We start from the raw sequence: 52,580 nt of genomic DNA, 5'->3' as shown, positions 1-52,580 counted from the left end.
TGCTATATCAATTCCAATATAATGGTTCATGAGAACCTCCTTTTATTAGAAGAGTTCGTTAGGGTCACATATTATGATGACCTGATCATCGAACCTTGCTTTAGCTCGTTAATACGGTCTACTTTATGTGACCCTGTTTCCACTCAAGCTTTTAGGTTCGATTGTTTAACTGTCCCTCAGGCTAGCTTTCACCGCCTTGGCTACTTTCAACTTATCGCGAACTCTATTTTTTAGTTTATCCTAATGCTTGTTTTTAGTGGATTAGTAATGATACGAGGCTATATTATCCCCAAAGATGTGAGCTTAATGCCCACGTCCTAACATTTCATTAGCCTCAGTTATGATTAAAAATCCGTCTGGGTCATACTCTTTTACTAAACTTCTTAAAAACTGAAGTTTACTTACTTCAACAACAATAAGAATCATTTTTTTCTTTTCATCATACAATCCATCGCCATTTAAAATAGTTCCGTACTTTCCTAACTCTTCTCTGATTTTTATTTTAAGCTCATCCGTTTTATTGGTCACTAGATATACAACTTTTTTATTTAAACTTCCTGTCAATATCATATCGATTACTCTTGTCGTGACATAGATACTTACAACACTCCATAAAACCCTTACGTTATCATCTAGGATAAAAAGAGCACTCAAGACTATCAAGGTATCGATGACAAGTATAACTTGGCTAGGTTTTATTTCTGTTTTTGAAGATACTATTCGTGCAATGATAGTTGAGCCTCCAGCACTAGAGTTTCCTTTAATGACTAAGGCAATTCCAACACCTACTAAAATACCGCCAAAAAGGGAACCTAAGATAGTATCCATAACAAAAGCTTTTAGATGTAAAACTTCTATAAAAAAATCCGTACTAATAGAGATAAGAAGTAGAGTAACTATAGTTCTTATAGCAAACATTTTGCCTAAGTATTTAACACCTACTAATAAAAGAGGAATATTTATAGCCATTATAAGAGTACCAATAGTATATGGAGTTATATAATGGATTAAGAGTGAAAGTCCTGCAGTGCCCCCAGTAACAAGTTTATTTGGTGAGAAAAACAGAACTATACTCAGACCTAAAATAATAGAACCAGCAAAGTTATACATGTAGTTTTTTAATTCTTCTTTATGCATGTAGTAAATCTCCATCTAATTTATATTTTTTAAGATAACCTCTTGGAGTCAATACTAGTCCATTTTTTGTTAATCTTGTGTTAGAGTTACAGATGATTATCATAGTAGACATTGAAACTTCAGGATGATTTATATCTTGATTGATCAAGTCCGTTGTTGTTGTGATAGTGATTTTTTCTTTTTCGACTCTACCCACATTTGAAGCAATAATCGCAATTTTTTCTTCTCCATCTTTGAGTGCTTGTAAAAAGTTTTGATAAGGCTTGATTCTTTTTTTAGATTTTGGATTATAAATACCTATGATAAAATCAGTATCAAGGGCTGCTTTAACTCTTTTATCTATCATGTTAATGTCCGTAAGTCTATCAGAAAGTGAGATAATAGCAAAATCTTGAGAAACAGGAGCACCTACCTTAGCAGCAGCAGCTAAAAAAGAGGTAATTCCCGGTAAAGATATCAACTCTATCTCATCCCATAGATTTTGTGTGTCAATAAGCTCAACGATAAGTGTAGCCATACCAAATACATTTGCATCACCATTTGAAATTATGCACGTCACTTTACCACTTTTTGCAAACTCTATAGCTTGGTTACATCTTTCTATCTCTTGAGTCATACCAGACATATAAACTTCTTTACCATCTAAAAAACTCTCCAACTCTTTTGCATATTTTTTATAAGATACAACTACTTCACACTCCAATAAAGCAGACTTTGCTTCACTACTGAGATACTCTGTACCCCCAGCACCACTTGAAATTATGTATAATTTATTCACTCTATATTGCTCCTGCTATGGTTACTTTTTTTTGATAAACTTCTTTTTTTATGATAAGTTCTTTATAGTGTGAAATCAAAACAGCTGAAGGTTCAGCTACGCCTTGAAGTCCAAAGAACTTTGTTGCTTGGGATTTACTAAAATCAATATCAAGATTGTTTATCTTCTTTTTATCAAAAAACTTTATATTAAAATTATGTTGTTTTGCAAACTCTAAAAGTCCTTGCTCATCTGCTTTTGCCACAAATGAAGCTATGTTTTGAATCTGATGGAACTTTAAGTTATGTCTGCTTAAAAACTCCATTACTGCATCTTCTATCTCTTTACATGTAGTATCTCTATTGCAACCAATTCCTAAAAAAACTTTTGGATGTAAGCTAAGACACTCTTGTTGAAATGGCGTTATATTGACACATAAATCACCTTTACATGTAAAGTCTAATACGAGGTTTTTTTTATCTGTAATTGTTTCAAAAACAGATGGATATGTCTTTACATGTACAGTTTTGTTATCAATAAGAGCATTTGAAATTTTGGCTAATTTATCTATGTTTTTTATCTCAAAATTATGTTGTTTTGCAAACATATCAAAAGCAAAAGTTTTTGTTTGATCTGTCGCTGTTGTTGTAAAACTGATTGAGTTTGGGACTCTTTTAGTTATGAGTTCACTAAGCTCATTGGCTCCTCCGATATGACCACTTAAAAGTGGTAAAACTTTGAGTAAATCTAGACTTACTACCAAAATAGCTGGGTCTTTTGTTTTATGCTCCAAAAATGGAGCGATTTTTCGCACCACTATGCCTGTTGCTAAAAAAAAGATAACAGCATCATAGTGCCAAAGCTCACTCATAATATTATCTAGTTTAGAGTACTCTTTTTCAATAGACTTACTATATAGTTTTATATCATAATCATGTAAAATGTTTTTTAATTCCAATGAAGCCTTTAAACTTGGCTCATTTATACTGACAATAGCTATTTTATTTAACATAGAGGTGTGATTCTTCGCTCTCTTTTTGATTTAGAAAATCCCCAAAAAGTATAAGTGCTATACCTTTTATGTGAGAGACTTTATCTTGTATATCGCTTATAGTACCTTTGTAAATCTTTTCTTCTTTCCAAGTTGCTTTTTCTACAACCCAACAAGGTGTATCAGTTGCATAACCAAGTTTTAAAGCACTGTTTTTTAACTTTTCAATAAGCAAAATTGAGAGATAAAAAACTAAGGAAGAGTTTTTACATGAAAGGATATTTTCTAATTTTTCTGGATTAGGAGTTTTACCTTCTACTCGTGTTAAGATAATAGTTTGTGAGACTCCAGGTATGGTATACTCTATCCCTAAACTAGAACTTGCTCCAAAAGCAGCAGATATCCCAGGTATGACTTCATAGTTTATATTTTCTTGGTTTAAAAACTCTATCTGTTTTGCAATAGTAGAGTATAAAGTAGGATCACCCGTATGAACACGTGCTACTGTTTTTTTGCTATGTAGTTTTAAAAATGCAAATATTTGAGGATATTTCATCTGTTGCGAGTCTTCTATAAGCGCATCTTTTTTACACCAACTCAAAATTTCTTTTGGAACAAGTGAGCCAGTATACAAAACTACGTCAGCTTTTTCTAAAATATTTTTAGCTTTGATAGTTAAAAGTTCAGGATCTCCTGGTCCTGCACCTATAAAATATATCATTTTTTGACCTTAATTTGGAAGAGTTGTCTTTCTGGTTCTACCAAGTCGAGATTTCCTTTGTATGTTGTAAGAGACAGAGAAAAAACTTCATATTGTATGTTTTCTTCATTTAAAACTTTTAGTATAAGAGTAAGATGTTTTAGGGTGATAGCATTTAAAAGTATAATGCCTCCTTCACGTAATCTTTCATATAAATAAGGGAGTTTTTCTATGACTTTTGTTCCCCCTCCACCTATAAAAATTCTATCAGGATCTTCTTCGCATTGTTCAAAAAGCGTAGTAGCTTCTCCTATTAGCAAAAGACTATCACATACATAATGTTCACATATGTTTTCTTTTATGTTTTCGGCTCTAACTATATCTTTTTCAAAAAATATAGTTTGGACTTTATATCTTTTATACGCTTCTATGCCACAACTTCCACTTCCTGCCCCAACATCCCATAAAAGTTGATTTGGTTTTAAATCTAAGTTTTGTAAAGAGAGATGTCGCTTGTACTTTTTAGTAATCATTCCTCTTTCTGTTTGAAACTCATTATCTTCACAGATAGTATTTTTGGGTTCAAACTCTCTTTTTAAAAGAAGTACATAGGGAAAATCTAAATCATAGGTTACATCATCAAAAATATTTATTTTCTCAATCTTTTCATCTTCATAGCCCAATTTATAACCTATGGTTGCAGATATAGAGTCTTTTTTAAAATAACTCATTGCATCTTGGAGTCTTTGTATGGTAAATTGGTCTGCTAGGATAAATGTATATTCTTTATTTAAAAATTCTTCTAAATCAAGCTTTTTTCTACCATGAAGAGATAAAACACTGACTTCATTTTCATTGAGTATAAGTTTTTCTAAAAGGTAACTTTTTGATGAAATATTGTTGATGATTTTTATATATTTTTTGGGTATAAGTTTACTTATAACTGTTGCTCCTGAAAAGAAAAGAGGGGAGCCAGTGACTATATAAAGGATGTCTTCATATTTGTGGTTATCAACAATATACTCTTTTATCTCGTTAAAAGAGAGCTGTATAACATTGTGTTGTTTGGTTGTAAAGTTTGAATCACATACTATTGTGTCATAACGTTCCATATTGACATTGATATTTGAAAAACCATATTCTCCCATACCATTACCTACTATCGTTACCATCCTTTGACCTCTTTCTCTTCTAAGATTATTGCTTTTACATTTATTTGTGTAAACCAAGATTTGAGTTGTTGATTCGCTTTTTTTGCAATGAATGCATAAAAATCTTGCATTTTATTAATAGCATCTAATTGTTGAGCTATACCTTTAACGGTTAATGTCTCTTTTGTATCAACTTCCACAAAAAGTTTTTTTTGTATATCTAATTTTAGCTGATTTAGATTAATAATCCCATATCTATTATGAGTATTTTTAAATCCTTGGTATATTTTTGTCATTTTCCCAATACCACAAAGAAATATAACTTCTTTTACATGTAAGTCTTGAGCTATATTTATAGCATCATATACAAAATTTCCTATTTCTATAATTTGTTCTTTTTTATATTTTTTTTGTGCTACATGTAAAGCGGAATTTCCAAGTGTAAAAACAAGTGGTTCAAAACCGTTTTGCTTGGCAAAATTAATTTCTGTTTGAATAGAATCAAGATAAGCAGAACTAGAAATTGGTTTGACAAAACCAGTAGTACCTAAAATAGAGATACCTCCAAGTACACCCACTTTTTCATTAGCAGTTTGTTTGGCTATGACTTCACCATCACTCACACTAATAGTACAAAAAAGTTTACACTCTTTTTTATTTTTTGTGTATTTTTTAAAAGTTTGTTCCATGTGTTGTAATGGTACAGGATTTATTGCAGGAAAATTTGGTTGGATTTTTAAACCTTTTTTAGTAACTACACCTACGCCAATACCAGCATACAACTCCAAAGAATTTGTTTTATCTGAAAAAACATGAGGTTGTTGGGCAATTGGATTCAATTTTAAATCTTCTTTATTATGACTAATTGTAGCAACTATTTCACAACCTTTTGTGACATCTAAGTCATCATTATCCATTTTATTGGTCTTTACATGTACAACATCTTTTGTAATCAAAATTGATTCAAGAGCTAAAGAAAAGGCAAAACTAGCATGCATGCCAGTACTATAACCTTTTTTTAAAAGTTTTTTAGAGTTTTGTGCTTGCGAATCAACCAAGAATATACTTTTTTTTCACGAGATTTCATTCATTGGAATTTGTTCAAAATCCAATTCATCTAAATTTTTATTGTTTTTTAGAGCAGTAAAAAGCTCAATCCATCTATTTTTATCAAATTTGTGTGTGTTTTTCAACCAAATATTGTTATTTTGGATAAAACCATTTGCTTTTGTATTTTCAAATACTGTAGCAACTTGTCTAAATCTACATGCACCAAAACAGTTTGTTCTTGAAATTTTGATTCTGTTCTGACCTTGATGTAAGTTTAACTCTTTGAGTAATTCACGAAGAAATGTAGCCTCATCTTCGTGTTTTGAAGATTGTTTACAACGCTCACCATCACAAATAAATATTTGTGTTTTAAAGTGCATTATTGGTTTATTAGGGTCAAATACTTTTGGTTTACATGTAAAGCCAACCTCGACTTCACTACCCATGTTATTTACCATTGTATTTTTCATCTCCATCATAATCTTTTATAAGTTTATAAAGAGCGTGCAGTGTAGCAACACTCATAGTGGAGCTTCCAAATCTTCCTTGCATGATAATACTACTAACACCAAAATGCTCACTAAACTTTTTACCATACTCTTTAGATTCTATAACATTTACAAAACCAACAGGAAAAAGTAAAAGTGCAACATTATTTAAATCTATTTTTTCTTCAATAAGTGTTCTAATAGCGGCATAAATAAAAGTAGGAGCATTTCCACATGCTAAAATAAGAGGAGAATCTTTATGTCTTTTAATCGCTTCAACCACAGCTGCATAACTTCTTGTAGTTTGGTTTTTTTCTGCCATTTCATAAGTAAAAGGCTCATTTATATAACATATAACTTCATTTTCGTATTTGTTTAAATAAAATTTACTCAAACCCACTTTTATCATATTAACATCTACGATGATTTTAGCTTTTTTAAGAAGAAGGCTTTTTGTTTTCTCTATGGCATCTTTACTAAAATAGATATTATCTAACACTTCATCAAAACAACTTGTAGTGTGAATGAGTCTACTTATAATTTGGAGTTCTTGGTTTGAAAACTGTGTAGTTTTTTTATAGTTTTTAAGCTCATTTTCTATCATTTGAAATGATTTTACTGATATATCAGCACCTAAATTAATAGGAGGGTTTTCTAATTTAAATTCCAAAATATTCCTTTAAAATATGCATGTTATTTCTAAAAAAAACATGCAAATATGTTCCATAAACTTTCTTATCTCTCCATGCTCCATAACTCCCAATATCAGATTGATTTTTACTTAAAAGATCAACTCCTTTAGGAGGATTTAACGCTGAAGTATAGTGAAAAGCATGTCCTTTTAGACCATTGGAGGCATAATAATATCCTAATCTACTTCGTTTTTCTTTAAGCTCAAAGTCAATATCCAAAATACCAGACATTTTTTTATCATCAATTTTATTGGAAAGATACAAGAGTCCAGCACACTCTGCATAGACATGTTTATCTTGGGCATGTTTTATAAGAGAGTTTTTGAATTTAGACATTTTTTTATAAGATTCATCAACCTCGATGTACCCTCCAGGGATAAAAACTGCGTGTGTATTTTCACTTATACTTTCATCTTCTTTTGCGTTTATTATTTCTACTTCTTTGAAAATTTCTTGTAAAAATACTAGATTATCATGATAAAGAAAAGAGAAATTTTCATCTTTAACAATGGCAATTTTTTTCTCAATTTTTTTAAATTTTTCAAAAGGATAGTTTTGAGTTTTTTCTCTTTGAATAGTGGTGATTTTTTCTAAAGCATCTAAGTTGATATTTTCTAAAACTTCTTTTGAAAGAGTTTCTAAAGCTTCTTTTTTTGCTTCATTTAAGTCAAGTCCTAAGTGTGTTGATCCTAAAGATTGTAAATCTTTTTTTATCCAACCTAGAACACAAATCTCATCTGCAAAATCTTTTAAAATCTGTTTTTTTATAAGTTCATAATGCATTTTTGATGAGAGTTTATTTAAAACAATAGCTTTTATTGTATTGTCATTTTTATAAGATTTAAGACCTTTTAAAACAGCACTAATAGTTATATATGAGCCACTACCATCAAGGACAAGTAAGGTAGGGATTTGCAAAAAAGTGCTAACTTGATAGGCACTACATCCTTTGTCCATACCATCATAAAACCCCATAACTCCTTCTAGTATAGCCATTTCTTGATCGTTATACTTATCAAACATCCAATTAACTTGTTCTTGACTCATCATAAAAGTATCTAAGTTTATACTTTCTCGCCCACACACTTTTTCATGAAATTGAGGGTCTATATAATCAGGACCTATTTTAAAGGCTCTTACACTTTTTTTATAATGATAAAGTAAGGCTGTACAAAGGATTGTTTTGCCTTGATTTGATGCTATAGCAGATATACATAATGCTTTCAAGTTTTCTCTTTTATCTTTTTTTATAGTGATTTTAGATAATATCATACTATGAAAAATCTTAGAGGCTACAAAAAACAATATTTTAAACTCTCAATCATTGCAATGTATTCAACAATATGCAATTTATCTAAGATAGAAATAAACATGTTATATCACAAAATAGCATATGAAGATAGCCTGCTAACACGTGCCCCTCCAAAATCATTTTATAACTTACAGTACTAAATAAACAAAATAGTTAAGTTAATGTAGCTTAGCAACATAATAAAACAAATAAAAAGCAAAAGGATAGTTATGCATATAGAAGCCGGAGTAGTAGTGGGCGCAAAGATGTTATTGAGTTATGGAACAGCAGCGGGTGTTTTAGGAGTGAGTTCAAAATTAGCATTTGATAGTATTAAAGAGAGTGGACTTTTACAGTTTATTGTAAAAACTATTTTAACAACTCTTATTGTATTTTGCTGTTTTGAGGTTTTACCTCATTATGCAGTAGGGGTGAGTGAAGTTCACTTAATCTTGGGAACTACAATATTTTTGATTTTTGGTATTGCTCCAGCAGCATTTGGTTTAGCTCTTGGCTTACTTATTCAAGGTCTGTTTTTTGCACAGTTTGATTTACCACAATATGGCATGAATGTAACTACATTATTAGCAAGTATGTTAGCTTTAAATGCAGTTATAAGAAAGATTATTCCTAAAGGGATTGCGTATAAAGATATCAGTTATACTCAAATGTTAAAAATGTCAATTGTTTGGGAAGGTGCTATTGTTTCATGGGTTGCTTTTTGGGCATTTTATGGACAAGGTTTTGGTAGTGAAAATATAGCAAATGTCTTGAGTTTTGGTAGTGCTTATATGAGTGTAATAATTATTGAGCCTTTAATAGATTTAGCAGTGCTTTCGGCAGTAAAAGCGTTTAATGTTACAAAGAGTAATGTTTTCTTTGATAAAAAATTGATTGATTGTAAAGCTTAATGAAAAGATATAGACATTATACACAAGATAGGGCGATTGTTCTGTCTTGTTTTGGTTCAGTAGTTGAGCAAAAAAGATATGAAGATTTAAAGAAAAAAGTTGAAGAAAAATTCCCTACATGTAAGGTGTTTCTTGCTTTTAGTTCGCGCATGGTATTAAAGCATCTAAACAAAAAAAATGAAGAGTTTAAAAATCTTCCACAAGTTTTGGCTGATGTAGATATGTTGGGTTATAAAAATATAGTTGTATCTTCTATAAATCTTTTTCCAACAGATGAGCATGAGTTTATGAAAAAAATCGTAAATGGTTTCAATCATTTTTCTCTCGCAAACATCAATTGTAGTGATGCAATTTTGACTAAAACAAAACATACGAATGCTTTATTAAAGTCTTTACATGTAAAGGTTTCACAAGAAGATGTTGCAAATCTTTTTATTATTCATGGAACTCCTAGGTTAGATACTCCAGGTATTGAGTCTATTAATAACACTTCTAAGTATTTAGAATATATTGCACAAAATAATTTTACATGTTCACTAGAAGGGGCATTTGCGTATAACGATATCAAAGATATTTTAAAAAGAAAAATAGAACAAGCAGGGTTTAAAAAAGTTCAAATTGTTCCTTTACTTCTAGTAAGTGGAAATCACTATAGAAAAGATATGTTTGAAATTAAAGAAGATTTGAGTGATGTGTTTGATGCCTCTTTAGCTCCATCTTTAGGTCAAAGTGAGCATTTTAACCTTTTAGGACTTCAAGAGACAGAAGATATTATTTTTTCTAATATCGAAGAAGTATTTATTAAATCAGGGAACAAGTTATAAAATGAAATTGTATATGATTTCATTAGGACCTGGGGATTTTGAATTAGTAACTATAAAAGCTTTAAAAGCCTTACAAAATTGTGATGCGATTTGTATCCCTACAAAAAGTAGTGACAATAGTTTTGCAAAGTCTATGACTTATAAGATTGTCAAAGAACTCATGGATGAATACGATTTTTCAAAAGAGATTATACCAATGTATACACCTATGAAGTTTAAAGTTGATGATTGGCAAAGGCAAGTAGATATTATCAAAGAGGGATTTAGTAAACATGAGACTTTATGTTTTGTGACTTTAGGGGATAGTGCTGTGTATAGCAGTGTATATTATCTTTTGGACTTATTAAAACTTCAAGATAAAGATATTTATGATAACTGTGAAGTTGTTCCAGGTATTACTTCTTTTTCACATGCTTCTGCAAAGGTAAAAAAACCTTTATGTGTTGGTGATAGTGGATTAGAGATTATTCCTTTGCTTGATTATGAGACACCTAAAACAAAAGTCTATATGAGACCAAAGATTGGTATGGATACTAGAAGTATTCAAGATGAAGGTGATTTTTATACTTTTGAAAATTTGAATTTTAAAGATGAAAAAGCATTAGATTATAAAAAACAAACAGTAGAAAAGTATATGACACTATTTATTGATTTTTTTGAGTAAAGATGAGTGTTAAAACGCAGATAAGTAAAAAAGAAATATCTTCTTTTTTTGAAGTCCAAAAGTTAGAGTGTAGTAGTGATGGACATAGTGATAGTGTTTATTTTTTGGACGATAAATATATTTTAAAACTTTTTGAAAAAGCAAGTGAAAAAAGTATAAAAGAAGAGATGAATCTTTTAGAAATGATAAGAAGTTTATCTGTTCCAAGGGTAAAAACAGAGTTGTTTTATCTTAAAGAAAAACCAGCTTTAATTTACACTAAGCAAAAGGGTCAAAGTCCTCAAAAACCTACTTTAAAACAGGTAGAACAAATCGCACTGTTTTTAAAGTGTTTTCATGGATTTACTAAGGGAAAAACAAACAGAAATGAAAAACTTTTTGATAAACAAAGAGTTTGGACTTTGGTAAAAAACTCCAAAGATACAAGGCTTATTGAAGCTTACGAATCTTTGGAGATAGATTTAAAAAATGATGGGATTATTCATGGAGATATTTTTTTAGATAATGTAGTATTTAAAGAAGATGTATTAAGTGGTGTTTTTGATTTTATAGATGCCTGTGAAGGTGATTTTATTTTAGAATTGGCAGTGGTGGCTTTTTCTTGGAATTTAGATGAGAAAGGATTAAACGTTTTACTATCTACTTATGGTGCTAATATAGATAGTAAAGAGTTTAAAAAGTATATAAAATATGCTCTTATTTGTTACTGTTCTTTTAGAGCAGCTGTAAAAAGAGATTATGAAGATATAATTATAGGATTATGAGATGAAAAATATAGTTGGTAGTATTGATTTTATGGAAAATTTGCGAGGTAAAAGTGCTTCTTTTATGTTGGCAATGAGTACAACAAAAACATATGAAATAGAGGGTTTATCACAAGCTGGACTTCCAGGACTTATACATTTAACTCCTACTCTTGATGCTGAGTTTATTTGTACAGGGCAAGTAAAAAGTTTACAATGTGTTCCTGAAACACTTAAAGGAATCCCAACTCCAGGACTTATGACAAGAGCTGTTCATATGTTAAAGCCTTTTAAACAAATAGAAATTTTGGATTTAGGCGTGCATACATCTCCTGATTTAGACTGTTTTAATCAATATACATTTGGTATAAAACCAAGTGATCGAATAGATACAGGAGCTAACATAGATGCTAAGAGTGTTTTTGAAAAAGGTTTAGCATTTGCAAAAGAGTATAAATCTGAAAGTGATTATATTATCCTTGCTGAGTGTGTTCCAGCAGGTACAACTACTGCTTTATGTAGCGCTCTTGCTTTAGGATATGATTGTGCAGGAAAGTTTAGTAGTAGTTTTAAAAATCATCCAAATGACGTTAAACAAATTACTATTGATAAGGCATTATCAAATATCAATGAAAAACAGAGTGTTTTTGAAAAACTTTCATGTGTGAGTGACAATATGTTGATTTTTAATGCAGGATTTGTCATAGGTGCGATGCAAAGAGATTTAAAAATCGTTTTAGCAGGTGGTACACAGATGGCAGGAGTTCTTCTTGTTATTAACTCTATTTTAAGAGAAAACTCACAAAAAATAGATAGTAAAAATTTAGCTTTATGTACAACAAAATGGGTTTATGAAGATTTTCATTCAGATATTGAGGGACTTTTAAAAATGTTGGATTTTGAAATCAATGCGTATTGTAGTGAATTTGATTTTACTTCAAGCCAACATCCTGCTTTAAAACTTTACGACGATGGAGAGGCAAAAGAAGGTGTTGGCGCAGGAGCAGCTTTGGTATATGGTCGTTTAAATGGATTGGAAGATGAGCAGATTGTGAAAAAAGTAGAGAGTTTTTTAGGATGAAAAAAATACTGTTTTTTGGAGGTATGAGTTCAGGAAAAAGTGGGCTTGCTGAAGAAAAAACGATAGAAATTTCTCAAAAAAAACCATACTATATAGCCACATATCTTGATAATTTTGATGATAAGCAGATGCAAGAAAAGGTTTTTAAACATCAAAAGAGTAGAGAAGAAAAATTTATAAATCTTGAAGAAGCGTATGATGTGAGCAGAGTGATAGAAGAGGGCAATACTTATATAGTAGATTGCCTCTCTATGCTTATTTTCAATAATCTTGAAGAGGAAGAAAATCTTTTTACACAACTTGAAAAAATCTCTTGCTGTAAGGCAAATATAGTGTTTGTTTTAAATGAAATTACAACAGGAGTAATTCCTATGGATAAACAAAGTAGAAAGTTTGTAGATTTAACAGGAAGAGTAGGCCAAATTGTTGGAGCGATGTGTGATGAAGTTTATGAAGTCAAATTTGGAATACAAAAGAGAATAAAATGAAAATATATGCTCATGGCGGTAATGTAAAAGAGTTTAGCGAAAAATTAGGTATTAAAAGTAGTGAAGTTATTGATCTATCTTCAAATATAAACTTTTTAAAACCAAAAATCAATATAGATTTTAATACACTAGATATTGCTTCATATCCAGATTATAATACTATTTATGAGAGTATTGCAAAACATTATGGTGTAAAAAAAGATGAGTTAGAACTTTTCAATGGGGGAAGTTCTGCTATCTTTTCTTTGTTTGAGAGTTTGGATGTAAAACATTGTACTATTTATGCACCGGCTTATTTGGAGTACAAAAGAGTTGCTAATCTTTTACATGTAAAGTTAGCACAAATAAATAGATTTGAAAACATATATGAAACAGTGAAAAAAAACTCTTTTGTAGTTTTTGTAAATCCTTCTACACCTGATGGAAAATATTATGATTTAAATAAGCTGTTTAAGATTTGGAAAAAAGCAAATGCTACAGTTCTAATCGATGAATCATTTTTAGAGTTTTGTGGTAAAAAATCAGCTCTTAAAAAACTAAAAAAGTATAAAAAACTATATATTTTAAAATCTATGACAAAGTTTTACTCAAGTGCAGGAATACGAGTAGGAGCTCTACTCTCAAATGAAAAAAATATAAAAAAACTAAAGAAAAAACAAGCTCTTTGGAAACTCTCAGAGTTTGATATAAACTATCTTTTAGAGGCTCTTAAGGATAAAAAGTTTAGAAAGAAAAGTTATAAAAAAAATAGAGAAAATAAAGAGTATTTAGAAGAGATTTTACTCTCATCACAAAATTTTGAAAAAGTATATAAAAGTGATGCAAATTTTATTATGGCTAAACTTAAAAGATTGAGTGCTAAAGAGTTTCAAGAAAAACTACAAAAGCATAGAGTTATGGTTCGAGATTGTAGTAATTTTGACTTTTTAGATGAGAGTTATGTACGTATTGCTGTCAAAAGAAAAAAAGATATGAAAGTTTTAAATGAAAAATATTAGTATTTTTGGAACAAGTAGTGACTCTGGAAAGTCTACTATTACATGGCTTATAGCAAAAATTTTACAAAATAAAGGCTATAAAACAGTTCCTTTTAAAGCACAAAATGTTTCAAATAATTCTCACGTTTGCGATGACGGGAGTGAGATAGCTATAGCACAGTATTTTCAATCGAGTGTACTTGGCATTAAAACTTCGTACCATTTAAATCCAGTTTTATTAAAATCAGGACGAAATAGCAGTGCTTCACTTATAGTTGAAGGCAAAGTAGTTCAAACTAAGGATGTTAGAGAGTATTATAGGGATTTAGATATTTTAAAACCAGCAGTAAATAGATGTTTTGACTATTTAGATTCTCAGTATGATTGTGTTGTTTGTGAGGGTGCAGGAAGTCCGGTTGAGCTTAATTTGATGGATAAAGATTTATCAAATATCTACATTGCAACAAAGTATAATACAAAGATTATTTTAGTTGCAGATATTGAGCGTGGTGGTATTTTTGCTTCAATTTGGGGTGTTTATAATCTTTTACCTGACAAGTTAAGAAAAAATGTAATTGGAGTAATAGTTAATAAATTTCGAGGAGATATGAGCCTTTTTGATGAGGGTGTAAGAATCATAAAAGAAGAGTTTAAAATACCTGTTTTAGGAGTTTTGCCTTTTTCTCCATTTAATCTTGGTTTTGAAGATAGTGCAAGTTTACAAAACTTTACTCAAAAAAATTCTAATACAAAGCTAAATATTGCTGTAATCTCTTATCCTTATATGAGTAATTATAATGATTTTGAACCACTTATCGCTGATAGTGAAGTAAAGCTAGAATTTGTAAGTTCCAATATGAATTTAGACAGGTTTGATTTAGTAATTCTTCCTGGATCTAAATTGGTATTAAAAGATTTGGAATGGTTAAAAAGAAGTGGATTGTTTGAGCAGTTAAGTAACTATAAAAAGCCTTTATATGGACTTTGTGGTGGTTATGAGATGCTGTTTGAGAGTATTGATGACTCATTATGTATAGAAGCAGAATCACCTTTACATGTAAAGGCATTAGGGTTTATTGATGATACTATTGTTTTTGAGAAAAACAAGATTTTAAAAAAGCAAAATTATAAGATTTTTGGTTTACATGTAGAAGGTTTTGAAATCCATCATGGGGTCTCTTACAAATATCCACTTGAGTATCAAAATAAAAATATAAAAGGCTCTTTTGTTCATGGCGTTTTTGATAATGATGCATTTAGAAACACTCTTTTTAAAGAGATAAATCCTGAATATATTGGTTTTGATTTTTGTGAATATAAAAAAAATACAATCGATAGCTTTATATCTACTATGGAAGATAAAATTGATATGAAAAAGATTTTACAAAGTGTACTTTAGTCTTTCTCTTATAGCTTTTGTTATTGATAAAATATTTGGCGAGTTTAATTTTATAAAACATCCTGTTATTTTAATGGGAGATTTTATAAAGTTTTTTGAAAATAAGTTTTATAAAAATAGCCTGTTTAGAGGAGTACTTCTTAATTTTAGTCTATTATTTGTTGTATGGTTTGTTGTTTTTGTTATTGAAATTTTTATCGATAATGTATATATTTTAGGTTTTATCGCCTCAACAGGCATCGCTTCAAATATGCTGTATAAATCTGTCAAAGATATCTTGATTCATCCCCAAAATATACGATTTTTGGTAAGCAGAGATACAAAAGAGTTAAATAGTAGCGACATAAATAAAGCAGCGATTGAAACATATAGTGAAAATTTAAGTGATGGGGTTATAGCACCATTTTTTTATCTTGTGTGTTTTGGTTTGCATGGACTTTTCCTATATAAAGCAATCAATACGCTTGATTCAATGGTAGGTTATAAAAATAAAAAATATGAAAAATTTGGAAAATTTTCGGCAAAACTTGATGATATTGCCAATTTTATACCTTCTAGAATAACAGCAGTAATTATAGCGTTGTTGTTTTTTTCAAAAAGTGCTTTTTTAAATTTTTATAAATTTGGAAAAAAACATGAAAGCCTAAATGCGGGACATCCAATCTCGGCAATGGCAATATGTATAGGAGTCAAACTAGGTGGTCCTACATCTTATTTTGGGGTGAAAAAAAACAAACCATATTTTGGATATGGCAAAGATGTTATAAATAAAGAAGATTTAAAAAAGGCATTAAGTATGCATGTAAAAATGGAAATATTTATAATCTTAATTTTACTAATAGGAGTATTTTTATGAATGATATATATCTTGGTTTAAAATTTGCCTTTAGTTATTACTCTATCGTGCCAATTAGATTTAATGAAAAAGATGATTTATCAAAAAAAGAAGTCCTTGGATATATGCAAGGATTTTTTCCTTTGGTTGGTCTAGTAATTAGTTCTATGAGTGTTGGTTTATATTTTTTATTGGAGCAATTGAGTTGGTTTGGAGGAGTTATAAGTGCTGTGAGTTATATAGCACTCTATGGATTTTTACATTTTGATGCTGTTATGGATGTAACTGATGGAATTTATGCAAAACATAGTGGAAAAGATGCGTATGCCATTATAAAAGATCCTACTGTTGGGGCATTAGGTGTTTTGTGGACTATCTCTTTTTTGCTTATTAAAATCTCTGGTCTTGTATATTTGTTTTCTAAGGGACTGTTTTTAGAAGTTATAGCAGTGTGTATTGTAAGCCGATTTATTCTTTTACTTTTTATAAAAAAAGAAAAATTTAAATCCTCTTTTGTGGATATTTTGCAAAAATCATTGAGTGATAAAATTTTGATATATACTTTTTTTGCCGTTTTTGTTATTGGACTTTTGTTGGTTCAAACTCATTTTATTGTTATCTTTATTTTAGGTATTATTTTTTCATTTTCTCTTTTAAAAATCATTGTACATAAGTTAGGTTTTTTAAATGGAGATGGACTTGGCAGTGTACTTGAAGGTACAGAAATTTTACTGTTTATATCGGTGGCTTTGTTATGGCAATAACACTTTTACGTCATGCTAGTGTTGCAAAAGAGTACCAAAAAAGGTACTTAGGACATAGTGATGTAGATATAGATGAAAGTTTATTTGATTATAAAAAAGTTGAAGCAGTAGTTTCTAAAAAGTTTGATTTAGTATACGCCTCAACACTCAAAAGAACTGGACAGACGTTAAAAAAATTAGGTAAAAATTTTTTAGTGGATGCAAGATTAAATGAGGTAAAATTCAACGATGAAATTGAGTTAAAAAACTTTGATGAAGTCGAACAATTGGACTCTTATAATGTAAAATATTTAGATTCTTATGAATCGTGGAGCCAGTATGTTTGTTGTGAGCCTTTGTCTGAATTTCGAGCAAGGGTTCAAAGTTTTATGGATGAGTTACCAAAAGATAAAGAGATTCTTATATGTACACATGGAGGAGTTTTAAAAATGCTATTTGATAAAAATTTTGAGTATTTGGATTTTCATGTCATATCGTAGTTGGACACTTAAACATGCAAAAAAGCATGAAATAATAGTGCAAAAGTTAAAAAACAGAACAGTAGACGAGATAATAGAATATTTTTTATATGACAATATGATAATAAATGAGCCAGAGTTTTGTCCACTCTATAAACAGAAGAAAAAATGCCACGATATGGAAGATTTAAATTGTTACCTTTGTGCCTGTCCTAATTTTAGGTTTAAAGATGAAGTCGGTTTCAAAGAAGTAAATGGTAAAAAACTATTAAGTTTTTGTAGTATAAATTCAAAAAAAGGAAGTGTATTTAAAACAGAAGATGCCATTCATCAAGATTGCTCAAACTGTACGATTCCTCATAAAGACAAATACATAAAAAAACATTTCAATTTAGATTGGAAGTTGATTATGAAAGATATAGAAAAAGAAAATTAAACAGGAGAAAATTATATGAAGAGTCCAAAAGGATTTCGTGGGAAATACTTTTCACTAGCAGCTATTCTTGCTCTTAGTGCAACGATAACTTTAGCAAATGAAACTAAAAGTTATGTTGATACTAAAAAAAGTGCTGAAGCACAAGAAGAGTTTAGTGAAAGCGAAGAGTTAACTCCCCCAAGTGAAGAGTTAGATGTTGTTGTAATCTCAAAGAAGATTAAAGTGAAAGAAGTTGATGCACCTTTTGCATCAGAAATTTATACAAAAAAGCAAATAAAAAAATCTCGTGCCAAAGATATCTACGAATTTTTAAATACGCAAAGTTCAGTTGTTACAATACCAAGTTATGGAAATATTTTTACTCAAAGCATTGATATGAGAGGATATGGCATAGGTGACGGATATCAAAATGTTGTTGTAAGTGTTAATGGAAGACGCTTAAACAATATCGATATGACTTCACAACTTTTATCTTCTATTCCTCTTGAAAGTATAGAACAAATAGAAATCATAAAAGGCTCAGGTTCTGTAGAGTATGGAGATGGAGCAAATGCAGGGGCAATAAATATAATTACAAAAGGCTATGAAGGTGCAGCTGTAAAAGCATATACAGGTAGTAATGGTCTACAATTTGCATCGATAGGACTTGGCATTAAAAAAGAAAAGTTTTCTATAAGTGGATATATAGATGATTATTCTCATAATGGTTATAAAACTATAGCAAATGAGGGTACAAAAGATGATAGTTGGAGTAGAAATAAAGAGATAAAAGGTACGTTTACCCCTATAGAAAATTTAACTTTAAATCTTGGAAAATCTTTTTCAAAAATGCAAATAAAATATCCCAATGCATTAACATTAGCACAATATAATCAAGACCCTTATTTTACTCCTATTCCAAAAGTAGAATGGTGGGGAACAGAACAAGATTATAAAATCCAATCATACTATTCAAATATGTTAAATTATGGATTAAATTATCAATTAAACCAAAATATATTGTTTGATTTTCAAGGTTATGATGAAAATAAAGATAGTACGTACGAAAGTGTTGGAGGAAGTTTTCCAAGTAAAGATATAAGTCACTATGATAATAAAGCATATAATACAAAAATAAATTTTAAAAATAAAGATTTCAAAATAGTACTTGGTTTAGATTCTTTTGAAGGGAATAGAGATTCTTATGGGAATTTGGTTACTAAAAATAACCTAGGGTATTATGCAACATTAAAATATAATATAAATAATCAAAATAGTTTTAGCATAGGTTCACGTTATGAAAAAATTAAATATGAACATAATGATGGAATAAATATTTTAAAAGATGATATAAAATTAAATGCTTTTGATATTGGTTATAACTATACTATAGATAAGTTTTCATCTTTTTTTATAAGCATAAATAAATCTTTTCAATCACCCGATATAGATAGATTTTTTACCTATAATTTTGCTACTTCTCACTATGAGTTCAATGGTTTTATAGAGCCAGTGAAAGTAAAGACTCTAAACACTGGGTATAATTATATTGGCTATCCAAATAAATTTAAAATTGCAACATTTTATTCTGATATTGAAGATGAAATTTATTATACAGGAAGTGTAAATACAAATTTTGATAAAACAAGAAAATATGGTTTAGAAATTTATGATAAATATAATATTTTATATAATTTGTTTATAACACTAAATTACTCTTATGTAAATACGAATATAAAAGAAAATAGTATAAACCCCGCAGTAGAAGGGAATAATATACCAGGAGTTTCAAAGCATAATATTAAATTTGCATTAGGTTATAATCCAACGCATAGGATAAATTTGTTATTATCTCATGTTTATAAATCAAAGGCATATTCTATGAGTGATATTGATGGTAGTTTCGGGAAAATGGAAGCTTATAATTCTACAGATTTTTCTGCAACATATAAATATAAAAAATATGAATTTTTTGCAAAAGTAAATAATTTGTTTGATAAAAAAAATGCTCTTTTTGCTGATGATGGAACAACCTTAGGTGTTTATCCAGTTAATTATGAAAGAAATTTCATGATTGGTATGAGTGCAAAGTTCTAATATGAAAATAAACCTAAGAGATTATATATGGTACAAGTTTTTAAATTCTCTATTTTTCGGAGTTTCTGTAGGGAGTATATTTATTATATATACTCCACTTGAACCTTCTATATACTCTCTTGGGGGCATTTTTTTAGCTGTTGGAATGCTTTTTGTTGCTAAGTGGTACGATGTTATGATGAATATTCGTACATTTTATTTAGTGACGTTATTTGTTGAGTTTGTTGTTTTAGTTTTTGTAAGTGGTTTTTTAGTGTTTAATTACTCTTATATGATTGCACTTAGTATTTATATAGGTTATCAAATTGTTTTTATGTTTGGAAATTATTTGGTTCGTATGGAGACTATTGCTCTTAAGAAGACAAATATGCTTTCTCTTACTGATGTAGCAAAACAAAAAGGTTATCTTGCTGGTATGGTGATTGCCTATGTCTTTTATAAGTTATTAGAGTATCTACATGTAAGTGATAAAAAGTTACAAGTTTATGATTTACATGTAGGTCTTCTTTTGTTACAAGTTGTTATAATATACTTTGTTTTTAGAGCATTTAAAAAGGAAAAAGATGTTTAGATTATTATTAGTTTTTGTTTTTGTTACAAATATTTTTGCATATGATGTTATCAAGGGTACGACTTTTTTGTTAAAATTAAAAAATGCAGATGAAAAGGTATTTAAAGATGGTGTCGAGCTAGTAAAACTCAAACATCCTACTAAAAAAGATAGTTATTTTGTATTAGTTCCAGTAGCGTATAAGACAAAAGAAAAAACAATAGAACTTTTGCGTAAAAATCAAAATAACACTAGTACAATATCTTTACATGTAAAGGATGGCAACTATCCAAAAGAGACTTTGAAAGTCAATCCTAAAAAAGTAAAACCTCCTAAAGAAGAAGAAAATAGAATTTATAAAGAGTATTTAGAATCTAAAAAAATATATGCTACATTTACTCCAAAGAGGTATTGGAAAGAGCCTTTTGAAAAACCAATGAGTTCTAAAATAACAAGTAGTTATGGAAATGCAAGAGTTTTTAATGGCTCATTGAAAAGTTTTCATTCAGGCACTGATTTTAGAGCGCCAACAGGAAGCGTTATAAGAGTTGTTAATGATGGAGTCGTAGTTGTTGCAAGCAATCGGTATTATTCTGGAAATGCAATTATCGTTGATCATGGAGAAGGGATTTATAGCTCTTACTCACATTTGAGTAAAATTGATGTGAAAGTGGGACAAAAAGTATCTAAACATGAAAAACTTGGACTGAGTGGAGCTACTGGACGTGTGACTGGTCCTCACCTTCATTTTTCTATTATTTTACAATCAAAAAAAATAGATCCACTAGATTTTATTGTTAAAATTAATAACTTATACTAGTAAGATATTATACATATTTAATGGTAAAAAGATGTTGACCGTTTTAACAAGTTTTTAAGTACAATAGCATTATAATTGCGCAACTCATGTATAGGCTTAAGGATTAAGCATACATCAATAGAGACATTGAGTACTCCTTTGATTGCATATTTAAAATTCATATACATGTAGTAATTATATTTTAGAGGAGTATGGTATGAAGGGTTTATTACTTTCATTTGTGGCAGTTTTAGTTTTTATAGGTTGTGGTGGAAAAGTAGAGCAAAAAGCTAAATATAACTATATAAGTGCAGAAAAAACTGCTGAATTAATTAAAAATGATAGCGAAAGTATTGTATTAGTAGATATTCAAGAAAAAGATGATTTTAAAGAAGAGCATTTAAAAGGTGCAGTATCAACTTATGCATATCCAGTAAAAACAGATGAAGAAAGAGCTCGTTTAACAGCATTGATTCCAACTATAAAATCTGGTCAAAAGATTATAATTATTTGTCCTAGAGGCGGTGGCGGTGCAAATAGAGCATATGACTTTTTCTTAAAAAGTGGACTAAAAAAAGACACTCTTTTTACTTTAACTGATGGACAATATGGTTGGCCAAGAGAAAAAATAAGTGACGTTTTAGTTAAGTAGATGAAACAAGCAAACAAATACATAGTCCTTTTAGTAATAATTGGGCTATGTTTTCTACCTCCTATTAAAAATATACTTTTTGATATATTTTCTCTTTTTAACACTTTAGATATAGAAAAAATTAAAGAGTATATTTTATCTTTTGGCGTACTAGCCCCTATAATATCTTTTTTGCTTATGGTTTTCCAAGCTGTCATTGCTCCACTTCCTGCATTTTTAATTACATTTGCAAATGCAGCACTTTTTGGATGGGTTTATGGTGCTTTACTCTCTTGGTTTTCAGCGATGGTTGGGGCAGTTTTGTGTTTTTATATTGCAAAGATTTTAGGACGAGAGTTTGTCAAAAAGTTGACTTCAAAAGCCGCATTAGATAGCGTAGATGTTTTTTTCCAAAGACATGGTAAATATGCAATTCTTATAGCAAGGTTATTGCCTTTTATCTCTTTTGATATAGTAAGTTATGGGGCTGGTTTAACGAAAATAAAAATAAAAGATTTTCTCATTGCCACTGGTTTAGGGCAACTTCCTGCAACATTAGTTTACTCTTATACAGGTGAGATGTTAAGCGGAGGGGCTAAGTATTTTGTATATGGGTTACTGTTTTTATTTGCTTTTTCTATATTTATTTATCTTTTAAAGAGGATTTATGTTAAACGAAACGCATAAATTTGATGATTGTATAGATTGTAAAAAGTGCATGAGTGGTTGCGTGATGCTTCACGATTTTACCACTTCACCAAAAACTCTTTTACAAAATTTTAAACAAAATAAACCATCTTCAGATATCTCTTTTTCTTGTGCTACTTGTAATTACTGTTATAGTGTTTGTCCTAGTGATATAAGTTTTAAAGAAGTATTTAAAGATGCAAAAATAGAACATGCTAAGAGTGATAAAATACTAAAAAGTTTTGGTTATAAATCGGTGTTATTTCATCAAAAACATAGTTTTTCAAAGATGTTTACAGCTAAGACAAAATTTAGTATTGGAGAGTATAAAAATATGGCATTTATGCCAGGATGCGCCTTATCTTCATACTCTCCAAAATTAGTTCATGATATCTATAGCCATTTACATTTTACAATGCCTGGGATAAATATATTGCAACAGTGTTGTGGACAGCCTACACGAATAGTTGGAGATATAAATAGGTTTACGCAACTTTACTCAAAACTCTCAGCCGATATAAATACAATGCAAATAGATACTGTAATTACTGCTTGTGAGAATTGTTATGTGAGTTTAAAAGAGTTCTCGCCTACTATAAATGTTGTATCTTTATATGACATTTTAGCACATGTAGGAATTCCAAAAAATAAAATTGGTGTTTATAGTACTCATAAAAATGTTGCTTTGCACGATCCTTGTCCAACAAGACATGAAAACTCTTTACATGTAAGCGTTAGAAAACTCTTGGATAAACTTGGATTAAATTATGAAGAGTTTAAAAACAATCGTGAGAAAACAGAGTGTTGTGGAAGTGGAGGGATGCTTGAACTTACAAATCCTAAGTTAGCAATTGAACAAATGAATTCTAGGGCAAATCAAACAAGTTGTGATACGATTGTGAGTTATTGTCAGTCATGTGCAGAGTCTATGAGTAGAGGTGGTAAAAATGGAGTGCATATACTTGATTTGATTTTTGCAGATAATGTGATAGAAGGATTTTCTCAAAAGAAAAATAGTGTTGTAAAAAAATGGTACAACAGATATAAATCAAAAAAGATGATAGAGAAGTTATGTTAAAAAAAGTTTTATTTTTTATAGTTTTATTTTTAGTGTTAGGCTTTTTTTACTATTTTGATATATTTATGTTTACAAGTCCAGTAGAGATAAAAGAATATGTCTTAAGTTTTGGTATATATGCGCCTATTATTTTTATTATTCTCTTTACTATAGTTCCTTTAACACTGTTTCCAGATGCACTTTTAGCCATTGCAGGTGGTTTGATTTTTGGTCTATATGAAGGAAGTTTGTATGTTATGATTGGAGCACTTTGTGGTGCAACACTCTCATTTTATATATCAAGGATTTATGCTGCTTGGATAAAAAAGAAACTTTCAAATAAAAAGTTGATAAATTTAGATAAAAATGCAAAAGAAAATGGATTTTTAATTATATTTTTTCTTAGATTAGTTCCATTGGTACCTTTTGATATTATCAGTTATAGTGCAGGCTTTTCATCTATAAAATATAGAGATTTTATTCTAGCTACATGTATTGGTATTATTCCAGGAGTAGTAGTATATGCCAATATAGGAGCACAGTCTTTTGATCTAGGCTCAAATGGCTTTTATATTGCTGTTGCATCTTTGTTAGCACTTATTGTTTTTTCAATGATGTTTAAAAACAAATTAGAAAAAAGATTATATGAGAATAATTAAATTGATAAAAAAGAAAGTGAGTAAAAGAAACTCACTATTGATTTTTAAGCATTTTTGAGACATTTTGTGTAACAAATGCAACGTATTTTGAGCATTTGCAATTTTTACAGTCATTTTGTGTAAATTTTTCGTTTGCATCAGCATCATTTAAAGAAAAGCCTAAAAGTTTTGTACATGTATCTTCTTTAAATTCATCCACAAAAGACTTTTTTAATTCAGCTATATTTTCATACAAAAGTTCAAAAGAATCATTATTGTTGTCTCTTCCTTGTATCATTGATAAAGCTAAAATTCCACCACTTAAAGCACCACAAGTACTTTCAGAGTTTGCAAGTCCTCTTCCAAATGCAGTTGCAATTTTTGTAATCATTGAGGAAGAAATATTGTTTTCTTCTGCTATAGCCTTTACTACAGACTCAGAACATAAAAAACCATCAAAAAAATAATTTGATGCTTCAGATGCAATTTTATTCATATAAAAACTCCTATTTTTAATTTGATATTATAGGTACTTTTTTATTTAATAATGCTTTTAAGAAATTTACATGTAAAGAGTTTTAGTTATACCATCATTTAGTTTTTTATATTGGCACTTATTGAATCTTTGCTAAAATTATAATGCATTAAATTCTTAAAAGCATTGATTTGGTTCAATGCAAGTATTATTTGATGGGCTTTTTAATAAAGATAAAGTTTAAGGAGATATAATATTCATTATATTATGATTGTGGATGGTTATGAAAAAAACATTAGCTAATTATTATCTTTTATATATGCTGTTTTGTGTTTCACTTGTTATTGTGATAATTTCAGTTATATATGATAATATGCAAAAATCTTTTTTAGAAGCAACTGTTAATGATATAAGAGAAAATGTTGTTAAACAATATAAAGATGAGTTAAAAAATAGAGTTAACATAGCTGAAAACTATATCATTTCACAAAAAAAATTAACCGAGAAAAAACTACGTCAATCAATTATACTACGTGTAGAAGAAGCCTATGCTATTGCAAATAACTTGTATCTAAAATATAAAGATATAAAAACTCCAAAAGAAATCCAAGAACTTATTATAGAGTCTTTACGAGATATAAGATTTAATAATGGACGAGGTTATTATTTTATAGATGATATAGAAGGTAATTCTAAATTATACCCTATTCGTACAGATTTTGAAGGTGAGAATATAATAGATTTTCAAGATACTAATAAAAAATATGTCATAAAAGAATTTATTAATATTGTGAAAGAAAAAACAGAAGGGTTCAGTTCTTATTATACTATGAAATATGCAGGGCAAGAAGATAATATATCTAAAAAGATTGCATATGTAAAACTATTTAAGCCATATAATTTTATTATAGGTACAGGGGAATACCTTGAAGATGTTGAGGAAGATATAAAGAAAAAAATAATCAATGAAGTAAATAATTTTACAGGTGTGAATGAAAATAGTTATATTAATATATTTAAGGTCAATAATCATACTGGTGGCAAAGATTATGCAACAATACTTTTAAATCCAATAAGAAAAGATTTAGAAAATACAAATTTAAGCTCTTTTAAAGTTGATGTTGATGGAAAACATTATGTAGAAGAGGTAAGACAAGCATTAACTAAGAATGACAATGTTTTTGTTACTTTTAAATATAAAAATACAAAAAATCATAAAATTGTAAAAAAACTAAGTTATATAAAACGTTTAAATGATTGGGATTGGGTACTTTCTACTGGAGTGCATTATGAGCATATAGAAAAGCTAGTAAAAATTAATAAGGAAAAAACAGAAGAAATACAAAGAGATGGAGTGAAAAAAGCATTTGTAGTTTTTGGTATTGTTTGTATTTTTATAATAATATTAAGTATATTTTTATCAAAGAAAATCAACAAAGCTTTTGAAGAATTAATTAAATTTTTTAGTCAAGCAGCTTTTGAAAAAAAGAAGATTGATATAAACTCTTTTATAAGTGATGATTTTAAGCAATTGGCCTATTATGCTAATGAAATGATTGAAAATATACATATAAAACGAGAAAAACTTAAACAATTAAATGAAGAGTTAGAACTAGCGGTTGATATTAAAAAAGAAGAGCTTATAGAAGTAAATAAATTTTTAGAAGATAAAAATATAGAGTTAGAAAAAAATTATTATACCGATGCTTTAACATCATTAAGCAATAGAAACCAATTTTTAAAGGACTTGGAAAGCTTAGAAGAAGTCAGTGTTATTATTTTTGATATAGATGGTTTTAAAAATATTAATGATTTTTATGGCATAAAAACAGGAGATTATCTTTTAATAGAATTATCAAAAGTATTAAGTGATTTTGCCAATAAGAATGAGCTTAAAGCATATAGATTAAGTTCTGATGAATTTTTGATTAGTATAGATAGAAAAATAGAGCAAGAAAACTTAGAAGTGCTAAGATATAGCTTTTATGAAGAATTTAGAAAAAAAGATTTTTATGATGCTTCCAAACAAAATAAACTAAGTGTAAGTTTGACATGTGCTATAGCAAAAGACAAACAACATATACTTAGTAGAATAAATGTTGCTTTAACTTATGCTAAAGAGAACAAATTGTCGTGTGCTGTATATGATGAAAATAATGTTCATATGAATAAACATAAATACAATATTTATTGGAGAGAAAAAATACAATTTGCTATTGACAATGATTTAATAGAACCATATTTTCAAAAAATAATTAATGTCAATAACCCTCAAGAAAAAAAATATGAATCTTTAATAAGAATTATAATTGAAGATGAGATAATAACGCCTTTTATGTTTTTGGATGTTTCAAAAGAGACAAAACAGTACCCATGTTTGACAAAAATTATGATAGAAAAAACATTTAAAAAATTTCAAAATGAAGAAGTTGAATTTTCTATCAATATTTCAATGCTTGATGTTGAAAATGAAGAAACAATAAAGTTTTTAAAAGAAAAAATAGTAGAGTACAATATACACAATAAGTTAATTTTAGAAATATTAGAAACAGAAAATATGATTAATAGTGAAAAATTCATCCCATTTGTAGATTCTATGAGAAAATTGGGTGTTAGTTTTGCTCTTGATGATTTTGGTAGTGGATATTCTAATTTTTCATTTTTACTTAAAATGTGTCCTAAATATTTGAAAATTGATGGTTCTTTAATACAAAATATAACTCATGATTCAAATTCACTTAACATTGTAAAAACTATAGTTTTATTTGCTAAGCAGATGAATTCAGAAGTTATAGCAGAGTTTGTTGAAAATGAAGAAATAGTTAGAATTTTAAAAGATTTAGATGTTCACTATATGCAAGGATATTATTTTTCAAAACCATCAAAAGATTTGTAAAGTTCATCGTTATATTATTATGAATAAGACTTTTTCTTATGCCGTTTATAACATATAATTGTGTAAAATAGTAAAAATTAATTATTATGGACAATTATGATTGGACTTGAAATAGCAGATGTTGTAGGTACTATTGCTTTTGCTCTTAGTGGTTTTATGGTAGCAACAAAAGATAGATTAGATTTATTGGGTATTTTTATTGCCTCTTTTTTAACAGCACTTGGTGGCGGAATACTTAGAGATACAGTAGCAGATAGAGTTCCTTTTGCTTTTTCTCATCTTCTTCCCATGTCATTAGTTATATGTGTTATTTTATTTGCAATACTTTTTAAACTTTATAAAAAAAGTGAAATAGAGAATAAAATGTATTTTGTTATAAGTGACTCTATTGGTCTAGTTTCATTTTCAATTACTGGTGCTCTTGTTGGACTCATGGTAGATTTTAATATTTTTGGTGTAGTACTTTTAGCTTTAGCAACAGCAGTTGGTGGAGGTATTATGCGTGATACTCTATTAAATAGAGTTCCAGTTGTATTAACCAGCGAACTTTATGGTAGTGTGGCTATTATAGTTGGTATTTTTGTTTTTATGTTAGATTGTTTTGATGAAGTTCATTATATAACTCTTTTAGCAGTTTTTTGTTTAGGGTTGAGTTTACGTTTAATTGCTTATCATAAAAGATGGCATCTTCCAAAACTTGGTTAACAAATATTAGATATAATTTTAAAATAAATAAAAAGGTTATTATATGTATGAAAATATGGATAAAGAGTATGTATTAAATACATACCCTAGAAATTATGTAAATTTTAAACAAGGTAAAAATGCCACTCTTTTTGATGATAAAGGAAAAGATTATATTGATTTTACAAGTGGGATTGGGGTTTCAAGTGTTGGGCATGGAAATGCAAGATTAGCAGATGCTCTAAGCGACCAAGTTCATAATCTTATACACACTTCAAATCTTTTTTTAATAGAACCACAAGCAAAACTAGCTAAAAAAATAGCAGAGCTTAGTGGTTTTGATGTAGGCACATTTTTTGCAAATTCTGGAGCAGAAGCAAATGAAGGAGCCATTAAATTAGCAAGAATGTATGGTGAGAAAAAGTTTAAAAATAAGCGTTATAAAGTAATTACATTAGAGCATTCTTTTCATGGAAGAACAATTACAACTGTCAAGGCGACAGGACAAGATAGTTTTCATAAATCTGATTTTTCTCCTTATCCAGATGGTTTTTCTTATAATAAAGATATAAATGATATATATAATTCTATAGATGATGAAACAGTTGCGGTAATGATAGAGTTGGTACAAGGTGAAGGAGGAGTTGAGCCTTTTGAAAAAGAAGAAGTGCAAAAACTTGCAGCTTTTTTAAAATCAAAAGAGATACTTTTAATAGTTGATGAAGTACAAACTGGTGTTTTTAGAAGTGGGGAATTCTTAGCAACAAATCTTTATGGTATAGAGCCAGATATTATCACTCTTGCAAAAGGACTTGGTGGAGGAGTTCCAATAGGGGCTGTTTTAACAATTCATAAAGATATTTTTGAAGTAGGTGACCATGGGAGTACTTTTGGAGGTAACTTTTTATCAACAAGAGCAGGTTGTGAAGTCTTGGATATATTAGAAGGTTACAAAAATAGTGGAGAGCTAGATGAGTCTTTTATCTATTTTGAATCAAAATTACAAGAGATAGCAAAAGCATATCCAGCTCTGTTTGAAAAAGTTGTGGGACTTGGTCTTATGAGAGGCCTTAGATGTTTTGAAAATGTCGATTTGTCAACTTTGATAAACAGAGCATTTGATCAAGGAGTTTTGATACTCAAAGCAGGAAGAAATACACTAAGATTATTACCACCACTTACAATATCAAAAGAAGAAATTGATGAAGGTTTTAAAAGGTTAGATAATGCGTTTAAAGTACTTAGTTAGTTTATCTCTTTTAGTGAGTTTTTTGAGTGCAGCTGATAATAGTTCACTTCTTTCAGCTTTAAAGCAAAAAAAATTAGATATTGATAAACAAACAGTAGAGTTAGAGAGTGACAATCTAAAGTATGATTGGGTGAATCAAATTGTAGGTTCGTACAATAAAACAAAGATGGATGGTAAGCGAGGTATCGTGGCAGATGAAACTGATGGTTTTTCTATAAGTATTGATCAGCCAGTTTTTAAGAGTGGTGGGATTTATTATGCTGTTCAGTATTCAGGTGCAAATAGGGAATTTTCAAGGCTTAGTACAAAATTAAATGAGCAAAATCTTATTAAAAGTATTATATCTTCTTGGCTTATGATAAAGAAGTATGATTTACAATTAAAAAAACAAGAGTACTTAATAGCAAATGCAAAAATAGATGTCGTAAGAAAAAAAGAGCAGTATGAAAGTGGTTTTTTAGATAGTAGCTTTTTAGATAATGCTATTTTAACAAAGAGTTCACTTGAAAAAACACTTATTGACTTAGAAGAACAAAGGTACTCTCAACTAATGAACTATAAGTCTTTAAGTGATACTAGTTATCTTGACATTACACCACCAACTTTTAGTATGGTAGATAAGAAAAAGTATATAGAAAAATCTTTAGCTTTAAATACTCAAAGAGCAGCAAGTAAACAAGCTGAATATTTAAAGAAGATGACAATAGCAAATTATCTTCCAACTGTATCTATTTTTGGTGGTTATTATGACATGGGTGATAATATTAATGACAACGATAGATATAATCAAGTAGGCATAAAGGTTTCAATGCCTTTGTTTGATATTAATAGAGGCCGTACTATAGAACTTAAAGAGTTAAATTATCTTAAATCAAAACTTGAGTTAAAAGATGTTGAAAAAGAAGAGGGTAATTTATATCAAGATTCTATAAAAAAGATAGAATTGATAAAGAAAAAAATAGTAATTGCGAAAAATGATGCAAAACTTTATGACTCTTTATTAACTTCTACAAAAGAGCTTTTTGAAGCAGGTGAGACAACAATATATGATGTTGATACTCTTGATAATTCAAAACAAAATACAATTTTAGATAAAAAGATTTACGAAATAGAAATACAACAAGCTTTACTAGATCTTTATGCAAAGATGAGCGGTGAAATTTAGTGAGTATATGACGGAGTGGTTGTATTCTGAAGATGGTTACTATGCAACACATAAAGATATAGGAAAAAGTGGAGATTTTTATACTGCAGTGAGTTCTAGTATGTTTTTTGGTGGAAGTATAGCCAATAAGTTTATGAACTCTTTAAAAGAAGGATATTTAAGTCCAACGAGTACGATTATAGAAATAGGGGCTCATAAAGGGTATCTTTTAGCTGATGTGATTCAGTTTATCTACACCTTGAAGCCAGAACTTTTAAAAACTCTTACATTTATGATAGTAGAACCATTTGAGCAGAATCAAAAAGGTCAATTAGAGTATTTTCAAAATTCTTTTGGAGATAGTGTAAAGCTTTTACATGTAAAGAGTTTAGATGAGCTTACATGTAAAGAGGCTTTTATCATAGCAAATGAAATTTTTGATGCTTTTTCTTGTGAAGTTGTATATGATGATAAAATGTTATACATGAATGGGCATGAGCCAGAATTTAAAACAATTGATCTTGATGTTAAAAGACTTACTCAAAGATATAATATATCTAAAGGTGAAGTAGGTATTGGGTATGAAAAATTTGCGATAGATATGTGTAATCATATAAAAAAATTTGAATTTGTAACATTTGATTATGGTGATAAACAAGCTAGAGATGATTTTTCTTTGAGAATATATAATAAACACAAAGTTTATCCATTTTTTGCTTTAACTAATTTAGTAGAAGATAAAGAGTTAAAAGAAGATGTTAAACTTAGTAGTTTGTATGCCAAAAGTGATATAACATATGATGTTAATTTTGAACATCTTATAGGAGCATTTAAAGAAAGTGGAGCAATTTTACATTCGTACTCTTCTCAGATGAAAGCTCTTATAGAATTTGGCTTAATAGATTTGTTAGAAACTATGAAAAAGAATTCGACACAAGAGAGTTATCAAGCAGAATTAAACAGAGTAAAAACACTTATCGATCCATCTTTTATGGGTGAGAGATTTAAAATGGTATGTTTTAGAAAGGATAGAAATGAAACTGATAGTTAATGGTGAAGAAAAAAATACAGAAGTAAAAACAGTACAAGCGTTATTAAATGAATTAGATATAAATGATAAAGTAATGGCAGCCGCTGTTAATATGAATGTTGTAAAAAAAGAAAATTGGCATAATTTTGAATTAAGCGAAAATGATAAAGTTGAATTTTTACAATTTGTTGGTGGTGGTTGAGTTATAAATACTTTATTGTTTAAATAATTTTGCAATTTTACTTTACTATATATTATTTTTAACATATAAAATAATATATAGTAATTTTAATTTTTTTTAAGCTATAATAATTGAACATAAATAATATTTTAGGAGGAACGATGAGAACCTCTCTTAGAACCATTTTGACCGTTTCGTTTTTCTTTGTTATCTTTGTGTCTATTAGTATGATACTATTTACTACATATTATTCAACAAAACTTTCTATGTCTAAACAGTCATATCAAATTATGAAAAATATTTCAGAATTTGCCATTGATAAATCTAAAACTTATATGAATGTAGCAACTGATGTTACTCTTTTAACAAAAAATTTACAAAATAAAAATATTCTTAATAGCAATAATCAAGAAGAATTAATGAAATATTTTTATGAACAAATGATTATACACCAATACTTTTCTGGTATTTATTATGCGACATCTAAGGGTGACTTTATAATGCTTTTAAAGAATAAAATAGGTTTTCTTAAAAAAAGTATTAAATATAATTCAAATGATAAAAAAGTAGTAAGTGTTACTCAAAAAGATAAGCTTATGAAAATAATTGAAAAAAAATATCTTAAAAATGATAAATATAATCCTAGGATTAGACCTTGGTATAAAAGTGCTATAAAAACTAAGAACTTATCATGGACAGAACCATATATATTTTTTACATCAAAAAAACCAGGGATTACTATATCTACAGCAATTTATGACAATCTTGGTAAGGTAAAAGGTGTTGTTGGGATAGATATAGAGATAGATGAATTAGCAAATTTTATTAATAATCTTAAAGTGGGAGAAAATGGTAAAGTTTTTATGATTAATAAATCATTAAAAATACTTTCTATGCCAGTAGATAAAAATTTTGAGCAAAATAAATTAAAAACAATTAATGATTTAAGTGAAACTAGTATTATTAAAAAAGCATATACTGAACTTAATAAAAAAACAGATATACAATCTATCCAAAAAGAATATTTTCTAACTTTTGAACAAAAAAATAATAATTATCAAGCTATGTTTTTACCTTTTAATATTGGGGAATTAAAATGGATAGTAGGAATGTATGTTTTAGAAGATGATTTTTTAGGGTTATTAAAACACAATAATAAATTAAATATCCTTTTTATTTTAATTATTGGTTGTATATCTCTATATATAAGTATACGAATTTCTAAAAAAATTTCAAGGCCAATCTTAAAATTAAGAGATATGACAAGTAAATTAGAATTATTACATTTAGATGAATCAAATATTAATCTAAGTAGTATCACTGAAATAGATGAGTTAATTACATCGTTTAAAAATATGAAAATTAATTTAAGGGAGTCTTATTTAGATACCCTTTATAGGTTGGCAATTGCCGCAGAGTATAAAGATAGTGATACAGCGGATCATATTAATAGAATAGGGTTATATTGTGAAACAATGGGGAAAAAACTTGATTTACCAAAAGAGCAAATTCATATACTTAAGCATGCTAGTGCAATGCATGATATAGGAAAACTTGGTATTCCAGATAAAATTTTATTAAAACCAGGAAAGTTAGACGATAAAGAAATGTCAATAATACAAACTCATCCTATTATTGGTGCTAAAATACTCAAAAATCCTACATCAGAAATCATGAAAGTTGGTAGAGATATTTCATTATATCATCATGAAAAATGGGATGGTACAGGGTATCCTAAAGGTTTAAAAGGAGAAGAAATACCTTTATTTGTAAGAATAGTTTCTATTGTTGATGTCTTTGATGCTCTTATGTCAAAACGATGCTATAAAGAATCATACGATGCAAAAACATCAAAAGAAATTATTTTAGAAGGAAGAGGCAACTTTTTTGATCCACAAATTGTTGATGCTTTTGAAAATTGCTTTGATGAGTTAGTTCAGATTTTAAAATCAAATACATAAAATATAGGCAGTCTTTATCTATTATTAACTAAATTTTTTACAAGTTGTATGATTTTTTCAGCAGATTGTTGTGATCCATAGAGTGAGCTTTCTATTGTGAAATGATAATTGGTAGCATCTTTCCAATCTGTTCCAGTATAGTGGTAACAGTAATTAGCTCTTTTTTTGTCTATGTGTTCTAAATCTTTATCCAAATACGTTAGTTTCATTCCATATTCTTTATTTATTTTTTCTTTACGATATTCATTATTTGCATGAATAAATACATTAAAACAATTTGGATTATCTTTTAAGATAAAATTTGCACAACGTCCTACAATTATACAAGACTCTTTAGCACAAATATCTCTAATAATTTTACTTTGAACAAGAAATAAAGCATCGATTGGAGGTAATTGATCGTCTACGTAAGCATAATTTTGCTCATATAGTTCATATAATAGTGAATTAGCTAAACTTTGTTCATTTTCTTGAATATATTTAGTGGTGTATCCTGTTTGTTTTGCAGTAAGTTCAATAAGCTCTTTATCATAAAAAGATATTCCAAGCTCTTTTGCAATAAATTTTCCAATTTCATGACCGCCACTTCCATATTCTCTTGAAATTGTAATGATTAATGAATCATTTTTTGTATTGTGTATTTTTTTGTCAACAGATTTTGTACTACTTTCTTGTTTTAGCCATTTTTCTATCATCGGTAATTTATTACTAAAAAATTTGATACAAGCACCAACTAATACAGCGGCAAGTGCACTTCCTTCTCGTATACCTTCTAAATGACTTAATAAAACAAAAGAGCTTAATGTTCCAATAATAACCATTGAACTATCTAAACTAATTTTAACTTTACCAAATTCTTTTTTATAAGTTTGAGAAATTGCAATAGCTAAACCATCAAGAGGAAGATAGGTAAGATGAGTTTTTAAAAGAAGAAAAATACCAAAAGCTAAAACACCACATGCTAATATGCACCAAAAGGCTTGTTGTATATATGATGTTGGATTTAAATTTGAGAGTATATTCATCGTAAAATCAATACAATAGCCAAAAATAATTACTGAAGGAAGTTGCACTAGTTGTGCTAAATTATAATTTTTACGTAATATAATCATTTGCATAAGAATAAAAAAGATATTTAAAATTATTGTTAGTTCGCCTAAACTAAGTGGCATTGTTAAACTAAATACATAAGGAACACATGAAACAGGAGAAACTCCAAGATTTGCTTTTACAGATAAAGAGACTCCTAGTGCCATAACAAATAATCCTAACGTAAAAACAAGAACCCTTTTAACTATATTACTATTAATAATTTTCAATTTTTCCTCTTTATGTTTTAAGTGTAATCTTAAATAAATTTAAATACGAGTGTTTTTTAAATGAAGTACTCTTGTAATACAGTAAGCTAAATTGGGTGTAAATGCAAGTGTGTTTATTTAAAATTTTTCAGATAATATGAAATTTTATTGTATAACTTATAAACTTTATAATCTCTTATAATGTTTAAATAGTATGCATAAGAGGATTTTTTCTTTTAAGTTTGGAATTTATATTGGCAACTGCTATTGCATATCCCCCATCATGAGTAATACTTAACGCGGTATCTGTTATTTGAAAATCTTCTATGAGATGTTTTGAAAGTGTAAAGTAGGGAGCTTTTTTTTCATCTTTATGTATTTTTATATCAAAAAAACCACATTTTTCACTAATACCTAAGCCAAGAGCTTTAGACACTGCTTCTTTTGCTGCCCAAAAACCTGCTTGTGAGTTAGTAGAACGAGCAAGCTCTATCTCATCAGAATCGAGAAATTTTTTGAGCGCTTTGTTACCAAAACGCTCTTGAAATTTTTTTATTCTATCAATTTTTACTATATCAATACCTATCATTATTGAACAATAAAATCCGTAAAAAAGATATTTTTTATTTGTCCATCTGTTAAAACGTCATTAATTTTATTTACAATTTCATCTTTGAGACGGTCTTTTCCTTTCATTGTACTTACTTCCTCAAAAGTTTTAGAAGATAAAGCACGAATGATAATATCTCTTAAAAGAGCTTTCTTTTTATCCATTTCAGGTGCTAATTCTTCTGAATCTAGTTCAATATCTAATGCAACTTTGAGATACTTACTTCCACTTTCACTTAGTAAGTTCACAACAAACTGGCTCATTGGATACATAGGTCCAATTGTAAGATAATTGCTGGAACGTCCAGAACTTTTTCTCTTTGCAGGAGTAGATTGTGAGTTTTGTTGCATTTGTCCTGATGATGTACCTTCATTATCACTACCTAATAAAAAGAAAGCAGCTAATCCACCACCAACTAAAAGAACTACAAGCAAAACGACTATCAAAATAAGAACCATGTTCCCACCTGATTTTTTTTCTATTACCTCTTCTTCAATCTCTTCTGCCATGCCCATTCCTTTGGTTAATTAATTTTATCTAATTAATATATCGTTTAATTATAATAAAAGTTTACATAAATATGTATAAATATGTGCTTGATTACATCCATTCTATCAGTTTTGAGACTTCGTCTATTTCAAAACACTTTATTCCATCAATTTTTTCTGTTGGTATTGAAGGAACTATCGCTTTTTCAAAATGTTGCGATTTTGCTTCATTTAATCTTTGATCTAAACTAAAAATATCTCTAATATCCCCTATAAGACTCACTTCACCCATGAATACAGTATCTTTACTAATAGGTCTATTTCTAAAACTACTTATAATAGCAGCTATTATTGCTAAATCAGCAGAAGTTTCAGTAATTTTTATACCACCAGTAATATTTATAAATACATCATATTGATTAAAAGGCAAGTCAAGTTTTCTTTCTAATAATGCTAAAAGCATTGTAAGTCGGTTAAGTTCATAACCAGTTGCACTTCTCTTAGGGTTTGAATAACTATTATCGCTCACAAGAGCTTGAACTTCTATGACTATAGGCCGACTACCTTCCATAATAACTGTTATAGCTGAACCTGCTTGTGCATTTCCTCTTGTAAAAAACTTTTTGGATATATCTTTTGCACTCATTAGTCCTGCACTTGTCATTTCAAAAATTCCTACTTCACTTGTAGAACCAAAACGATTTTTAAAACCTCTTAAAAGCCTAAGTTCACGTGAAGAGTCACCTTCAAAATAAAGAACTGTATCTACCATATGCTCTAAAACTCTAGGTCCTGCAATTGAGCCTTCTTTTGTAATATGACCTATGATAAAAATAGCGATATCATGCTCTTTTCCCCATCTCATAAGTTCAAAAGTAATCTCTCTTACTTGTGAAACACTACCTGGAGCAGCTGTAAGTTTTTCGCTATACATAGTTTGAATAGAATCAATTACAAGGGCTTTATAACCACCACATGAAAGTTCACTCAAAACTGCATCGAGTCTAATTTCACTCATTAAATATAAGTTTTCATAGTTACTTCCAAGTCTATCACTTCTTAGTTTTATCTGACCTGATGATTCTTCACCACTTACATAGAGTACTTTTTGATTTGCTTTTGCTAAGTTTCCAGCTATCTTTAAAAGAAGTGTTGATTTTCCAACTCCTGGACTACCACCAATAAGTGTTAAACTACCACTTACTATACCACCTCCCATAACTAAATCAAGTTCACTATCACCCGAACTAAATCGAGATATTTTATCTTGTTCTACTTTCGTTATGGAGATTGCTTGACTGGAGGTTCCTACAGTTGAAACTTGTTTGATTTCATTTAATACTTCAATTTGTTTGCTGTTTAGCTCTAGGAATTCTTCCCAAGCTCCACAACTAGGACATTTTCCAAGCCATTTTGAACTTTGGTATCCACAAGCTTGACATTCAAAAAGAGTTTTCTTTTTAGCCATTATTCACTCACAAATATCGAATCAAGTATGATTTCTATAAATTCATCAGGGTCAAATGGTATTAAATCATCTTTTGACTCACCAACACCAACATAAATAATTGGAAGTTTTAATTCTCGAGCTACTCCAAATAAAGCACCACCTTTTGCAGTACCATCTAGTTTAGTGATAATAATAGCATCTACTCCAACAATTTTATTAAATGCTTTTGCTTGGTTTATAGCAGAGTTTCCTTGGGTACCATCTAGTACGAGTATTTTTCTATGTGGTGCACCATCTTTTGCTTTATCACAAATTCTTACAATTTTTTTGAGTTCATTTGACAAGTTTGTTTGGTTATGTAAACGTCCTGCTGTATCGATAATAACATTGTCAAATTTTTTAGCAACTGCTGAACTTATAGTATCATATGCAACAGCTGATGGATCATGATTTTGTTGTGTATAGACAATAGGTACATCAAGTTTATCTGCCCAACGTTTAAGTTGCTCAATTGCTGCTGCTCTAAAGGTATCACTTGCTCCTAATATAACTTTTTTGCCATCTTTTTTATAATTATTTGCAAGTTTTGCTATAGTTGTCGTTTTTCCTGCACCATTTACTCCAATAACTAATTCAACAAAAGGAGTATCTATATTTTTTTCTTCAGTTTTGTAAATAAAATATGCCTTCATGACACGTTTAACATCTTCTTTTTTTACTTTATCTTGAGGGGGGAGATAATATATCATCTCTTCAACTATTTCATAAGGAACATCAGATTCTAAAAGGATATCTTCTAAAGTATCTTTATCAATTTTTGTTACTTTTTCCGGTAAAACTTCTTTTATAGCACCAACGGTTTTAGTTAAACCTTTTTTGATAAAACTAAACATTATTTTAGCACCTTCTTAATATCTGCTTCGATCATTTCTTCAGGAATAGCTCCAATATAGTGTTGAAAATAGTCACCTTTCTTATCATATATCAGTATAAGAGGTATACTTTTTACACCACCTACGGCTTCTGCTAATTTATAATTATCAGGTGAATTTGTAATAGTAAATTCTATATTAAAACTATTCATAAATTTTATTATTTCATCATTAGATTTATTTTCTTCAAGTAAGATACTAATGATGCTTAGCTCTTTTTTATATTTTTGTTGCAAATTATTTAAATGTGGGATTTCTGCTTTGCAAGGAGGACACCAAGTAGTAAAAAAGTTTAATAAAATAATTTTATTTTCATAACCATCAAATATAAAACCATTATCAGTTTTTTTTACTTTTATTGTTTTTCCATTTATATCTACGAGGGTTATATCTTGTTTATTTTTATTTGCTATTTTACTCGTAGATGTTGTATTTTCTTTTTTATCTGTTTCATTATTACAACCTGTAAAAATGAATAGTGATAAAATAATGGTAAATAAAGTTTTCATTAAATTCCTTCAATCTGTGTTACAATTAAGATGCGATTATATCAAAAATGACTTTAAGTAGGGATGATGAATACAATAAAAATGACTAGAAAAGAGTTGTTTCGAGAAGAAGCAAAGAAAAAACTAATAAAATATGTAAAAAAATCAAAAATAAAAAGAAATAAGTATGTACTTGAGAAATTAAAATATTTGATTAGTAAAAATAAGTGTAAAAATATTTTACTTTATGTTCCTTTAGAAAATGAGGCAGATACTATGCAACTTATAAGGAAAATCAGGGCTAAAGTGAATATATATGTCCCATTTATGGAAGGTGTCAGTTTTAAGATGGTAAAATTTAGACTGCCTTTATTTAAGAAAAATTTCAATATAAAAGAACCAAAAAATTCTTTTATGAAAGTTCCTAAAATAGATATGGCAATAGTACCAGTCCTTGGGGTGGATGGTACATTTAAACGTATAGGTTTTGGAAAAGGGATGTATGATAGATTTTTTGAATCCCTACAATATTCTCCTACAATTGTTTTTGTACAATTAGTAGAATGTTTAAGCGCTGAAAAATTATCCGAAAACCATGATATACGAGCAGATATTTATATTACCCCTTATAAAACAATAATAAAAAGAGGACAATATGATAGGTATAAGTGTAGTAGCAGCTGCCGTAATTAGCGGTGCTGTAGGTTTTTTTATTTCAAAAAAATTGAATGCAGCAAATTATGAAGTTTACGTAGCACAAGCAAAGGCAAAAGCAAAAGCAATTGAGTATGAAGCAGAGTTGGTTCTTAAAAATTCAGAAGTAAAAGTTCGTGAAGCAGAATTTGAAGCTAAGAGAAAGTATGAAGACAAAATTATGTCATGTAAAAAAGACCATTCTGAAAAGATGATCGAATTAGATAAAAAAGATAAAAATTTTAAAGAAGAATTTAAGAAATTAAATAAAGATAAAAATGAAATAACAAGTTTAAAAAAAGAAGCACAAGATCTTTATGATGAAGGCACAAATTTAAAAAATGAGTATTCAGTTAAAGTTGAAGAAGCATTACTTGTACTAGAGCGTTCAGCTGGACTTACAGAGAGTGAAGCAAAAGAGATTGTACTGAAAAAAGTAGAAGAAAAATCACGTGCTGATATAGCGCATATGGTTAGAAGAAGTGAAGAAGAAGCAAAACAAGATATTAAAAGAAGGGTTAATTATATTTTAGCTCAAGCAACTTCGAGATTTGCAGGTGATTTTGCTGCAGAGAGATTGATAAATGTTGTAAATATTAAAGATGATGAATTAAAAGGTCGTATTATTGGTAAAGAGGGTAGAAATATCAAAACTCTTGAAATGTTACTTGGAGTAGATATTATCATTGACGATACTCCAAATGCAATTATTTTAAGTAGTTTCAATCTTTATCGTCGAGCAATTGCTACAAAAGTTATTGAACTTTTAGTAGAAGATGGAAGAATTCAACCTGCTCGTATTGAAGGAATATATGAAAAAGTAAAAGATGAATTTGATCAAAGTTTATTAGAAGAAGGTGAAAATATTCTTATAGATTTAGGACTAACAAAAGTTCATCCTGAAATTGTTAAACTTATAGGAAGATTGAAATTTAGAGCAAGTTATGGTCAAAATGCTTTAGGTCATTCTTTAGAAGTAGCTCATTTAGCTGGAATTATTGCTGCAGAATGTGGTGGTGATGAAATTTTAGCGAGACGTGCAGGTATTTTACATGATATAGGTAAGGCTCTTACTCATGAATTTGCAGGAAGTCATGTTGATTTAGGTGCTGATATATGTAAAAGATATAAAGAACATGAAGTAGTTATTAATGCAATTTATGCTCATCATGGACATGAAGAAGCGATAAGTGTTGAAGCTGCTGCTGTTTGTGCTGCAGATACACTTTCAGCTGCACGCCCAGGAGCTAGAAGAGAAGTTCTTGAGAGTTTTTTAAAGCGTGTTCAAGATATAGAAGATATTGCTAAATCAAAAACAGGTATTAAACAAGCATATGCAATTAATGCTGGACGTGAAATAAGAGTTATAGCAAATGCTAAACTAATAAATGATGATGAAGCTGTTTTACTTGCTAAAGAAATTGCTGAGGAAATTGAAGATAAAGTACAATATCCAGGTGAAATTAAAGTAAATGTTATTAGAGAAATGCGTGCACTAGGATTTGCAAGATAAAAAAGAAAGAAAGCAAATGATAGGTATAATTGCACAATTAGATGTTAAAAACAACAGTGCTATAATTATTGATGATAACAAAAAAAGATATTCTTTTGCATTAGATGCTTGCATAGGGTTTGAAACTTTTCCTGAACTTGGAGAAAAAGTAAAATTTGGATTAGAGGGAGAAGAAGTTTTTTTTGTTGAAGCAATTGTTAGTGGTGGTAAATCTTTTTCAGATGAAAAAGTTATTGAAAATAATATTATAGCTCCTTCAAAAAAATCGACTGTAAAATTACATGTAAATATACCACTAGATAAAAGTATAAAAGAGTGTCTTGAAAACTATTTTGAAGAAGTTATCTCTGTTGTTTATGACCATGAAGCTGAATTTGAGGAAGGTGAAACTTTAGATTTCCTTTTGATGAAAAGATTTTTACATACAGCATATAATAATTTAAGAGATATGGATAGTACGTTTATGGATGATTATGTACTTGAGTTGAGAGCTGATTTAAAAGCATTAGAAACTGTTTATCAAAATTTTCACAATAAAAATAGAGTGCCTGAAGTAGCTTATGAGACTATTTTTTTAGAACAACAAAGTGTATATCAAAATTATAAAAAAAGAATGCAAAGTAATATTTCTGAGTTGTATACTTTAAAAGCATCTATTAAATCTTTAGAGCATCAAATAGAAGATACTAAAAAAGCTATAAAAAATAGTAAAGTTCCAAAATTAACAGAAATGAAAATTAATGAACTAAAAAAATATAAAACTTATTATGTAGATTCCATTCATAAAACTGGAAATTTAAGAGATGAAAATATTGCATTGCAAAGTTTATTAGAAAATTTTGAAAATCAATTCAGAGAAGAGTTTATTTCTCTTTATAGTAAAGAAGCAAAAAAATATGATGAATTTATAAGAGAGCAACTTGATGGGTATGCTTACGAGTTTGATAAAAAAATGTGGGAAAGTGCTGAAAAGTCATCAGCAATTCGGTCTTTTTTCAAACGCTCTTATATAGAAGATGATTTTTCAAGTAAAACTTTTTTAAAGTATTTTATTAGCTCATTAGATAATACAAAATTTAGTAAAGAACATAAACGTTTAAATACCCTTCTTGATTATCTAGATAGCAGAGCTAAAATGCGGACTTTAGTAGTGAGTGAAAACCCAACACAGTCAGACCAAGTTAAACACTTAGTAAGAAGTCTTGATAAAGATTATAGTGCAGAAACAACGAATAAACCACGCTCAACATATTATAGGAATGATATTTCAAGGTTAGACATAATTTTTATTGATCAAAATATCAAAAATCCACCACTTTTGGAATTTTTAGGTATGTTAGAAAAAAGATTACAGCAATCAAAAAGTAATGCACAGATATGTATTACTGCTAAATCATTTTCACAAGAGAATTTATTTGATTTGCAAGAAAAAGGGATTAAATATTTTCTATCAACAAATCTTCGTAGTGATGAATTACAGTCAGATATGAAAGAGATAATAGAATCAATTCATGTATAAATATACCTTTAAAGATATTTTTAAAGATATCAAAAAATATAAAAAAGAGTTAATTCTTGCAAATATTATAGCTTTTTTAGCAGTTTTTATAAGTACACCAGTTCCACTTTTAATGCCTCTTTTAGTTGATGAAGTTCTTTTAAATAAACCTAGTTTTATAGTAAATAATATAAATAAAATTACAAATTCAACTTATGAACCTTATGTATATGTTGCTTGTATGTTATTTTCTGTTATAGTTTTAAGATGCTTCTTTTTTTTATTAAACTATTATCAGACTAAAATATTTACGATAATTTCAAAAAATATCACATTTGAGTTAAGAAAAAGTTTATTAAAACAACTTTCGAAAGTTTCATTAAAAGAATTTGAATTTATGGGGTCTGGTAATATTTCATCTTTGCTTATTATTGATGTAGATACTGTTGATAATTTTTTAGGAACAGCTATAAGTAGGTTGATAATTTCTGTACTTACTATTTTAGGCGTTGGTATTGTTTTACTTTTAATTCATTGGCAATTAGCACTTTTTATACTTTTACTGAATCCCTTTGTTATTATTATAACCACAAAAATAGCAAGAAAAGTATCTGTTTTAAAAAAAGAACAAAATAAAACATATGAAATATTTACATCAAGTCTAACTGAAACATTGGATCTTTTTATTCAAATTAAATCTTTGAATAGAGAAGGGCGTTTTTTTGGAGAAGTGACTAAAAATGCAGCTATTATGCGAGACAGAACAATAGAATTTGGTTATAAAAGTGATGCAGCAACAAGGTTTTCATTTTTGATATTTCTTTCTGGATTTGAAATTTTTAGAGCAGCAAGTATTTTAGTTGTTGCGTATTCTGATTTAACTATAGGATTAATGTTGGCTATTTTTGGTTATCTTTGGGTTATGATGACGCCTATTCAAGAAGTTTTAAATATGCAGTATGCTTATCATAACGCAGTAGCAGCCTTAAATAGAATTAATGAAATTTTTGCCTTAAAAACAGAACCACTGAGTAAAAGTAAAGATAATCCATTTAAGGATACTTTTACAAATGCTATTGATATTAGTGATTTGTCATTTTCTTATGAAAATGGTAAAAAAATACTTAAATCAGTAAATATGCAAATACCCAAAGGTAAAAAAATAGCCGTGGTAGGAGCGAGTGGAAGTGGAAAAACAACTTTAGCTCAGCTTTTAGTAGGGTTATATCCTATACAAGATGGTGATATATATTTTGATGGGCATTCAGTGAAAGACATTGGTTTAGATAAAGTAAGAGAAAATGTATTTTTAGTGCTGCAAAATCCTCAACTTTTTAATGATACAATTGCAAAAAACTTGACTTTTGGTGATAAAGTTGAGAAAGATAGATTAGATTATGCTATAGAAATTGCTCAAATGAGGGATTTTATTTATTCATTAGAAGATGGGTTACAAACTAAAATAGGTAGAGATGGTATTAAACTTTCTGGTGGACAAAGACAAAGATTGTCTATTGCACGAATGGTTATCCAAAATCCAAATATAGTAATTTTAGATGAGTCTACATCAGCTTTAGATGTTCATACGGAATCAAGGCTTTTTGATGCACTTGAAGAATATTTACAAAATAAAACAACTATAATAATAGCACATAGACTTAGTACAATTAGAAAAGCTGATTATATTTATGTACTTGAAAGTGGTGAAATAGTAGAAAAAGGAAATAGTAAGGATTTAATGGAACAAGAGGGCTTGTTTTATAGTTATGTAAAAGAAAAAGAGAATAAAGGAAGAAAATGAAACGATTATTGATTATATTGTTACTAGTTTTTTGTGTAACTAATTTATTTGCTGATTCAGTTGAAGAAAAAGTTTTAGAATCAACAAATAGCATGAAAAAACTCATAAGAAATAGAAATGGTATACCAATACAAATTATACAAAAAGCACAAGCAATTGTAATAATACCTAGTTCAGTAAAAGTTGGTATTTTTATAGGTATGAAGTATGGTGAAGGCGTAGCATCTATAAGAAAAGCTGACGGAAGTTGGAGTTATCCATTTTTTATAAAAATAAGTGGTGGAAGTTTAGGTTTTCAATTGGGTGTGGAATCAGCTGACAGTATTTTTGTTTTTAGAACACAAAATAGTGTTAACGAACTTTTGAAAAATAAATTTACTATAGGTGTTGGTGCTTCAGCATCTGCAGGACCTATAGGAGCAAATATTGAAAAAAATTCAGAAATAAATATGCAAGCAGAAATATTTACATACTCACAGACAAAAGGACTTTTTGCAGGTGCTTCATTTGAAGGAGCAGTTTTATCAAATGATGAAAATAAGAATAAAGCTCTTTATGGTGGAGATATTAGTGTAAATAAAATAGTAACTTCTGAAAATTTGAGTGATGTATATAGTGTACAAGAATTTTTAAAAAACATAGAAAATTTGACAAGGTAATTTTGTGGAAGATATAATAAACTCACTATCAACATATGGATATATAATACTTTTTTTCTACTCATTAGGGGGTGGAATGGTTGCAATAATTGCAGCAGGTATACTTTCCTATGCTGGTAAAATGGATTTAACAACATCTATTGCAGTTGCATTTGTAGCAAATGCTTTAGGAGATTCACTTTTGTTTTATATAAGTAGGTATAATAAAGAACAAATGATGCCATATTTAAAGAAACATAGAAGAAAATTAGCTTTGAGTCATATTATGATGAAAAAATATGGTGATAAAATTATCTTTTTTCAAAAGTTTGTATATGGTATAAAAACACTTATTCCAATAGGAATTGGCATGACTAAATATTCAGCTATAAAGTTTAATATACTGAATATTATTTCGGCTTTAATATGGGCAATAGGGTTAGGATACCTAAGTTTTACAGCAGGTGAAACACTTACAAAAGCTTCAAGTTATTTTAGTACCTATCCTTGGTTAGGACCTCTTATAGTTCTTACTCTATTAGGAGGGCTTTGGTATTATTTAAATGCTGCTACACAAAAAAAGAATTCCTAGAGGAGTTCTTTTGCACTTCGTAATATATCAATTCCATATTTTTTTCTTAGTCCAAGATTAACATTCATTAAAGAGTGATGTTTTAAATCTTTTTCTATATCAAGTACAGAAGGATTTAATTTTTCTTTTTGAATAAAATTTGATAAAGTGATAGAAAGCTTTATCACTTTATTAGTAGAGCTTTGGTCTAATTCCTGAAAAGTTTGAATCACCGTTGATGTTAAAAAATGCTCATTAAAAAGTCTATTAAAAGTGAGTTGTTTTCTTTTGTTTGTGTGTTCGTAACTAATAGATAAGGAAATTGTTGTAGGAACTAATTCTAATTTTGAAACCATAAATACAACATGTCTAGAGAGTATAAATAGTCTTCTTATAAGTTCTTTTCTATTGATAATAGCATCAAAAGTTCTTGAAATACCAACAGATTTTCTACCAATTTTTTCAATAACGGGTTCGTTGTCTTCTCCGCAAACTCTATTATAGATATTTTTACCACTATTTCCCCATGAATAAAGAAGTATTTTTGATTCTTTAATATCTCCCAATGTAAATTTTTTATATTTATGGAGTTTCTTTTGCATTGCTTTACCGATTCCTGGAAATTTTTCAATAGGAACAGTTTTTATAAATCCATCGGTATCGTCAATCTTTTTGATACCATAAGGTTTTGCAAATTCAGTAGCCAATTTTGCTGTCCACTTTGACTTAGCAATACCAATAGAACAGGGTAATCCGAATTTTTTATTGATATTAGCTTGAAGTTCAGTTGCAAATGGATAGATATCTTTTTCACTTATCCATCCTCCTAAATCACAAAAAAATTCATCTATACTAAATTGTTCAATGACGGGTACATGTAAAGACATATATTCTCTTAGATTTTGTGATAATTTATGATATAAAGAATGATTTGGTTTTATAACTATTAAGTTTTTACATCTTCTTTTAGCTTCAGATATGCTCATACCAGTTTTTATACCATATGCTCTAGCTTCATAACTTGAAGTTGTGACTATACCTCTTGTTTTTCCATTATCATTAAAATACTCGGGTAGTTTTTCTTTGTTTTTATCGATAAAAACAGCAGAAACAAATGCTCCAGTATTTTGAAAAACTATATCTCTATTGAGTCTCTCTTTTGAAAATATATATGGATCACTTCTTCCACCAATTACAATTGGTTTTCCTTTTAAGCTTTTTTTGACACTTCTCTCTGCTGAAACATAAAAAGCATCTAGGTCAAGATGAAAAAGCATTAAAAAAGAATGTTACTGACTTTTAACATAGCTTGTTCAAATCTTTGAATATAAGTTTCAAGTTGTTGCATTTTAAATCCTTTTTTATTTAATTCTCAATACTCATGAACAAAGTTCATAAGTATTTCAATCACTAAAGTTTTCATTTAGTGAAGAATTTTTAATTTATTTCAACTATTGTAATAAAAATTAAAATTATGGTACAATTATATTACAAAATGAAATATAATTTATATTTATTTTCTATATGAATACTTTTAAAGGATATAAGATGCCAGATCTAAGAGAAATACTTGACCGTATAAAAGATATATTGTCTGATGAAATAGGGCACAGAAAAGTTTTTGATAAGGATGTTGCAGAAGCATTAGATATAAACCAAGTAAGTTTTGCTACGATGAAAAGCAGAAGCAAGATACCCTACAAAGAAATTTTAGAGTTTTGTGCAAAAAGAAAAATTTCTATAAATTGGCTTATGTTTAATCAAGTAGTAGGGAGTTTAACATCACAGAGTGAAAAGTTTGAAAGAGTTCATTATTTTAAAGATATTTATGCAAGTGCAGGTGGAGGAGCTTTAAATTATGATGAGCAAAGTGATTTTCTTACGCTTGATGAAGAGATGGTAAATCATCTTGGAGGTAAACAATCTATAAAAAATATTCATGCACTTAATGTTTTAGGTGATTCAATGGAGCCTACTTTAAATGATGGAGATATTGTTTTTATGGATAGAGAAAGTAAAAATCCAAATAAAAATGGAGTTTATATAGTTTCTACTCCAGTTGGGCTTTTTATAAAAAGATTGCAATTAAAATCAGATGGAATGGTCGCTTTAGTTTCTGATAATGAGTCATATTCAGATGAATTAGTAAATGCTGATGATATCGAAGTTTTAGGAAAAGTTATTGGAACTATGTCAAATAGTATATAAAAACCTCTTTACATGTAAAGAGGTTTTTAATAGATTTACAGTGATTCTTTAATATCAATGCTGATGATATTGTCATCTTGATTGATACTATCTAATACTTTCATACTCTCTTCGTCGCTTGGGTCAATTGCACCAAATACAGTGTGAACACCATCTAAGTGAGGTAGTGCATCGTAACATACAAAAAATTGGCTACCACCAGTATTTGGTCCCGCATGTGCCATTGATAAAGCACCTTTTGCATGTTTACTTTCTTGGTCTGTTTCACAAGCTATTGACCATCCAGGACCACCTGTGCCAGTTCCATGAGGACAACCACCTTGAGCAACAAATCCAGGTATTACACGATGAAAATTAAGATTGTTGTAAAAACCTTCTTTTGCTAAATATGCAAAGTTTGCAACTGTATTTGGAGTTTCATCTACAAATAATTTTATATTCATTGCACCATGATCAGTGTTAATTACAGCGTATTGAAATTGTGTTAATTCTTCTTCTGAGTAGTCATATACTTTTAATTCACTCATGTTATATCCTATTTAATAAAGTTTAGCCGTGATTATAACACAAAACTTACCTTTTTCTATGAATCTTTTTATAGGGTTTTTAAGTTTTTGACATTTTTTATGTCTTCTAAATCCTGCATCCAAAATAAAATTTTCTTATCTTCTTCTAGTATATGATTTACAAGAGATGTATTTATAAATTCTTTTAGCTCATCCTCAATTTCATTTATTTGTAATGTAGGGACTTTTTGCATAAATATAGTTAAATTTTCAATAATTTTTTTATGGATATCTTTATGCTCATTTATCATATCAAATTTAATACTTTCCATATAGATTTCTTCATTTTTAAAATGCTTTTCAAAATATTCAAAAAGTTTATGCAAGGTAATCTTAATTTTTTCCATTCTTAATGCTTGTGGAACTTGTTTAAAAACTTCACTAGCAATTTGAAAAAGTTCTTGATGTTCTGCATCTATAAGAGCATTATGTATCGAATAAGAGTTATGCCAACAAAATGAGAATTCTGGAATTTTATGAGTACGTACCCATTGCGATATTTTTTTATCTTCGTATATTATGTGATGAATAAACCATATTTCGACCAAATGGGCTAATTCCTTTTCAATTTCAAGGAGATTCATTTTAGGAAGTTTTCTTGTAAAGTTTTTCATAGAGTCAATAATTTTATTATGTAAAGTTTTTTGTGTTTCAAGGTCGGGGTAAGAAATAGATTCCATATACTGTTCTTCATTTTTAAAATGAGTTTTTGTATAAGAGAGTAGTTCTTTTAAAACATTTCTTATTTTATCGAGTTTTTTATCATTGCTTGTTACAGTAAAAGCTTTTGAAGCTATTTGAAAAAGTTTTTGATGTTCTGTATCGATTTGATTATTGTTAAGACTATAAATTTCTTGCCATGTTAAATCAATCATAATATACTCCTTAAATTATTATGATAACAAATTATGTATTAATGAATAGTTATGACTATTTGATTAGTACTATTTTTTAGCATTAAATAATATGTCCATATCTTTTTTATATACTTTTGTTTCTACTTCAAATAGTCCTAATAAAGTATGAAATAGATTATCTTGTGAAAACTTGTTATCTTTATACAAAGATAGTTTTTCAGTGTCTACATCTTCTTGAATATAACCTTCGCCAAACCAAATAAGGGATCCAATATGTTTTTGTTCATCAGGTGCCATAAAATATGGAAGCCCATGTAAATAAAGACCATCTTCTCCTAAACTTTCTCCATGATCACTCATATAAAGCATTGCAGTTTCATAATCTTTTGAGTATGGTTTTAAAAAATTTATTACTTTTGATAAAAAGTAGTCCGTATATAAAATAGCATTATCATAAGCATTGCTTACTTCTTCTTGAGAACACTTTTCTAGTTGATTTGTTTTACAAACTGGGGTAAATTTTTCAAATTTTTTAGGATACCTTTTATAGTATGCTGGTCCATGATTTCCCATTTGGTGAAGTACTATTAATATATCTTCACCTTTATGTTTTTCAATATAATTTTCAAGTCCAACTAGCATGCCTTCATCCCTGCATTCACCTTCATCACACATTGTATTAGTTTTAGGTGTTCTATAGTCTTCAAAATCAGTTCTTATTGCAACACCTTTTGAATCTGAGTTATTATCTCTCCATAGGATATTTATATTTTTAGTATGTTTTAGTACATCTAAGATGTTTTCAGTTGAAATCCCTTTTTTATAACTATAATGATCTTTATCAAACATTGAAAACATACATGGAACTGATTCTGCTGTTGAAGTTCCACAAGAGTACATATTTGGGAAGTTAATAATGTTTTCTTTTTTTAAAAGAGGATTGGTCTCTTTTTTATAACCATTTAAAGAAAATCTATTTGCTCTTGCTGCTTCACCTACTACCATAATTATAAGTTCTGTTTTTTCAAGTTCATCATTATGTTGTGTTTCTTCTATTTTTGCATCTTCACCAATTGATTTTAGGGTGATTGGCCCACTATTGATAGTTTTATTTATATATTTTCCACTACTATACATCCAATAAGCAGGGTTAATATGATATCGAAGAGGTTTATGTTCTCTAAAAAATGAAGTATAAAACTTACTAAATGCAAATAGCATAATTAAGATAATTGTAAAGGATAAAAAGAGTGTTTTGACTTTAGCAAATAATTCTTTCCCAAATGTTTTATATTCAATTTTAGCTTTATATATAAGATATGATGGCAGAAATCCTAGAAAAAACATATAAAAAACTAATTTTAGGCTAAATAAATCAGAGGATTCATTTAGGTTAGTTTGAAGTGAGTTTCTAATCATATTATCATCAATAATTACATGATAAGTATCCATAAAATATGCTGTAAAAGATGAAATGAATAAAGAAATAATCAAAATAGGTTTAGTTGTATATTTAGAAGAAACTAATGTAAATAAAAATACAAGAAAACTAATTAATAATAGTACAATTGATGATATGTATAATATATTAAAACCATCAAATGGATAGACTTTTAGAAGATTTAAAAAAAATGAAAAATTGTAAAAAATTGTAAAAAATAACGATATTGTAAGTATAAGCTTATACTGAGAAAATTGTTTCAAAAAAAAACCTTTTGAGGAAATTGATATATTGAATAGTAGTACGAAAAAGTTAATACATGGTTAATTTAAATATTGAATTTGATAAGAAATTGTATACAAGATTACTTTTTTTAAAAGTTTGCTACAATTAATGAAAAAAAGGAAAATAATATGTCAAAAATAGTGTTAGTTACTGGTGCTACATCAGGTTTTGGTCGTGAAACAGTTAAAATGTTTGCAAAAGCAGGACATAAAGTCATAGCAGTAGGGAGACGTTTAGATAAACTAGATGAGTTAAAAAATGAGTTAAATGATTGTGATATTTGTACTGTTTCACTAGATGTAAGAGATAAGGAAGCAGTTTTTACAGCTATAGAAAGTTTACCTAGTGAGTATAAAAACATAGATATTTTAGTAAATAATGCTGGGCTTGCTTTAGGTTTAGAAAAAGCACCAGATGCATTATTAGAAGACTGGGAAATAATGATAGACACTAATATTAAAGGTCTTTTGTATATGACTAAAGCCATTCTTCCTACAATGGTAGAGAGAAAAAGTGGCTATATATTTAATTTAGGTTCGATTGCAGGTAACTGGCCATATGAAGGTGGAAATGTGTATGGTAGTACAAAATCTTTCGTACAGCAATTTTCTTTTAACTTAAGAAATGACTTAAAAGGTACAAATATAAGAGTAAGCAATATTGAACCAGGCTTTTCAAAAACAGAATTTTCTAATGTAAGATTTAAGGGTGACGATGAAAAGGCAAATGCTATATATGATGGTATGCAACCATTGGTAGGTGAAGACATAGCAAATCTTATATTTACACTTTCCCAGCTTCCAGAACATGTTAATGTAAACTCTTTAGAAGTGATGCCTACAGCACAAACATGGGCAGGATTTAGTATAGAAAAAAATACTTAAAATTAACTTGTTTATAATGCATTAATAAAATATTTATATAATTCTTCATTATAATTAAAGGTTTTCATAGATGACGAAAAATAAAAAGTCAAATTTGAGTTGGACACTTCTGTTTTTTGCTTGGATAATTGCTACAGTATCTACTCTAGGAAGTTTGTTTTTTAGTGAAGTTATAGGATACATTCCTTGTACACTTTGTTGGTATCAAAGGATTTGTATGTATCCTTTAGTGCTAATTTTGTTAGCAGGAATGGTCCCTTTTGATAGAAGTGTTTTTAGGTATGCTGTACCTTTTATTGCACTTGGTTGGTTTTTTAGTTTATATCATAATTTAATTCATTATGACATTATCCCAGAGAGTGCAAGACCATGTTCTCAAGGGATTCCATGTTCTGTAAGGTATATTGAGTGGTTTAATTTTATAACGATTCCTATGTTGTCTTTTATAGCCTTTAGCCTCATTG

The 52,580-nt window shown here is 28.7% G+C and carries 55 protein-coding genes (1 of these 55 cut by a window edge); 35 read left to right on the top strand and 20 right to left on the bottom strand.

All coding sequences use genetic code 11. From position 1 onward, the window contains the following. Positions 1 to 303: 303 nt before the first annotated feature. The 9 genes from K354_RS0109275 to K354_RS0109235 are packed head-to-tail and all read right to left on the bottom strand — an operon-like array spanning position 304 to position 8,193. A complete protein-coding gene (locus K354_RS0109275; protein ID WP_024955226.1) occupies positions 304 to 1,137 on the bottom strand; it encodes a YitT family protein in 834 nt (277 codons plus the stop codon). Then, positions 1,130 to 1,915, bottom strand: coding sequence for a precorrin-3B C(17)-methyltransferase (locus tag K354_RS0109270; RefSeq protein WP_024955225.1), 786 nt, complete (start codon positions 1,913 to 1,915; stop codon positions 1,130 to 1,132). The genes K354_RS0109275 and K354_RS0109270 overlap by 8 nt, the downstream gene beginning before the upstream one ends. 1 nt (position 1,916) lies before the next feature. Then, the gene (locus tag K354_RS0109265) at positions 1,917 to 2,906 is read right to left on the bottom strand and encodes a cobalamin biosynthesis protein (protein ID WP_024955224.1); all 990 of its coding nucleotides are present in this window, start codon (positions 2,904 to 2,906) and stop codon (positions 1,917 to 1,919) included. After that, complete coding sequence (locus K354_RS14145) at positions 2,896 to 3,606, bottom strand: cobalt-precorrin-4/precorrin-4 C(11)-methyltransferase (protein WP_037940572.1); 711 nt, start codon at positions 3,604 to 3,606, stop codon at positions 2,896 to 2,898. The genes K354_RS0109265 and K354_RS14145 overlap by 11 nt, the downstream gene beginning before the upstream one ends. Beyond that, entirely contained in the window at positions 3,603 to 4,757 is a 1,155-nt protein-coding gene (gene cbiT, locus K354_RS0109255; protein WP_024955223.1) for a precorrin-6Y C5,15-methyltransferase (decarboxylating) subunit CbiT, read from the bottom strand. The genes K354_RS14145 and cbiT overlap by 4 nt, the downstream gene beginning before the upstream one ends. Beyond that, positions 4,751 to 5,794 (bottom strand): cobalt-precorrin-5B (C(1))-methyltransferase CbiD, encoded by a 1,044-nt coding sequence (gene cbiD, locus K354_RS0109250; protein WP_024955222.1) that lies wholly within the window; start codon positions 5,792 to 5,794, stop codon positions 4,751 to 4,753. The genes cbiT and cbiD overlap by 7 nt, the downstream gene beginning before the upstream one ends. A 15-nt stretch (positions 5,795 to 5,809) precedes the next feature. After that, positions 5,810 to 6,256 carry a (2Fe-2S) ferredoxin domain-containing protein gene (locus tag K354_RS0109245; RefSeq protein WP_156928227.1) on the bottom strand — a complete coding sequence of 149 codons (447 nt, stop codon included), beginning with the start codon at positions 6,254 to 6,256 and terminating at the stop codon, positions 5,810 to 5,812. Further along, positions 6,234 to 6,944 (bottom strand): precorrin-8X methylmutase, encoded by a 711-nt coding sequence (locus K354_RS0109240; RefSeq protein ID WP_024955220.1) that lies wholly within the window; start codon positions 6,942 to 6,944, stop codon positions 6,234 to 6,236. Before K354_RS0109240 ends, K354_RS0109245 begins: the two co-directional genes overlap by 23 nt. After that, entirely contained in the window at positions 6,934 to 8,193 is a 1,260-nt protein-coding gene (locus tag K354_RS0109235; protein WP_037940585.1) for a cobyrinic acid a,c-diamide synthase CobB, read from the bottom strand. Before K354_RS0109235 ends, K354_RS0109240 begins: the two co-directional genes overlap by 11 nt. Before the next feature lie 294 nt (positions 8,194 to 8,487). Here K354_RS0109235 and K354_RS0109230 point away from each other — a divergent pair, with 294 nt between their 5' ends. The 19 genes from K354_RS0109230 (at position 8,488) to K354_RS0109140 (ending at position 24,296) form a co-directional block, all read left to right on the top strand. Beyond that, positions 8,488 to 9,168: an energy-coupling factor ABC transporter permease gene (locus K354_RS0109230; RefSeq protein WP_024955218.1), complete on the top strand. Its 681-nt coding sequence runs from the start codon at positions 8,488 to 8,490 to the stop codon at positions 9,166 to 9,168. After that, positions 9,168 to 9,992, top strand: a complete 825-nt coding sequence (locus K354_RS0109225) for a sirohydrochlorin cobaltochelatase (RefSeq protein ID WP_024955217.1) — start codon at positions 9,168 to 9,170, stop codon at positions 9,990 to 9,992. The genes K354_RS0109230 and K354_RS0109225 overlap by 1 nt, the downstream gene beginning before the upstream one ends. 1 nt (position 9,993) lies before the next feature. Continuing rightward, on the top strand, positions 9,994 to 10,656 hold the full coding sequence (locus tag K354_RS0109220) for a precorrin-2 C(20)-methyltransferase (RefSeq protein ID WP_024955216.1): 663 nt from the start codon (positions 9,994 to 9,996) through the stop codon (positions 10,654 to 10,656). Positions 10,657 to 10,658: 2 nt separating this feature from the next. After that, positions 10,659 to 11,420, top strand: a complete 762-nt coding sequence (locus tag K354_RS0109215) for a phosphotransferase (protein ID WP_024955215.1) — start codon at positions 10,659 to 10,661, stop codon at positions 11,418 to 11,420. A gap of 1 nt (position 11,421) precedes the next feature. Continuing rightward, a complete protein-coding gene (gene cobT, locus K354_RS0109210) occupies positions 11,422 to 12,480 on the top strand; it encodes a nicotinate mononucleotide-dependent phosphoribosyltransferase CobT (RefSeq protein WP_024955214.1) in 1,059 nt (352 codons plus the stop codon). Beyond that, the gene (locus K354_RS0109205) at positions 12,477 to 12,968 is read left to right on the top strand and encodes a bifunctional adenosylcobinamide kinase/adenosylcobinamide-phosphate guanylyltransferase (RefSeq protein WP_024955213.1); all 492 of its coding nucleotides are present in this window, start codon (positions 12,477 to 12,479) and stop codon (positions 12,966 to 12,968) included. The genes cobT and K354_RS0109205 overlap by 4 nt, the downstream gene beginning before the upstream one ends. Further along, positions 12,965 to 13,966 (top strand): aminotransferase class I/II-fold pyridoxal phosphate-dependent enzyme, encoded by a 1,002-nt coding sequence (locus K354_RS0109200; RefSeq protein WP_024955212.1) that lies wholly within the window; start codon positions 12,965 to 12,967, stop codon positions 13,964 to 13,966. Before K354_RS0109205 ends, K354_RS0109200 begins: the two co-directional genes overlap by 4 nt. After that, positions 13,953 to 15,344 (top strand): cobyric acid synthase, encoded by a 1,392-nt coding sequence (locus tag K354_RS0109195; RefSeq protein WP_024955211.1) that lies wholly within the window; start codon positions 13,953 to 13,955, stop codon positions 15,342 to 15,344. The genes K354_RS0109200 and K354_RS0109195 overlap by 14 nt, the downstream gene beginning before the upstream one ends. Next, positions 15,334 to 16,200: an adenosylcobinamide-phosphate synthase CbiB gene (gene cbiB / locus K354_RS0109190; RefSeq protein ID WP_024955210.1), complete on the top strand. Its 867-nt coding sequence runs from the start codon at positions 15,334 to 15,336 to the stop codon at positions 16,198 to 16,200. The genes K354_RS0109195 and cbiB overlap by 11 nt, the downstream gene beginning before the upstream one ends. Next, positions 16,197 to 16,943, top strand: coding sequence for an adenosylcobinamide-GDP ribazoletransferase (locus K354_RS0109185; protein ID WP_024955209.1), 747 nt, complete (start codon positions 16,197 to 16,199; stop codon positions 16,941 to 16,943). Before cbiB ends, K354_RS0109185 begins: the two co-directional genes overlap by 4 nt. Beyond that, entirely contained in the window at positions 16,934 to 17,422 is a 489-nt protein-coding gene (locus K354_RS0109180) for a histidine phosphatase family protein (protein ID WP_024955208.1), read from the top strand. The genes K354_RS0109185 and K354_RS0109180 overlap by 10 nt, the downstream gene beginning before the upstream one ends. Next, complete coding sequence (locus K354_RS0109175) at positions 17,409 to 17,837, top strand: hypothetical protein (protein ID WP_024955207.1); 429 nt, start codon at positions 17,409 to 17,411, stop codon at positions 17,835 to 17,837. Before K354_RS0109180 ends, K354_RS0109175 begins: the two co-directional genes overlap by 14 nt. Positions 17,838 to 17,852: 15 nt before the next feature. After that, positions 17,853 to 19,913 carry a TonB-dependent receptor plug domain-containing protein gene (locus K354_RS0109170; RefSeq protein ID WP_024955206.1) on the top strand — a complete coding sequence of 687 codons (2,061 nt, stop codon included), beginning with the start codon at positions 17,853 to 17,855 and terminating at the stop codon, positions 19,911 to 19,913. 1 nt (position 19,914) lies between these two features. Then, the gene (locus K354_RS0109165) at positions 19,915 to 20,484 is read left to right on the top strand and encodes a hypothetical protein (RefSeq protein WP_024955205.1); all 570 of its coding nucleotides are present in this window, start codon (positions 19,915 to 19,917) and stop codon (positions 20,482 to 20,484) included. After that, a complete protein-coding gene (pgp3, locus tag K354_RS0109160; protein ID WP_024955204.1) occupies positions 20,477 to 21,283 on the top strand; it encodes a peptidoglycan metallopeptidase Pgp3 in 807 nt (268 codons plus the stop codon). The genes K354_RS0109165 and pgp3 overlap by 8 nt, the downstream gene beginning before the upstream one ends. Before the next feature lie 196 nt (positions 21,284 to 21,479). Continuing rightward, complete coding sequence (locus tag K354_RS15020; RefSeq protein ID WP_024955203.1) at positions 21,480 to 21,914, top strand: rhodanese-like domain-containing protein; 435 nt, start codon at positions 21,480 to 21,482, stop codon at positions 21,912 to 21,914. Next, the gene (locus K354_RS15015; RefSeq protein WP_024955202.1) at positions 21,915 to 22,580 is read left to right on the top strand and encodes a TVP38/TMEM64 family protein; all 666 of its coding nucleotides are present in this window, start codon (positions 21,915 to 21,917) and stop codon (positions 22,578 to 22,580) included. It abuts the gene before it with no gap. Continuing rightward, positions 22,561 to 23,658, top strand: a complete 1,098-nt coding sequence (locus tag K354_RS0109145) for a (Fe-S)-binding protein (protein WP_024955201.1) — start codon at positions 22,561 to 22,563, stop codon at positions 23,656 to 23,658. The genes K354_RS15015 and K354_RS0109145 overlap by 20 nt, the downstream gene beginning before the upstream one ends. After that, positions 23,652 to 24,296: a TVP38/TMEM64 family protein gene (locus tag K354_RS0109140; protein ID WP_024955200.1), complete on the top strand. Its 645-nt coding sequence runs from the start codon at positions 23,652 to 23,654 to the stop codon at positions 24,294 to 24,296. Before K354_RS0109145 ends, K354_RS0109140 begins: the two co-directional genes overlap by 7 nt. Before the next feature lie 34 nt (positions 24,297 to 24,330). On the opposite strand, the gene K354_RS0109135 is transcribed toward K354_RS0109140, so the two are convergent. Next, positions 24,331 to 24,771 carry a C-GCAxxG-C-C family protein gene (locus tag K354_RS0109135; protein WP_024955199.1) on the bottom strand — a complete coding sequence of 147 codons (441 nt, stop codon included), beginning with the start codon at positions 24,769 to 24,771 and terminating at the stop codon, positions 24,331 to 24,333. 262 nt (positions 24,772 to 25,033) lie between these two features. Here K354_RS0109135 and K354_RS0109130 point away from each other — a divergent pair, with 262 nt between their 5' ends. The 7 genes from K354_RS0109130 to K354_RS14715 all read left to right on the top strand — a co-directional run bounded on the left by K354_RS0109130 (position 25,034) and on the right by K354_RS14715 (position 33,895). Further along, positions 25,034 to 27,646: a cache domain-containing protein gene (locus K354_RS0109130; protein ID WP_169733429.1), complete on the top strand. Its 2,613-nt coding sequence runs from the start codon at positions 25,034 to 25,036 to the stop codon at positions 27,644 to 27,646. Between the two features lie 96 nt (positions 27,647 to 27,742). Continuing rightward, positions 27,743 to 28,351 carry a trimeric intracellular cation channel family protein gene (locus K354_RS0109125; protein ID WP_024955197.1) on the top strand — a complete coding sequence of 203 codons (609 nt, stop codon included), beginning with the start codon at positions 27,743 to 27,745 and terminating at the stop codon, positions 28,349 to 28,351. Between the two features lie 43 nt (positions 28,352 to 28,394). Then, on the top strand, positions 28,395 to 29,579 hold the full coding sequence (locus K354_RS0109120; RefSeq protein ID WP_024955196.1) for an aspartate aminotransferase family protein: 1,185 nt from the start codon (positions 28,395 to 28,397) through the stop codon (positions 29,577 to 29,579). Further along, positions 29,557 to 30,744 (top strand): TolC family protein, encoded by a 1,188-nt coding sequence (locus tag K354_RS0109115; RefSeq protein ID WP_024955195.1) that lies wholly within the window; start codon positions 29,557 to 29,559, stop codon positions 30,742 to 30,744. The genes K354_RS0109120 and K354_RS0109115 overlap by 23 nt, the downstream gene beginning before the upstream one ends. Continuing rightward, entirely contained in the window at positions 30,734 to 31,774 is a 1,041-nt protein-coding gene (locus tag K354_RS0109110) for an SAM-dependent methyltransferase (protein WP_024955194.1), read from the top strand. The genes K354_RS0109115 and K354_RS0109110 overlap by 11 nt, the downstream gene beginning before the upstream one ends. After that, a complete protein-coding gene (thiS, locus tag K354_RS0109105; protein WP_024955193.1) occupies positions 31,758 to 31,955 on the top strand; it encodes a sulfur carrier protein ThiS in 198 nt (65 codons plus the stop codon). The genes K354_RS0109110 and thiS overlap by 17 nt, the downstream gene beginning before the upstream one ends. 140 nt (positions 31,956 to 32,095) lie before the next feature. Further along, positions 32,096 to 33,895: an HD domain-containing phosphohydrolase gene (locus K354_RS14715; protein WP_024955192.1), complete on the top strand. Its 1,800-nt coding sequence runs from the start codon at positions 32,096 to 32,098 to the stop codon at positions 33,893 to 33,895. A gap of 14 nt (positions 33,896 to 33,909) precedes the next feature. On the opposite strand, the gene K354_RS0109095 is transcribed toward K354_RS14715, so the two are convergent. The 6 genes from K354_RS0109095 to K354_RS0109070 form a co-directional block, all read right to left on the bottom strand. After that, positions 33,910 to 35,214: a cytidylate kinase family protein gene (locus tag K354_RS0109095; RefSeq protein WP_217994603.1), complete on the bottom strand. Its 1,305-nt coding sequence runs from the start codon at positions 35,212 to 35,214 to the stop codon at positions 33,910 to 33,912. 184 nt (positions 35,215 to 35,398) lie between these two features. Further along, positions 35,399 to 35,782 (bottom strand): holo-ACP synthase, encoded by a 384-nt coding sequence (gene acpS / locus K354_RS0109090; protein WP_037940571.1) that lies wholly within the window; start codon positions 35,780 to 35,782, stop codon positions 35,399 to 35,401. Beyond that, entirely contained in the window at positions 35,782 to 36,312 is a 531-nt protein-coding gene (gene fliL, locus K354_RS0109085; RefSeq protein WP_024955189.1) for a flagellar basal body-associated protein FliL, read from the bottom strand. Before fliL ends, acpS begins: the two co-directional genes overlap by 1 nt. Positions 36,313 to 36,403: 91 nt before the next feature. Next, positions 36,404 to 37,759 (bottom strand): DNA repair protein RadA, encoded by a 1,356-nt coding sequence (radA, locus tag K354_RS0109080; RefSeq protein WP_024955188.1) that lies wholly within the window; start codon positions 37,757 to 37,759, stop codon positions 36,404 to 36,406. Beyond that, positions 37,759 to 38,634 (bottom strand): signal recognition particle-docking protein FtsY, encoded by an 876-nt coding sequence (gene ftsY, locus K354_RS0109075; protein WP_024955187.1) that lies wholly within the window; start codon positions 38,632 to 38,634, stop codon positions 37,759 to 37,761. The genes radA and ftsY overlap by 1 nt, the downstream gene beginning before the upstream one ends. Further along, positions 38,634 to 39,182, bottom strand: a complete 549-nt coding sequence (locus tag K354_RS0109070; protein ID WP_024955186.1) for a TlpA family protein disulfide reductase — start codon at positions 39,180 to 39,182, stop codon at positions 38,634 to 38,636. Before K354_RS0109070 ends, ftsY begins: the two co-directional genes overlap by 1 nt. Before the next feature lie 66 nt (positions 39,183 to 39,248). On the opposite strand from K354_RS0109070, the gene K354_RS0109065 reads away from it, so the two are divergent. From K354_RS0109065 to K354_RS0109040, 6 genes are read left to right on the top strand one after another with little or no spacing between them, the layout of a single operon-like run. Next, positions 39,249 to 39,854, top strand: coding sequence for a 5-formyltetrahydrofolate cyclo-ligase (locus K354_RS0109065; protein ID WP_245600598.1), 606 nt, complete (start codon positions 39,249 to 39,251; stop codon positions 39,852 to 39,854). Continuing rightward, positions 39,820 to 41,367, top strand: a complete 1,548-nt coding sequence (rny, locus tag K354_RS0109060) for a ribonuclease Y (protein ID WP_425426676.1) — start codon at positions 39,820 to 39,822, stop codon at positions 41,365 to 41,367. Before K354_RS0109065 ends, rny begins: the two co-directional genes overlap by 35 nt. Positions 41,368 to 41,383: 16 nt before the next feature. Further along, positions 41,384 to 42,886 (top strand): hypothetical protein, encoded by a 1,503-nt coding sequence (locus K354_RS0109055; protein WP_156928226.1) that lies wholly within the window; start codon positions 41,384 to 41,386, stop codon positions 42,884 to 42,886. Then, positions 42,879 to 44,666: an ABC transporter ATP-binding protein gene (locus tag K354_RS0109050; protein WP_024955182.1), complete on the top strand. Its 1,788-nt coding sequence runs from the start codon at positions 42,879 to 42,881 to the stop codon at positions 44,664 to 44,666. The genes K354_RS0109055 and K354_RS0109050 overlap by 8 nt, the downstream gene beginning before the upstream one ends. Further along, entirely contained in the window at positions 44,663 to 45,325 is a 663-nt protein-coding gene (locus tag K354_RS0109045) for a lipid-binding SYLF domain-containing protein (RefSeq protein WP_024955181.1), read from the top strand. The genes K354_RS0109050 and K354_RS0109045 overlap by 4 nt, the downstream gene beginning before the upstream one ends. Before the next feature lie 4 nt (positions 45,326 to 45,329). Next, complete coding sequence (locus K354_RS0109040) at positions 45,330 to 45,896, top strand: DedA family protein (RefSeq protein ID WP_024955180.1); 567 nt, start codon at positions 45,330 to 45,332, stop codon at positions 45,894 to 45,896. On the opposite strand, the gene K354_RS0109035 is transcribed toward K354_RS0109040, so the two are convergent. Then, the gene (locus K354_RS0109035; RefSeq protein WP_024955179.1) at positions 45,893 to 47,152 is read right to left on the bottom strand and encodes a Y-family DNA polymerase; all 1,260 of its coding nucleotides are present in this window, start codon (positions 47,150 to 47,152) and stop codon (positions 45,893 to 45,895) included. The genes K354_RS0109040 and K354_RS0109035 overlap by 4 nt on opposite strands. Before the next feature lie 271 nt (positions 47,153 to 47,423). Between K354_RS0109035 and K354_RS0109030 the strand changes: the two genes are divergently transcribed. Then, positions 47,424 to 48,083 (top strand): LexA family transcriptional regulator, encoded by a 660-nt coding sequence (locus K354_RS0109030; RefSeq protein WP_024955178.1) that lies wholly within the window; start codon positions 47,424 to 47,426, stop codon positions 48,081 to 48,083. 35 nt (positions 48,084 to 48,118) lie between these two features. Here K354_RS0109030 and K354_RS0109025 read toward each other — a convergent pair whose 3' ends face one another. The 3 genes from K354_RS0109025 to K354_RS0109015 form a co-directional block, all read right to left on the bottom strand. Next, a complete protein-coding gene (locus K354_RS0109025) occupies positions 48,119 to 48,610 on the bottom strand; it encodes a peptidylprolyl isomerase (protein ID WP_024955177.1) in 492 nt (163 codons plus the stop codon). A 68-nt stretch (positions 48,611 to 48,678) separates the two neighbouring features. Then, on the bottom strand, positions 48,679 to 49,524 hold the full coding sequence (locus K354_RS0109020) for a bacteriohemerythrin (protein WP_024955176.1): 846 nt from the start codon (positions 49,522 to 49,524) through the stop codon (positions 48,679 to 48,681). A gap of 69 nt (positions 49,525 to 49,593) precedes the next feature. Further along, positions 49,594 to 51,210 carry a phosphoethanolamine transferase gene (locus K354_RS0109015; protein ID WP_024955175.1) on the bottom strand — a complete coding sequence of 539 codons (1,617 nt, stop codon included), beginning with the start codon at positions 51,208 to 51,210 and terminating at the stop codon, positions 49,594 to 49,596. Between the two features lie 150 nt (positions 51,211 to 51,360). Between K354_RS0109015 and K354_RS0109010 the strand changes: the two genes are divergently transcribed. Next, positions 51,361 to 52,116 (top strand): SDR family oxidoreductase, encoded by a 756-nt coding sequence (locus tag K354_RS0109010; RefSeq protein ID WP_024955174.1) that lies wholly within the window; start codon positions 51,361 to 51,363, stop codon positions 52,114 to 52,116. A 70-nt stretch (positions 52,117 to 52,186) separates the two neighbouring features. Beyond that, positions 52,187 to 52,580, top strand: the 5' portion of a protein-coding gene (locus K354_RS0109005; protein WP_024955173.1) for a disulfide oxidoreductase. It continues 35 nt past the right edge of the window; only the first 394 of its 429 coding nucleotides appear in the window; the start codon lies at positions 52,187 to 52,189; its stop codon lies off the right edge, out of view.

Origin of the sequence: Sulfurospirillum arcachonense DSM 9755 (assembly GCF_000597725.1) — a bacterium.
In the GTDB taxonomy this organism is placed as follows: Bacteria; Campylobacterota; Campylobacteria; order Campylobacterales; family Sulfurospirillaceae; genus Sulfurospirillum_A; species Sulfurospirillum_A arcachonense.
This window is presented reverse-complemented; position numbering and strand designations above follow the sequence as displayed.

Coding starts and splice junctions, on each gene's coding strand:
- thiS (WP_024955193.1), top strand. CDS start 31,758: ATGAAACTGATAGTTAATGGTGAAGAAAAAAATACAGAAGTAAAAACA.
- cobT (WP_024955214.1), top strand. CDS start 11,422: ATGAAAAATATAGTTGGTAGTATTGATTTTATGGAAAATTTGCGAGGT.
- K354_RS0109265 (WP_024955224.1), bottom strand. CDS start 2,906: ATGTTAAATAAAATAGCTATTGTCAGTATAAATGAGCCAAGTTTAAAG.
- acpS (WP_037940571.1), bottom strand. CDS start 35,782: ATGATAGGTATTGATATAGTAAAAATTGATAGAATAAAAAAATTTCAA.
- K354_RS0109025 (WP_024955177.1), bottom strand. CDS start 48,610: ATGAGTGAATTAAAAGTATATGACTACTCAGAAGAAGAATTAACACAA.
- K354_RS0109140 (WP_024955200.1), top strand. CDS start 23,652: ATGTTAAAAAAAGTTTTATTTTTTATAGTTTTATTTTTAGTGTTAGGC.
- K354_RS14145 (WP_037940572.1), bottom strand. CDS start 3,606: ATGATATATTTTATAGGTGCAGGACCAGGAGATCCTGAACTTTTAACT.
- K354_RS0109035 (WP_024955179.1), bottom strand. CDS start 47,152: ATGCTTTTTCATCTTGACCTAGATGCTTTTTATGTTTCAGCAGAGAGA.
- K354_RS0109185 (WP_024955209.1), top strand. CDS start 16,197: ATGAATGATATATATCTTGGTTTAAAATTTGCCTTTAGTTATTACTCT.
- K354_RS0109175 (WP_024955207.1), top strand. CDS start 17,409: ATGTCATATCGTAGTTGGACACTTAAACATGCAAAAAAGCATGAAATA.
- K354_RS0109045 (WP_024955181.1), top strand. CDS start 44,663: ATGAAACGATTATTGATTATATTGTTACTAGTTTTTTGTGTAACTAAT.
- K354_RS15015 (WP_024955202.1), top strand. CDS start 21,915: ATGAAACAAGCAAACAAATACATAGTCCTTTTAGTAATAATTGGGCTA.
- K354_RS0109030 (WP_024955178.1), top strand. CDS start 47,424: ATGCCAGATCTAAGAGAAATACTTGACCGTATAAAAGATATATTGTCT.
- K354_RS0109180 (WP_024955208.1), top strand. CDS start 16,934: ATGGCAATAACACTTTTACGTCATGCTAGTGTTGCAAAAGAGTACCAA.
- K354_RS0109055 (WP_156928226.1), top strand. CDS start 41,384: ATGATAGGTATAATTGCACAATTAGATGTTAAAAACAACAGTGCTATA.
- K354_RS0109120 (WP_024955196.1), top strand. CDS start 28,395: ATGTATGAAAATATGGATAAAGAGTATGTATTAAATACATACCCTAGA.
- K354_RS0109215 (WP_024955215.1), top strand. CDS start 10,659: ATGAGTGTTAAAACGCAGATAAGTAAAAAAGAAATATCTTCTTTTTTT.
- ftsY (WP_024955187.1), bottom strand. CDS start 38,634: ATGTTTAGTTTTATCAAAAAAGGTTTAACTAAAACCGTTGGTGCTATA.
- K354_RS0109115 (WP_024955195.1), top strand. CDS start 29,557: ATGCGTTTAAAGTACTTAGTTAGTTTATCTCTTTTAGTGAGTTTTTTG.
- K354_RS0109125 (WP_024955197.1), top strand. CDS start 27,743: ATGATTGGACTTGAAATAGCAGATGTTGTAGGTACTATTGCTTTTGCT.
- K354_RS0109135 (WP_024955199.1), bottom strand. CDS start 24,771: ATGAATAAAATTGCATCTGAAGCATCAAATTATTTTTTTGATGGTTTT.
- K354_RS0109220 (WP_024955216.1), top strand. CDS start 9,994: ATGAAATTGTATATGATTTCATTAGGACCTGGGGATTTTGAATTAGTA.
- K354_RS0109200 (WP_024955212.1), top strand. CDS start 12,965: ATGAAAATATATGCTCATGGCGGTAATGTAAAAGAGTTTAGCGAAAAA.
- K354_RS14715 (WP_024955192.1), top strand. CDS start 32,096: ATGAGAACCTCTCTTAGAACCATTTTGACCGTTTCGTTTTTCTTTGTT.
- K354_RS0109275 (WP_024955226.1), bottom strand. CDS start 1,137: ATGCATAAAGAAGAATTAAAAAACTACATGTATAACTTTGCTGGTTCT.
- K354_RS0109245 (WP_156928227.1), bottom strand. CDS start 6,256: ATGAAAAATACAATGGTAAATAACATGGGTAGTGAAGTCGAGGTTGGC.
- K354_RS0109230 (WP_024955218.1), top strand. CDS start 8,488: ATGCATATAGAAGCCGGAGTAGTAGTGGGCGCAAAGATGTTATTGAGT.
- pgp3 (WP_024955204.1), top strand. CDS start 20,477: ATGTTTAGATTATTATTAGTTTTTGTTTTTGTTACAAATATTTTTGCA.
- K354_RS0109070 (WP_024955186.1), bottom strand. CDS start 39,182: ATGAAAACTTTATTTACCATTATTTTATCACTATTCATTTTTACAGGT.
- K354_RS0109145 (WP_024955201.1), top strand. CDS start 22,561: ATGTTAAACGAAACGCATAAATTTGATGATTGTATAGATTGTAAAAAG.
- K354_RS0109170 (WP_024955206.1), top strand. CDS start 17,853: ATGAAGAGTCCAAAAGGATTTCGTGGGAAATACTTTTCACTAGCAGCT.
- K354_RS0109205 (WP_024955213.1), top strand. CDS start 12,477: ATGAAAAAAATACTGTTTTTTGGAGGTATGAGTTCAGGAAAAAGTGGG.
- K354_RS0109130 (WP_169733429.1), top strand. CDS start 25,034: ATGAAAAAAACATTAGCTAATTATTATCTTTTATATATGCTGTTTTGT.
- cbiT (WP_024955223.1), bottom strand. CDS start 4,757: ATGGTAACGATAGTAGGTAATGGTATGGGAGAATATGGTTTTTCAAAT.
- K354_RS0109165 (WP_024955205.1), top strand. CDS start 19,915: ATGAAAATAAACCTAAGAGATTATATATGGTACAAGTTTTTAAATTCT.
- fliL (WP_024955189.1), bottom strand. CDS start 36,312: ATGGCAGAAGAGATTGAAGAAGAGGTAATAGAAAAAAAATCAGGTGGG.
- K354_RS15020 (WP_024955203.1), top strand. CDS start 21,480: ATGAAGGGTTTATTACTTTCATTTGTGGCAGTTTTAGTTTTTATAGGT.
- K354_RS0109065 (WP_245600598.1), top strand. CDS start 39,249: ATGAATACAATAAAAATGACTAGAAAAGAGTTGTTTCGAGAAGAAGCA.
- K354_RS0109225 (WP_024955217.1), top strand. CDS start 9,168: ATGAAAAGATATAGACATTATACACAAGATAGGGCGATTGTTCTGTCT.
- K354_RS0109010 (WP_024955174.1), top strand. CDS start 51,361: ATGTCAAAAATAGTGTTAGTTACTGGTGCTACATCAGGTTTTGGTCGT.
- K354_RS0109195 (WP_024955211.1), top strand. CDS start 13,953: ATGAAAAATATTAGTATTTTTGGAACAAGTAGTGACTCTGGAAAGTCT.
- K354_RS0109050 (WP_024955182.1), top strand. CDS start 42,879: ATGTATAAATATACCTTTAAAGATATTTTTAAAGATATCAAAAAATAT.
- K354_RS0109020 (WP_024955176.1), bottom strand. CDS start 49,524: ATGATTGATTTAACATGGCAAGAAATTTATAGTCTTAACAATAATCAA.
- radA (WP_024955188.1), bottom strand. CDS start 37,759: ATGGCTAAAAAGAAAACTCTTTTTGAATGTCAAGCTTGTGGATACCAA.